We start from the raw sequence: 57,671 nt of genomic DNA, 5'->3' as shown, positions 1-57,671 counted from the left end.
CCAAGCATCAAGATCTATGTTGCCTGCGACGGTGATCAAAGCGAGCACGTCTTGGCGCGCCGCCGCCAGGTTGGCTGCGATAGCACCCCCTCCCGAGAAGCCCACTAGGATAAGACTCCGAGCTCCGGTGATGCGCTTTATCTCGTCGATGCCCGAGGACAAGACCTCGTGGCTCCCTTTGCTAAACCGATGAGTCGTCCAAGACTCCACCGGACATCCCGTTCGCTCGGCGTCGGCGTATTGGCAGAGCCTGCCTAGCCAGGCAGCTGCACCGAACGGGTGTGCCACTGCCAACCGCGCGGCTACCGGCTCAATGGGCGTCGGGTCTTCTGAGGGCCATTCGCGCGTACGCCACGCATAGCCATCGCCCTCGATGTAAATCGTCAAGAATGATGCTGGCTGTCTGGGGACGAGCGCCGTCAAAGGTGGGGTGGTGGGCAGACTGACCACTTCCAACCCTCCCTTATCAGCGATTGATCCCAATACCTGAGCCCGCACGGCGGGCTCAGGTACCGATGTACATCCGAGCAGGGACGCACCTAGCGCCCCACAGACGGCCACCCAGCTCAGTGAGCGGCTCACGACTTCAGAAGGCCCAGCGCACCCGCGCCGACAAGGTCTGGTTCAAGTACCCAGAAGAGCGTGTCTCCACGTCATAGCGCAAGCTGTACTCCATGCCCCTACGGTCCTCGCGCATCAAAGCCGCGCCTGCACGATAGAGCCAGGGCGATGCCTTGAGGCCTTTGGTCTCGAAAATCGTGCCGCCGCCGACGAACGAGGACAAGGTCGCAACCTGCTTGTTCAAGAAGTCGTAGCCAGCGGAAATGTTCGCCACCACCTTGGTCTTCGCATTGAACGCATGAGACATCTTCAAGTCACCTGAGACCAGGAGCTCTTCGAATTTCGAAGATCCGACCCGAAGGCTTGCGCCCGCTGCGCCGCTCTCGGTATACCCGTCGGTCTTCATGTGCGTGTAGTCAGCTCGTACGGACGGCGTCCAAGAGGTCTGTGTAGACGATGTCCATGTACGACCCACACCTACGCTGCCATGGACGTTGACGCTGTCAAAACTGCTCTTTGCCTGGCTCCCGAGGAAGGCAATTTGACGGACGCCGTTGACCCTGTTGAGGCCCACATCCAGCTGGTAGTTCAGGTCCGTGGTCGGATCGATGTTGTAGCTACCGTATGTGACCAGTTCATAGGTGTCCACGTCCAGGCTGTTGGGTGACTGTGCGGACTTCCCATCGATGTCACTCTTCGCATAGGTGAAAGCCACACCAGCGCGAAGTTTCTCGTTGACTGGCGCATCGGCGCCCACGACCAAGCCACTGGTCCTGGAGTCGAACCCGACGACGTCGCCCTGGTTGCTCTGCCGAGCTGCGCTTCCGAACGCACGTACCCACGCAAAGCGTTCAGCGGCCGCGTCCCCCGAAGACAACCCTTGATTCGATTCGATGCGCGACTGGATGATCTTGTTCATGCTGCGCAGCGCGTTCACACCGGCCTGTGAGGCAGAACCAACCAGCACAGGCACGAGTTGCTGCATGGCACTCGTGGCCTCGGAAGAGCTCATTTGAGTGAGTCTATCCATCACCGGCTGTAGCCCCGAAGGAACAGAGCCGCTTGCAAAAACCTGGTCTAAGGTCGCCGCCACACCTCGGGCCACCCTGTTCTCGCTGGGCAGCGATGACGTGAAGGGGGTGCCGTCCAGCCCCACGAGCAAGTCGAGTTGGTTGGCGAGACGCGTGTTGTCCGCTGTGAACTTGTAGAGCACGCTGTTGTCCGACACAGCCAGGCCCGACGTCGTGACGCTCAGCGTGCCGTCCGCGGTGAGCACGCCTTGAATACGTGCACCCGGTGAGAAGGTTGCACCGTTGCCGACCGCCACGTTCAGTGACGTGCCTTGAGCAAGCGTGGCGTTGCCGGTCACAGCCAGCACACCGTGGGTCGCCACACTGTCCACACCCACTTTCAGGGTGGCAGCGCTGGTCTGAGCATAGTCACCACGAATCGGTGCAGTGACACCGGAGGCGATGGACACCGTCCCCGCGTTGTTGAATGCGGATACGACGGTGATGCCGCTGTCGCTCAGTCCACTGGTGGTGTGGGTCAAGGCCGTGAGATTCACCGTCGCGCCCTCCTCCACATTGAAGCTGTCCACGCTGTACGCGTTGGTCGCTGTGAAGACCGAGCCAGTCTTCACATTGAACGCAGTGGTGGAAGCGTCCACGTCCCCCAAAACCTGGGCAGATGTTCCGACGATGTCGATTCGATCAAGGCTGCTGCCGCTTTGGATGTAGATGGCCTTGTCCGTCCCCTCCAAGATACCCGCATTGACGAGCCCACCAGAGATTGCAGAGTTGTCGACCAAGCTGATGCCAATGCTGTTGCCTCGGATCGTGCCCGTGTTGTTGATGCCGTGGGTGATGACGGAGCCTTCATGTCCATCGATGCCGACTGCGCCTTCAATGAGGCCCTCGTTGATGATGGATCGGATGCTGCTCGGATCGGCGTACGACCCCATCGATATACCAGCCGACGAGCCAGATAGGACACCAGTCGCGCGGTTGGTCAGCGTTCCGGTAATACTTGCTCGGTAGAGCTCCAGTGCTCTGGACCCTGTGATCTGCCCGGCATTCTCCAGATCGCCGATGGAAGCATCACCACTGAGTTCAATCCCGTTGTTCCCTGTGATCACGCCAGTTTGGCTGTTTACGACCGTGGCTACTGAAGCCGAGTTATAGAGAACGATGCCAGCCGCACCATCCAACGTCCCACTGTTATTAATTTGAGTAATCACCGAAGCGTTACCGGCTCGAATGGCACCGTTGTTGCTGCCAGTGATGGTGGCGCCTGAGTCGTTGCGAATCTCACCGATCGTGGTCCCATTACCCTCGACGGCTACACCGGCTGCGAGCGAAGTAATGCTGCCGGCGTTGCGCAGCAACGAGACCGTCGTTCCTTGCTCAAGCCGCACGCCGGCGTAATCACCGCTGATCGAACCTGTGCTCGTGTTGAACACCGTGCCCGCAATCTGCATGTTGCTCAGGGTAATGGCCGGATTGCCAAAACCACTTCCACCGCCAGACCAATACGAGGCAATGGTGCCCGAGTTCGTCAGACCTCCTGACATCGTGCTGCCGGCGAGGTAGATGGGGTCTTGACCTCGCACCGTTCCGCTTACCGTGACGTTTCCGAGCGAGTCACTATTTGAAATGGCGGTTCCACCTGGTACGTCGAGGGTGCCGCTCACGACGACGGATTCGTTCGCGCAAGCTGTCGTCACGGCTGTTGAAGACGTGCCGGAGATCGTTTGGGTGGTCCCCGGTGTGCAAACTGCTGAGGCATGCCCTGCCATCATGGCTGCCGCTACACCGCCCGCGACGCGCGCGATCAACCGCAGGTCGCTCCCGGGCGCCTTGCCTCGGGATGCGCATGCCTCTGAAGCGGGCACGTAGCCCTGGCGGCGGCTGCTCCAAACGAGTTTGTAAACCTTATTCATCGCTGTCTCTCTTCGGTGGTGGTTGGATCAGCTCAAGGGGACTGCCTTGAGCAGGCTGATGACTTCTTCGTACTTGCCATTGCTGCGCCTGGGGATACCTCCTGGCCAGTATGTAAAACGCAATGGGAACGGGCTTTCGAGAGCCGTGCAGATGATCTGGTTCAGCGCTGTTTCCTGCTGAACCGAAAGCGGGGAGCAGACGAGTCGGACTTCGACATCGTCAACCGCGTGCTGTACGACCTGGTATTGCGTGATGGGCGCGACGTCTCTGAAACGGTCGAATCCCACCCTCGGCCAGCGCTTGCTACCGTCGGGGTAGGTGATGAGGTTTCGCACTCTTCCGTGGATTTTCGTGAGCGTCGGCAGATGACGGCCGCACGCACATGGGCCTCCGACTTCTGCGACGTCACCAATGGCGTAGCGAATCAGCGGAGTCGCGTAGTTGTGGAGATCGGTGATCACAACCTCGCCTGTCTCGCCTGGCGCACACGGCGTACCGTCGGGCTTCAGAACTTCAACAATGAGGTTCTCTGCCATGACGTGGTAGCTACCCGATGGACATTCAATCGCGATCACACCCGCTTCCTGCGAGCTGTACGTATCGGCCGTTTCAACACCCCAGTCGTCGCGGACTTGATTGCGCAAGCCGGGGCCGAGCGTTTCCCCCATCGTCCTAACCTGCAACAAGCCGCGAGGCGTCTTGTTCCAAGCTTGATACTGCTGAAGAAGCGCGACCAGAACATTTGGGTACACCAGCAGATAGCCGGGCCGTAGCTCTTCGATGAGAAGAGCCAGCTCTGCAGTCGACAGTGACATCGACGCGGCATAGCCAGCTCCGGTGGTCGCGAGCAAGGATGCGGGACTGCCCCACGTCTTTTGGGCGATGAAGCGAGTGTCCAGGTTGGCGCGAATGACGAACAGAGATCTGGAGAAGTCCCGGTTCCACCATTGGTGCTCTCGCAGCCCATAGGCCATCCAGAATTGCTGGCATCGTTCAGTCCGAGCTACTCGAACGGGCTCGCCTGTTGATCCAGAGGTCTGTGTGACATACACAGCCCCATGGCTCTGCGGCGGTGTCACAAACGCGCGATCCACCTCACGCTGCAAGTCTGCCCGCGTCACCAGCTTTATTCGTTGCGCTTGATCCCAGGAAACTGGGCTATCTGGAGCAATACAGGATTGCTGCAGCCGGTCACGATACCAAGCGGAGTGGGTTGCGTGGTGTGCATGCAGTGAAGCCCACCGGTCCTTCTGCCAGTCGTTGAGTCGCTGAGGATGGCCAGCGAGGCGCTCAATGTCATCCAATAAGGCAAGCACCTTGGGCCCCGGGCCAGCGGGCCGTGTACCAGTGGAGGAAGGCTCGGGCCGTTGCACTCAGTTCTTTCTATGCAAAACAAATAACGGGCATCGGTCAGCGCTCTCGTAACTTGAGTAGATCACCTCCTTGACCGTGAAATACTTCACGAAAGAGCGGGTCAACTCTGCTTCCGTCGGGAACCAGTATCGATCAGGCGAGGCCTCATAAAAGGAGATCGTGTGGCGTTGATCTTGCGTCCAAGCGTGCCGGACGAGCGCTTCGGGGTGTGTGGCTTCTAAGTCCTTCCACCATCTGTATGCATCGCGGGGCGCTACCCCCGCAGACAATGACGGCTGGAGCGCCATGAGCAAGCGCAGCTTGAAAGAGTGAAAGCCGAGCGTTGGCCCGCACAAAAGGCTCTTCAACAACTGGTCTGGCGACTCGGAATCAACTGGTTTGACGAAGAGCCGCATTAAAGCAAGTCCACCAGGGCGGAGCACCCGATGAACCTCGCTCAGAACAGTATCTATTTCCTCCCAGCGCGGCAATACCGTTGTAATACCGTCGCCGATGACTGCATCCACCGCGTGATTGGCCAGGGGCAGTGCGGTCCATTCAGCTTGCGTGACGCGAAAGGTGGTGGGAACGTGATCCGCCGGCCACACGGACCTGATCATTTCAGGGCACCGATCCACGGCGGTCATTCTTGTTCCCTGGGGCCAAGCCGTTCGCGCATATTCAGGGGTTACCCCCATAAGCAACAGAACTGGCAGGGGCGTCTCGCGAAGCACGTGCGATACGACGTGACCCACGTCTTCGCGATGAGGTCTCAGAGGCGAACCAAAGCTGTCCCAGAAGACAGCGTGGCGACTCCAATGTGTCTTGTGGGGCACGTTAGCGTGGTTCATGCTCGTCTATTTAGGTCTAGAGGGAATGTAGAAGCGGCCCCCTACATTGAGTCCTGAAGACTACGTTACATGAAGTGCTTTAGATGAGGGGAGTTCGATCGATTCACGGCCGCTTCTCTCAAAACCAGATCACCGGAGAACCCTACCCACCGTTCTGCCTTGAACGCCTCCCCGAGGTTGTGTGAATTGGAGTGGCTTCAGTATTGGCTGAATCGCCTGTTCATCGGTTGCTTTCCCGCACGATGACCCAGGCGCCGCCCTGCAGGCGCCACGTGAGCGTCTTGGCCGTCAGATCGCTGAAGTCATTGGAACGGTAGCTCTGTTCGAAGCGTGTCACGACCGTGTCGCCTTCCGGTGCCACCTGCACCTGGCTCAGCTTCACCTCGATGGGACCGGACTTGCTCAGCATGCGGCGGCGGTTGGCCGTCCATTGGGCCGGGGTGGTGCGGGCCGGCGCAAACTCGGGCGCATAGAAGCCGAGATAGCGGTTGGCGTCCTTGGCCATCCAGGCAGCAGCCCAGTTCTGCAGGCGCTGCGTCACGGTGGCCACCGCTGCGGCGGTCGGCACGGTGGGGGCGGTCACGGCTGCGGTCGCCACAGCGGGCACGGCCAGCCTGCGCGCGCGGGCGTCGAGTTCTTCGCGCGGGGTGCCGGTCGGCTCCACCGACACCACCGGGCATCGCTGGGCCGCCTCGTCCTCGGCCTGCCAGTCCTTGGCTAGCTCGGGTGCGGCGCCTTCCTGGGTCAGGCCCAGCGTGCCCACCAGCATGTGGCGCACCGCCTGCGTTCGGGCATAGGCCAGTTGCAGGTCGTGCTCTGCGTTGGCGTACGCGCGACGGGCGGTGTACAGCTCGTTCTCGGCGTTCAGCAGGTCCAGCAGGCTGCGCTGGCCGATGTCGAACTGCTGGCGATAGGCATCGCGCGCCTTTTCAATGGCCAGCACGTTGCGGTCAAGGGCCACCAGCTGGTCTTTCAGCTTGCGGATGTCGTTGTGCGCGATGGCGCTGGTCTGCCGCACGTCCCGGCAGGCCTTGTCACGCTGGTCGGCTGCCTGGTTGATCAGGTCGGCGTACTGGCGCACCCGGGCGCGGTCGGATCCCCCGTTGTAGAGGTTCCAGTTCATCACCAGTTCGGCGGCGGTGTCGCGCTTCTGGTTCAGCACGCCGTCGAAGTTCTTGCCCACGCCCGAGCGAACCCGCGCCTCGACGCGGGGCTGGAAGCGGCTCTCCTGGCCTTCGGCCTGGGCCTGCACGGCGCGCAGGTTCTCTACTGCGGCGCTGATGGCCGGGTTGCGGGCCAGCGCCTGGTTCACGTGATCGGTGTTGGCGGACTGCAGGCCACGCTCCAGCCCGGCCGGCAGGTTCAGTTGCGTGCCCGGTGCCTCGCCCACGATGCGCAGGAAGCGCGCGCTCACGTCGTGCAGGTTGGCGATCTCGGTCGTCAGGTTGGATTCAGCCAGTGCCAGGCGGGCGTTCGATTGCTCGGCGTCCACACCGCGACCCACACCGGCCTTGAACTTCGACTGCAATTGGTCGGCCGCGTACTTGTGCTGCACGTAGTTGTCTTCTGCCAGCTGCACGAGCTTGCGAAAGCGCAGCACGTCCAGATAGGCGCGCGCGGCTTCCAGGGCCGCGTCTTCGCTGGCAGACAGGAATTCGAAGTAGCGCACCATCCGGGCGTGGCCCAGGCGCTCGACTTCCTTGCGCGTGGCCAGCCCGTCCCACAGCATCTGCGAGGCACTCAGCGCCAGGCCGTGGCGGGTCAGGCTCTGCGAGTCCGGCGTGCGCGAGGTGATGCGGTCCTGGTCGCGGCCCACACTGGCGCCCAGGTCGATCCGGGGGTAGAAGCCACCGCGTGCGACGTCGGCTTCGTTGGCCGCAGCCTGCAATGCATTCAGCCGCGCGGTGACGTCGGGGTTGTTGGCCAGCGCCTTCTGGACCGCTTCGGTCAGCCCGGCGGCGGTCTGGGCGCCTGCTGCTGTGGCGAGGCACGCCATCGTCAGCGCAGGAAGTACATATTTCATGGAGACTGTATCGGGGAAGTGAGGTGAGCCAACACGAAGACTCGCTTGGCCGGGGTGTAACACAGTGTGACACAGCGCTTTTGTAAGGCTGCACGCGACTGGGGGGCGGGCCTACCAAAAGGCATAGGTAGCAAGATGACCGGCCAGTGTGTTACGTGTGGTCGTTCCTAGCCGTCACCGCCATCAATTCACGCAGGTAGCGGCTCGGCCACCGACTAGACCATCTACGGAAGTAATCGCTTTGATCAGCAGGCCGCTATCACCGTGGCGTGCATGCACCCCTTGCAAAGGATGTTTGGCTGTTTCACGCCCGTCACGGGCACATGGATTGCCCCTTGGTGTACTTGTCGCCACTTCATACGTGCAGGACGTTCATGCCCAAGACTCCCCCGACTCCCACGGCAGCAAAGAAGGCTGCCAGGTCTTCTCCCGATGCGAAGAAGTCTGTTGCGGCCAAGGCGGCCGCCCGGAACACCGATAGCGGTCCGTCGTATGCGCCGCCTGCTGCTGGCGACGACTCGGCAACCCAGCGCATGCAACATGTGCAGGATACGGCGGCTGCTATGGCCTACAACCCGACGAAGGCCGGCGAGCATGGTGCTGTTACGGGCATGGCACCCGCCGCCGGCCAGCATGTCACGCCGCCCTCGCGGCTGGTCACCGGCAGCACGTTGTCAGAGGTAAACACCGACCAGAAGGTGGGCACGCAGGCACCCGAGGGAGTCAACGCAACCATCGCGCCGCTCGACCGCGTGCGGGTAGATTCCTCCGGCCAAGTGCTCACCACGAATCAAGGCGTGCGTGTTGCAGATAACCAGAATTCGCTCAAGGCCGGCACGCGCGGCCCGGTCCTGCTGGAGGACTTCATCCTCCGCGAGAAGATCACCCACTTTGACCATGAACGTATCCCGGAGCGCATCGTGCACGCTCGCGGTTCAGCGGCGCACGGTTACTTCGAGGCGTACGAGGACCTCAGCGCGCTGACGATGGCCGCGCCCTTTAAGGCCGCCGGAAAGCGCACACCCGTGTTCGTGCGCTTCTCCACCGTGCAGGGAGAGCGCGGCAGTAAGGACACTGCGCGCGACGTACGCGGCTTTGCCGTCAAGTTCTACACCGACGAGGGCAACTGGGATCTGGTGGGCAACAACATGCCGGTGTTCTTCATCCAAGATGCGATGAAGTTTCCCGACCTCGTTCACGCCGTCAAGCCCGAGCCGCACCACCAGATGCCTCAGGCCGCCAGCGCCCACGACACCTTCTGGGACTTCGTGTCGCTGATGCCCGAGTCCACCCACATGCTGATGTGGGTGATGAGCGACCGGGCCATTCCCCGCAGCTATGCCACCATGCAGGGCTTCGGCGTTCACACCTTCCGGTTGGTCAATGCCGCGGGAGAGTCGGTGCTGGTCAAGTTCCATTGGACGCCCAAGGCCGGCACGCATTCGCTGACTTGGGACGAGGCCGTGAAGATTTCCGGTGCCGACCCGGACTACCACCGCCGCGACCTGTGGGAGCGCATCGAGAGCGGCGCCTACCCGGAGTACGAGCTTGGAATCCAGGTGTTCACCGAGGACGAAGCAGCCAAATTCAGCTTCGACATCCTCGATGCGACCAAGATCGTGCCCGAGGAGCTGGTGCCCATCCGCCCCATCGGCCGCATGGTGCTCAACCGCAACCCGGACAACTTCTTCGCCGAGACCGAGCAAGTGGCGTTTTGCACCGCCCACATCATCCCGGGGCTGGACTTCACCAACGATCCCTTGCTGGCCGGCCGCATTCACTCTTACGTGGACACGCAGATCACGCGGCTGGGCGGCCCCAACTTTCACGAGATTCCTATCAACGCGCCCATCGCGCCGGTGCACAACAACCAGCGCGACGGCTTCCACCGCCAGGCCATTCACCGTGGCCGAGTCTCCTACGAGCCCAACTCGCTGGCGGGCGGCTGCCCTTTCCAGGCCGGCGCGGCTGGGCAGGGCTTCGTGTCAGTCGCGGCGCGGCTGCGTAGCCGGGAGGACTCAGCCAAGGTGCGCGCCAAGCCGGAGCTGTTCGCCGAGCATTACAACCAGGCCCGGCTGTTCTATGAGAGCCAGTCCCCGGTAGAGAAGAGCCACATCGCCGCAGCCTTTCGCTTCGAGTTGAGCAAGGTCACAGTGCCGGCGATCCGCGAGCGCACGCTGGCCATGTTGCGTAACGCCTCGGAAGAACTAGCCAACCGGGTTGCAGTCGGGCTCAACATGCCGCTCCCCGAGCCTATGCCCACAATGCTGGAGCGCGCGCCCAAGCCGGAAGTCACGGTGTCAGCTGGGCTGTCGCTGTTCGCGCGACCGGGCGACGGCTCCATCGCTGGCCGCAAGATCATGCTCATGGCTGCTGATGGTGTGATGGGCGAGTCGCTCCTTGCGGTACATGCGGCGTTGTTCGAGCACGGTGCGGTGCCGCGGGTCGCCGCGCCACGCATCGGGCCGGTGCAGACAGCCGACGGCGTGGAGTTGCAGGCTGACGTTTCGTTGGAGAATGAACCGGGCTTCCTGTTCGATGCCTTGGTCCTGCCGGACGGCGAGGCCGGGGTGAAGAACCTTTTGCTCGACGGTCATGCGGCTGAACACGTCCGCGACCAGTACCGCCATTGCAAAGCCATCCTCGCCCTGGGCAGCGGGCTTAAATTACTGCAAGCGGCTGGCATTCCCGCAAATGCAGTCAGCGAGGAGCCGGACCCGGGCATCGTGCTAGTCGGCGATGCGGAGAGCGGTGCTGAAGCCTTCATTCACGCCGTCGCTCAGCACCGACACTTCCAGCGGGAAACCGATCCACCGATGGTGTGAGAAGGTCGTGTTCAAGTCGGGCTCGTAGTGTCGACATCGATTGAGGCCTGTTGATGGCGTCGAGCGGTTAGACAGCGAGGGGTCAGCTACTGTTCGCGTGGCAAGGCGGAACGATTGACCCCTCCAATCACAAACATCCCCACTCACCAGACGGCAGGTCTGCAGCGGTTGCTGCCGGTGATGTCGGCCCCCCTCAGTTCACGGTCTGGGCTACACAGCGGTCATTCATGCGCTAGTGACATCTCGGACCCAGTGGCCGGTTTCAAAGTACTGCTGACCTCGGCCAATTCGGCGTGAACTTGCTTGCGGATTAATGAACCCGCAGCACCTCAAACTGCTGTCGGATTGAAGCGACCTGTATCGGCACCTCATCACCCTCGCATTTACCCAGCAAGGCCCTGCCCAAAGGGGCTTCGCTGCTGATGACCTGAACGAGTTGAGCGCCGCTGACCAACTTCATGCTGCCCCCACCCGGGCCGAGAAAGAGCTGTTGCTGCTTGTCGTCGGAATCGACCAGGCAGACCAGCGCGCCGAGCTGTATACCTTTGCTGGCGTCGTAGGGGCGCGGGCGGAATTGGCGCCAATGGGCCATCGCCTGGCGGATGGCTTCGGCGCACCGAGCTTGGCCGGTGGCCAGGTAGGCGGCTTCGAGTCCCAATGTGTCGTATTTGTTTTCGGCGATGTTTTCTTCGTGAGTCGCCGTTTCATGGGCCGCCCGCACTGCCTGTTCGGCTTGCAGCAGGTCTTCGGCGAGCCTCTCCAGCACCTGCTGCTGCAGGAAGAATTTATCCATGATGAAAGGTCGGCATCTCGAACAAGCGGGGGCAGGTCTTGATTATGAAGGGCTCCACCAGCCTTCGACGCTTCTGTTGGCGGCAGGTTAACTTCAGCCATGGGCACTGTCCTGTCGCCCATTTCGGTGCATCGAACGGAAGGAACTGGCCGGAACGAGACGACCTTCTTTGACGCAAATCGACGGAGGAGTCAACATAGGCAGCAGCCTCCCCTTTGCCGGCCTCCAGTTTGAATTGCAAGAGACGCAGGATCTGCATGCATCTGCCTCCGAGCGGACCGCACTATTCCAGCGAGCGATTGAGTCGCCACTGCTTGACCATGCCATAGAGTGCTGGAATCACAGCCAGAGTCAGCACGGTCGAGGAGATCATCCCGCCCACCATCGGAGCCGCAATGCGACTCATGACCTCAGAGCCCGTGCCCGTCCCCCACAAGATCGGCAACAAGCCGGCCATGATGGCAACCACCGTCATCATCTTGGGCCGCACCCGCTCCACAGCGCCCTCCATGATGGCGTTGTATAGATCAGCCGCCCCAGGCTCCACGCCTTCGGCGCGACGTTTGGTCTTGAGCTGCTCCCACGCATGATCTAGGTAGATCAGCATCACGACACCGGTCTCCGCAGCCACGCCAGCCAGCGCGATGAAGCCCACCGCGACGGCCACGGACAGGTGATAGCCCAGCAACCACATGAGCCACACTCCCCCCACCAAGGCAAATGGGACCGACAACATGACAATCAACGTCTCGGTCAGACGCTTGAAGTTGAGGTAAAGCAGCAGGAAGATGATCAGAAGCGTTACGGGGACAACGATCTTCATCTTCTCCACCGCACGCTCCATGGACTCGAACTGGCCGCTCCAGGTCGCGTAATAGCCGGGAGGAAATTTGACCTGTTCGTTCACGGCCTTGCGGGCATCGGCCACATAGCTGCCGATGTCACGTTCGCGGATGTCCACGAAGATGTAGGCAGACAGCAATGCGTTTTCGGTGCGGATGCCCGGCGCCCCCTTGGCGACTTCCACTCTGGCCACCTGTCCTAACGGCACCATCGCCCCATCCATGGTTGGCACCAATACCTCTCGGGCGATTTGCTGCGGGTCGGAGCGCAGTTCGCGCGGGTATCGCACCGTGACGCCGAAGCGTTCACGCCCCTCCACTGTGGTGGTCACCATGTCGCCACCCAAGGCTGTGCCGATAACCTCCTGCAAGTCTCCCACTGCCAGTCCGTAACGCGCCAATTGGCCGCGATCAGGTTCAATGTTGAGGTAGAACCCACCCGTGATCCGCTCCGCAAACGCGGAGGTCGTTCCGGGGACCTGCTTGACCACCGTCTCAATCTCGCGTGCCAAGCGCTCCATCTCGTTCAGGTCTTTGCCAAACACTTTGATGCCAATGGGCGTACGGATGCCGGTGGAAAGCATGTCAATGCGTGCCTTGATCGGCATGGTCCATGCGTTGGACACACCAGGGAACTGCAGCGCCTTGTCCATCTCGGCAATCAATTTGTCAATCGTCATGCCTGAGCGCCACTCGGCCTCTGGCTTGAGATTGATCACCGTCTCGAACATCTCGGTGGGCGCTGGATCGGTGGCGGTGTTGGCTCGTCCCGCCTTGCCATAGACCGACGCGACCTCCGGGAAACTCTTGATTATCTTGTCCTGTGTCTGCAATAACTCGGCCGCCTTGGTGATCGACATGCCCGGCAGCGATGCAGGCATGTAAAGCAGCGTGCCTTCATTAAGCGTCGGCATGAACTCCGACCCCAGTTGGCTGGCGGGGTAGATCGAGATACCCAGAACCAGAGCCGCAGCTGCAACGGTCAGCTTCTTCCAGCGCATCACACCGGCAATGATGGGGCGATACACCCAGATGAGGAAACGGTTCACCGGGTTCCTCGCCTCCGGCAGGATCCGCCCCCGAATGAAGAGCATCATCAACACCGGCACCAGTGTCACCGACAACAGGGCGCCCCCCGCCATGGCGAACGTCTTTGTGTAAGCCAAAGGCGAGAAGAGCCGCCCCTCCTGGGACTCCAGCGTGAACACTGGCAGAAAGGACACGGTGATGATCAGCAGGGAGAAAAACAGGGCTGGACCGACCTCTTTGCACGCAGCGATCATCGCGTCCACTCGCTGTGCATTGTCATGCTCGGCAGGTAAGCGCTCCAGGTGTTTGTGAGCGTTCTCGATCATGACAATGGCGGCATCGACCATGGCCCCGATGGCGATGGCGATACCCCCCAGGCTCATCAGGTTGGAGTTCATGCCAAGCAGGCGCATGGCGATGAAAGCAATCAGCACCCCGACCGGGAGCATCAAAATCGCGACCAGGGCCGAGCGAACGTGCATAAGAAACACGATGCAAACCACCGCGACGATCAGGCTTTCTTCCAACAGCGTGACTTTGAGGCTGTCAATGGCGCGGTGAATCAGGTCTGACCGGTCGTACACCGCCTCAATGCTGACCCCCTCGGGAAGCCCAGCGGACACCTCGGTGATCTTCTCTTTCAGGTTGTGAATCACCTCCAGCGCGTTCTGACCATAGCGCGACATGGCAATGCCCGAGACCACTTCCCCTTCGCCGTTGAACTCCGTCACGCCACGTCGCTCGTCAGGAGCAAGTTCGACACGGGCGATGTCGCGGATCAGGACCGGTGTACCCCTCTCTGCCTTGACGACCAGATTTTCAATGTCGGCCACGCCGCGAAGGTAGCCCTTGCCGCGCACCATGTACTCGGTTTCCGCCATCTCCACGACGCGTCCCCCGACGTCGCGATTCGATTCGCGCACCACCTGCGACACCTTGGCCAGCGGAATGTCATAGGCTCGCAGCTTCACCGGGTCAACGGTGATCTGGTAGGTTTGAACGAAGCCCCCAATCGAGGCCACCTCGGCCACGCCGTGCGCCTTGGTAAGTTGGTAGCGGAGGTACCAGTCCTGCAGTGTGCGCAGTTCAGCCAAGGTCTTGTCTTTGGCAAGCAGCACATACTGGTAAACCCAGCCAACGCCGGTCGCATCCGGACCGATCTGAGGTGTGACCCCCTTGGGCATGCGCCCAGCAGCAAAGTTAAGGTACTCCAGCACGCGTGAGCGTGCCCAGTAGATGTCGGTGCCATCTTCAAAGATGACGTAGACGAACGATGCACCGAAGAAGGAGAAGCCCCGCACCACCTTCGACTTGGGCACCGACAGCATGGCTGTGGTCAACGGGTAAGTCACCTGGTCCTCGACCACCTGAGGGGCCTGGCCTGGATATTCGGTGTAGACAATGACTTGTACGTCTGACAGGTCGGGCAAGGCGTCCAGAGGCGTCCTGAGCACGGCGAAGACGCCCCCGACGATGACGAACAGGGTGGCCAACAGCACCAGGAAGCTGTTTCTCCCCGACCAGTCAATGATCTTCGCAAGCATGGTGTCTCCCGAAAATCAGTTGTGGCCGGCGTGCGCACGGGCCGGTGCTTGATTCATGGGTTTGATCGCCGTGATCACCCACTCACCTTGCCCACGCTCCACAAACTCAAACGAAACGACAACTCCCGGCTTGAGGCCGGTCAACAGCGCGCTGTTGGCGGCCTGGAACTCCATGGACATGGCCGGCCATTTGAGACTGGGCACTGGGCCATGGGCGATGGACAACGTTGAGGCCTGAACATCTACTTCCTCGACCTTGCCTTCAGCTTGATGGCCAACAGTCGCCGCAGGCTTGGCAGCGGCGGCCCCACTTTGCGCTGGCTGCGTGCCGTGCCCCTCGTGCCCAAACCCCCCGATGGCAGCCTTGAGGTTGCTCTCGGCATCAATCAGGAAGTTGGCGGCGACCACCACCATTTCACCGTCCCGCACACCGTCCATGATCTCGATGTGATCCTCGCCGCGTGCACCGACCTTGACCTCACGAGGCTCGAAACGCCCCTCCTTTAGCTGCACCAGGACGATTTGACGCGTCCCACTGTCGATCAGCGCGGACGTCGGCACCGTGAGCACGGCCCCTTTGGCGGCAGCGGATAGCTCAACCTGGGCAAACATGCCCGGTTTGAGCAAGCCCCCCGGATTGTCCAGCTCGACGCGCACCGGCACCGTACGCGTTTCAGCCTTGAGCGTCGGATAGACATAAGTGATGGCGCCCGCGAACACCTTGCCAGGGTAGGCATTGACACGTACCGTGGCCCGCATGCCCGTCTGGACCAGCCCACTGTCCTGCTCGAAAACATCGGCGATCACCCACACTGAGTCCAAATTGGTGATTTGATAGAGCATCTCACCAGGCATGAAGCGCATGCCTTGCACGGCCTTCTTTTCCGTGACGATGCCTGCAACCGGGGAACGGAAGGTCAACGTGCGACGAGCCGATCCAGATTGAGTCAACGCCCTGATCTGCTCGTCAGAGATGTCCCAGTTACGCATGCGCGTCAGGCTGGAATCGGCCAATTGCCGCATGCCACGCTGCGCCTCATCACTGGCGCCTTTCAATGCGTCAACGCCCTGAGCGGCAATCGCGTACTCTCGTTGCGCCGAGATCAGTTCGGGGCTGTAAACCTCGAACAGCGCCTGGCCCTTGCTGACCGCCTGTCCCGTCACATTGACATGCAGACGCTCGACATAGCCCTCAAACTTGGGTGCGACGGTATACGTCTGCCGCTCGTCGGGCTCAATGCGTGCAGCGGCGCGCACCACTTTGTCCAAGGTCCTCAGGCTGGCCGCTTCAACGCGCACGCCAAGCTTTTGCACCTTGTCCGTGCTGATTCTGATTTGCGTGGGATTGGCCGCGTCCTGTTCCTGCTCACCGGCGTAGACGGGGATGTAATCCATGCCCATCGGATCCTTCTTGGGCGTGGGCGACGTATCCGGCAGCCCCATCGGATTGCGGTAATAAAGGATCTTGCGCTCCTTCTCTCCGCCCTTTGAAGACGCCGCAGTTAACGCAACGTGTGAGCCAGGTTCACTGGACTGCCGCTTGCCGTACCAAAAGCCCCCGCCTGCAGCGAGCCCTGCGACCACCATGATGATCGCACCTGACTTCAGTCGTCCCGTCATAGATCGTCTCCAACGATGCGCTCAATGTCAGCCAGGCGCATCTGCGCGCTCACACCCGCCTTGACCTGGTTGAGTTTGGCTTGGCGGATTTGTTTTTGTGCATCCAGCAAAGTGGCGAAGTCAACCTTGCCCGCCTCATAACCCGCCAATGCCGAGCGATACGTCAGCTCGGCCTGGGGCAGCATGCTTTCGGTGGTCAACTTCAACGAGCTGCGGGCGGCCTCCAACCCCGCGACGCCTTCGTACAGGTCGGCCAGGACTTGATTGGTGACCCCCTCTTGGCGAGACTGGGCGGACGCGAGCATGGCTTCCGATTCACGCTCCTGGGCTCGTCGCGCGTGTTGCTGCAAAGGAATGTTGATCTCGACCATCAACTCCCACTCGCGGACCGCGCTGCCATACTGGATGGGTGAGACGCCCACCGAGAAATCTGGATAGCGGTTTTTGTAGGTCAGCTCCCGATTCTTTTCGGCGGTGCGAATCTGCGATATCTCTGTTTTGAGCAAGGGACTGCTGGACCGTGCACGCGGCTCCAATGCGGCAAAGCTGACGCTTTCGGGCGTGGGCAGTGGTCGAAGCTGAACGGGCGTTGCCAAAGGCTCGTTCGAAGGTCGACCCACCAGCGCATTCAACCTTGCACGGAGCTGTCGGCGCTCAGTCTCGATGGTGATCAATTCGTTGCGCATCGCCGTCTGCTCTAACTGCGCCCGGATCACATCCTGCTGTGCCGTGAGGCCGCCAGCGTAGCGAACCTGGGCCACTTGTTCGAGGCGAATCATCAGGTCCAGGATCTCCCTGGCCAAGAGTTCGCTCTGATCCAGGTAATAGAGCTGCGCATAGGTGGTCTTGATCTTGGCGGCCAGCTCGCTCCAAGACCCTGCAGCGCGCCCTCTTGCGGCATCCGCCTGCGACTCGGCGACTTCACGTTTGAGATCGCGTTTGCCGGCCCACGGCAAATCCTGCATCAGCAGATAACGGGTACTGCCCACACGTCCAGGTAAGAGCGTCGGACTTTGCTCGCCCATGCGCGTGATATCGCGCCATTCGGTGCGGAACTTCGGATCTGGCAGTGCGCTGGCAGACACGACCCGCTCTGTCGCAGCAGCGGCATCAAACCGCATGCTGGCGAACTCCGGGTTGTTGTCTTTGGCGGACTTCAACAGCCCCTCAAGACTGGCCCCCAGTGGAGCCTCTTGTCCGTAGCTGACTGAGCCGAGAGCCAGGGACAGGCAAGCCACACCAAGGGACAGGGCCTGGCGCATGGTGACCATTACCTGCCGCCCACACCACGCAATGCGGCATTCAGCTGATCAACGATTTCCGCCCAATCAGCGTCTTTGAGTATTTCATCGCGCAACAAGGTCGCCTGGGACGCTGTCCAAAAAGACGCATCTTCCAGTCTGATGGATGCGTCAAGTGGGCTGTGGCTCGACAAAAAGCCTTTGATGCTCTCGACGTCAGACGGCAGTCCCAACTGTTGGAAAAGCTCCGTAAAGCGGTGATACGTTGAGTTCATTGCACATGTCCTTTCAGTTCAATGCATCTGAAAAATCGGTACGTCTAAAGCCATTCTCATCACACGAGCCTGATAGCAAGATGAGGCGTAGATTACGTTTCCGTCATCTTTCTTGCCCACCCCATCGCGCTCAAGCTCGCCCCAAGGCCAGCGTCAACCACAGTGATATGCCGCCACCAATGAGCGCGATCAGGTAGCTGCCCACCACAGTCTTGCCGACCTGGCTTCCTCCTGTTGTCCACGCTATACCTGACTTGGTCAGCATATTGGCCAACGTGGCGAGACCCAGTGCAACAGCGGCAGTCCCCGTTGCCACATCACCGGCACCGTGCAACCGGGCCAGCGAAATCAAAATCGCATCCACATCTGCCAGACCCGATACGGTCGACAGCACATAGATGCCGTAGTTTCCCAACCATTGCTTCGCTGCCGGGACCATGACTGCCATGACGGCAAGGAATCCCGCAAAGCCAAGCGCTGTTCCGAGATCAAAGGGGGCCATCGCCTCCACGGTATGTTCATTTTTGGCGTCACCTGCCATCCGGTGCCAACGCCACAGCGCCATGCTCAGCAGAAGGAGTCCTGATACGACCAGCGCGCTCCCAAAGGTGGTCAGAAGCACCGGTTCGATGACACCAATCAGCACCGCCATGCGGAAAAACATGACGCCACATGCCGCCATCATTCCTGAAGCGGCGGCACTGACCATCGCTGGTTGCTGACGGGTGTAGCGTGCCAGCGCCAAGGTGGCTGCCGTGGATGACGCCAAGCCACCCAATAAGCCGGTCCACAAGATACCTCTTTGGGCCCCTGTAAAACGCATGGCGAAGTGGCCCGCCAGAGACAGCCCGGCGATCAGGATGACCGCCCACCACAGCTGGTAAGGGTTCAGCGCGCCATACGGCCCCAGCCCCGCATTGGGCAGGTAGGGCAGGACGACCACGGACAGCACCAGCAATTGCAGTGAAGCCGTCAGCTCGCGGTGCTCAATCAACCTCAGCCAGCCATGAAGCGTGGGTTTGAGGTCCAGCAGCACGGCCACGATTACCGACGCCGCAAGCGCCAGGGTGATGTCGCCGTGTGCCGCAAAGGCACCGAGCACCAGCGTGAGCAGCATCGCTACGGCCGTGGTGGCACTGAGGTTGCCCGACAGTGTGGCAGCTCGGGTGTAGGACACCGTCAGCAGCAGGGACAACCCGAGCAGCGCACCCAGCAATGGCCAGGGGCCGAAGTCCGGCTGCAGATGACCGAGCACGCCGCCAAGCAAACCCGTCAGCGCGAAGGTGCGCAGGCCCGCGACCCGGCCGCCCTCCGGAAGTTCGCGATCGTGCCACCCCCGCTCCAGCCCGATCACCAGGCCAACGGCGAGTGCGGCGATCAGGCCCGGTGCATTCGGAGGCAGTCCAGTTCCGTTCATGGCCGCTCCCCGCCGAAGGCCTGCGCAGCCTCCCGCACCATCTGCCTCACGCACCAGTCGGCATAGACGCGGCCTAACGGCACCCGAAGCCAGCGCGGCACGCCACGCGCCGGCAGGTCGTAGTCGATCCACACTTTCAGGTCAACCTTGTTTGCGACCGGGGTCAGGTCGAAGCCCATGCGGTAGCGCCCGATCACGAGCAGTTTCGGATCCCCGAGTGTCTCCCAGACCTTACGGCGCGGGGGCACACGCTCGATCACCGCTTCCTCCAGCGTCAGGTTCACGCCGAGCACGCGGCCGGCCATGCGGATGACGGAGCCAACGGCCTGGCCCTGGCGCGTGTCCGTCTCGGTGCGCATCAAGGCGCCTGCCATCATGGCCGAGCGCCGGCCCATGTGCGCCCCGATGTGGGCCGGATCGTCCAACAGCGCAAACACCACCTCCACCGGCGCGGCGAGCGTGGCCGTCGCCTCCCGGTGAAAGCGGTAGTCGCTCATGGTCAAGGGCCGCGTCGCAGGCGCAGGGCATTGCCGATGACCGAAGCCGAACTGAAGCTCATCGCCAGCGCTGCGATCAGCGGCGACAGCAGCCAGCCTGTCAGCGGGTACAGCACACCGGCCGCAATCGGAATGCCCAAGGCGTTGTAGAGGAAGGCAAACATCAGGTTTTGCTTCATGTTGCCTACGGTGTCCTCCGACAGGGAGCGGGCGACCGCGATGCCGCGCAGATCCCCCTTGACCAGCGTGACCTGGGCGCTGTTCATCGCCACGTCCGTACCAGTGCCCATGGCAATCCCAACGTCGGCTTTGGCCAGCGCCGGTGCATCGTTGATGCCATCACCGGCCATCGCCACGACTCGGCCTTCCTTCTGTAAACGAGCCACCAGCTCTAGCTTGTCTGCCGGCTTGACCTCGCCATGCACCTCGTCAATGCCCAGCCGTGCGCCGACCGAGCGCGCCGTGGTCAGACCATCCCCGGTCGCCATCACGATGCGCAGTCCGGCCGCCTTCAGCGTGGCGAGCGCCTCAGGTGTGCTCGCCTTGACCGGATCGGAGACTGCCAGCAAGCCCGCCAGCTGACCGTCGACCGCCAGGTGCATCACGCTCGCGCCCTCCGAGCGCAGCGCCTCCGCCTGCGGAACCAGAGCCTGAACGGACACACCGAGCTGGTCCATCAACGCCGTGTTGCCCAGTGCCAGTTCGCGGGCACCTACGTGGCCCCGCACACCGATCCCCGAGCCCGACTCGAAGTTCTCCGGCTTGTCCAGGGACAGGCTGCGCTCGCGTGCCGCGCGCACGATGGCGTCGGCCAGCGGATGCTCGCTGCCTTGGTCCAGGCTGGCCGCCAGGCGCAGCACCTCGGCCTCGTCGAACCCCGGTGCGGCCACCGCGCGGTCGAACGCCGGGCGCCCCTCGGTCAGTGTGCCGGTCTTGTCGATGATCAGCGTGTCGATCTTGCGCAGGTTCTCGATCGCAGCGGCGTCGCGGAACAGCACGCCATGCGTGGCACCGCGGCCGGTGGCGACCATGATGGACATTGGCGTGGCCAACCCCAGCGCGCAGGGGCAGGCGATGATCAAAACCGCCACAGCGTTGATCAGGGCATAGACCCAGCTCGGCTGTGGACCGAAAAAGCCCCAGACAAAGAACGTCAGCAGTGCGATCGCAACCACGGCGACCACAAAGTAGCCGGCGACCAGGTCGGCCATGCGCTGCATCGGCGCCTTGGAACGCTGCGCCTGTGCCACCATCTGCACGATCTGCGACAGCATGGTGGCCGAGCCGACTTTCTCTGATCGCATCACCAGCGCGCCATTCGTGTTCAGCGTCGCGCCGATGACACTGTCGCCCACTCGCTTGGTCACCGGCACCGGCTCGCCAGTTAGCATGGACTCGTCCACTGCGCTGCTGCCCTCTGTCACCGTGCCATCCACCGGCACCTTCTCGCCGGGACGGATGCGCAGCAGGTCCCCCACATGCACATGGGTCAGCGGCACATCCTCCTCAGTGCCGTCGGGACGGATGCGACGCGCCGTTTTGGGCGCCAGACCTAACAGCGACTTGATCGCAGCCGAGGTCTGCGAGCGGGCCTTCAGTTCCAGCACCTGCCCCAGCAAGGTCAGTGAGATGATGACGGCGGCCGCTTCGAAGTAGACCGCGACCCGGCCCATGGAGACGAAGGAGTCCGGAAAGACCTGTGGCGCCACGGTGGCGACCACGCTGTAGACAAAGGCCGCGCCGGTACCCAGGCCGATCAGGGTCCACATGTTGGGGCTGCGGTTAACAACCGACTGCCAGCCCCGCGAGAAGAAAGGCCAGCCCGCCCACAACACAATCGGCAGCGATAACACCAACTCAATCCAGCTCTGCACTGCCATATTGAACCAGTTGAGCCGATGGCCGGCCATCGCCAGGATGGTAACCACCACCGTGAGCGGCAGCGTCCACCAGAATCGGCGGCGAAAGTCGCTCAGCTCGGGGTTCTCGTCCTCCTCCAGCTCAGGGATCAGTGGCTCCAGTGTCATACCGCACTTGGGACAGCTGCCGGGATGGTCCTGTCTGATCTCGGGGTGCATCGGGCAGGTGTAGATCGCTCCGGGCGCGGCGGGCGTCGACGGTGCAGGCGGAGTGGATGCTGGCGCAGCATCGGGCTCCGGCACATAGCGCAGTGGATTGGTTGCGAACTTGCTCTGGCAGCCTGCGCTGCAGAAATAGTAGGGTCGTCCATCGTGGACGAGCCGGTGAGCAGACTGCTCGGTGACCGCCATTCCGCAGACAGGATCCTTCAGTGACGGCGCGACCTCCGCCCCTTCAGGCGGATGATCATCACCGCCAGCCACTGCATGTTGGTGGTGATGGTGCTGGGCGTGTTCGTCCATGGTCTCGTTTTCCTTGTTCGTTCTTCTGCATTGGCGCCCAAACCGGTGCGCCATGGTCGGCTTGTCGGCCCGTTACCGCTACCGTCACCATCGTCCGCCGGTCAGCCTGTCAAACTGACAAGCTCAGTGTCCGCAGCAGCACCCTCGACCTGTACGAGCGCCACTGCCACAGCTGGTTGCGGCGTCTTCGGGTTCACTGCGCAGCCCGTCCAAGGCCACCGCAACCGACTCCCCTGGGTAACCTGCCGCCGCGAGGGCTTTCAACAGCGCTGGCTGTACCGTGTCAGCCGCATCGACGCTGGCGCGCACCAAGCCGCTTTCAAGCTCCACCTCGGCGCTGTGCACCCCTGCCACGCCCAACGCGGCCCTGCTGACACGCGAGACACACGCGCCGCAGGTCATACCCGTCACCTTCAGTTCGATCTGTTCCATGCTCTGCTCCATTCAGCCAAGATCATCTGGCTGGCGGCTACCAGACAAACGTACGTTTTGCCCCCTTCATGAGGGACACACCCGCCAATCGGTCATTTCAACTTCAGTCGAGGAATGAACCTGGGTGTCTTCTGCGCATAGCGTTCGAACTCATCGCCAAAACTTGCACGCATCTCGGCCTCTTCTGTGATGGCAAGACGCCCATACATGGCCAACAAAATCGGGAACATGATCAGCGTCAGCAAGGTGGGCCACTGCAACAAAAAGCCAAGCAGGATCATCACGAAGGCGACGTACTGTGGGTGCCGAATGCGTGCATAGGGCCCAGATGTGGCCAACCCGTGGCGGCGCTGTGCGTGGTACAGCACATTCCAGGACTTGGATAACAAATAGAAGCCATAGCCCAGAAAAATGTAGCTACCGATGTGAAGGATGCCAAAATGCGGATCCCCCTTCTCGCCCAGGAGCGTGGACCATAAATGGCCGGAGTTGTGGGAGAGAAGGTCAAGACCAGGGAATCGAGTCTGGAGCCATCCTGACAACAGGTAAATCGTCAGAGGGAAACCATACATCTCCACAAACAAGGCAACGATGAACGCGGAAAAGGCACTGAATGAACGCCAATCCCGCGCTGTCGCCGGCTTGAAGAAGCTGAAGGCGAACATGATGAAGATCGCCGAATTGAAGATGACCAGAGACCACAGGCCATATGCAGGCTCAGCATGATTCATGATGGTTCTCCTGGCTTGCGTGACTCCGCGCTGCTCGGTTTGTCCGGCTGGCCCGGGTGCTGATGCTGATGACCATGCCCCCCATGCCCCCCATGCATGAAGACGTGCATCAGGGGACAGGCCAAAAGAAGCAGATATGGCAAAGCGCCCACCACATGGGCCAAATGCTCCGTCAGAAGAAAGTAGGCTGCGACGCCACCAATCACCACGAAACCGATGGCATAGCGTGTCGTCCAAAAGCTCGGGGGCGAATCATTGCCCTGGTGTTGGTGGTTCATTGCGACTCTCCGATCAATTGATGCGAATCAGTTGGCTGGAGCCGGGGGCATGCGATCCATCATCATCTGCATCATGGACTCCATCATGTCCATGCGTTTTTCCATCATTTGCTGACGGCTGGCCATGTCACCCTTCATGCCCTTGCCTCCCATCTGTTTCATCATGGTCATGCCTTCCTGCATCGTCTTCATGTGCTCAGCCATCAGGGCCTGACGCGCTTCAAGGGTTGGAGCCGCCATCATCTTTTCGTGCATGGCTTGCATCGACTTCATGTGCTGGTCCATCGCCGCCATCTTGTCCGCCCCCATGGCTTTCACAGGCGCTTTTTTGACAGGCCCTGCCGCCGACGCTGCGCCCGCTGGATGGTGGGCTTGATGTTCCTCAGCAGCTTGTGCGAAGGCCCCCATCGATGCCGTCGCGGCACAGAGTGCAATCAGAGTCTTGCGAATGTTGGTCATGGTTTTCTCCTGTCAGGGTTTGAGATCAGCCACTGCCCGTCCGGTTTCATAAGGCATGGCGGCAACAGCACGCAGGGTCAACGTGTTTTTTTTATTGGGCAGGCTGGATATCGGTGACCACCAGCTTTCCGCCCTCGTTCACTACCATGAACTTGACCTTGTCTCCCGGCTTGACTTGGGACAGCAAGCTCTTGTCCTTCACCGTGAACACCATGGTCATGCCTGGCATGTCCATGTGCAGGATGTCACCATGTTTGATCGTGACCTTGCCGTTGGTGACGTCCAGTTTCTTGATTTCTCCGTCGGTCATGGCTGCCGGATGCGACATGCCCATCTTGCTGTGATCCATGGCTGTTTGAGCAAAGCTGCTCACAGGTATGACCACACTCAGGGCCAACGCAGAAATGCTCAGCACTTGGTTGATTTTGTTCATGGTTTCCTCTGATGAGTACAGGTAGCTGTCTGTGCCGATGCTGTCGCAGCAGAACGTGCCAACAAGCCTAAGAGCACCGTTCTGGCGTGATGGAATGGGATCGACATGGACTCCTCGTCGGCGACGCTTCGATTTCAAGGAACCATTCTGAAGAGTCTCTCCTGACAAAAAGCCATCTAACGAATTACAAATTTGTTATCTACATGACAGGGGCGCTAAAGCTCGTCACACTATCGTCACGCCAGAGAGAGGGGAGACAAACATGCGAATCTTGATCGTCGAAGACGAGCCCAAAACCGGTGAGTACCTGCGCCAAGGCTTGCGTGAAGCCGGGTTCGTTGTTGATCTCGCCCAGAACGGGACCGATGGCTTGCATTTGATGGAGCACAGCGAGTTTGACTTGGTGATTCTGGATGTGATGCTTCCGGGCCTGAACGGTTGGCAGGTTTTGCATGCCATGCGCGAACGGGGGCTGCAGATGCCGGTCATGTTCCTGACCGCGCGAGATCAGGTCGAGGACCGAGTGAAAGGCCTGGAGTTGGGTGCCGAGGACTACCTGGTCAAGCCCTTCTCATTTGCCGAGCTGTTGGCACGCGTGCGCATCATCTTGCGGCGAGGTCGCAGCGGGAACGAGCCCACAAGACTGAAGGTCGCTGACCTGGATTTGGATTTGCTGCGTCGGCGTGTCTCGCGCGCGGGCAAGCGCATCGACCTGACTGCCAAGGAATTCGGGCTCCTCGAACTCCTGATGCGACGTCAGGGCGAAGTCCTCCCTCGCTCGCTGATCGCGTCGCAGGTGTGGGACATGAATTTCGATAGCGACACCAATGTGATCGAGGTGGCCATGCGGCGTCTGCGCGTGAAGATCGACGAGGGGCACGATACCAAGCTGATTCAGACGGTCCGTGGCATGGGCTATGTGCTGGAAGCGCCGGAGGATCAGTAAGTGCTGCGCCATCTTTCGCTGACCAGCCGCCTGACTGTGTTTTTCACGATCGTGGCTGCCACCGTTGTGCTCGGTTTGGGTTACTTGCTCTTGCTGGCAACGGATCAGCATTTCAAGGAGCTTGACCGTACGACCTTGGAAGACAAGCAGCACTTGATCGACGAAATTTTGACCAAGTCCAATTCACTTGGAGACGCGCGCTCCCGGCTGAGTGAGGCACTGAATCATCATCATGGACTCTATGTGCTGGTCAAGGTACCAGGTGGTGATGTGATCTTCCAAACCAATGGTGTCGGCGATCTAGCCAAGGACTTCAGCGCAGACAGCATTCAAGGCGGCCACGCGCAGCCCACAAGGGAACACGGGGAAGGTGACTTTCACGCAGTCCACTCTCAATCTTCACCCGGGTACGATCAGGTCAAACGATTAGATGTCACGGTTGCGATTGAGACTGCACACCATCAGAAGTTTCTGGCCGAGTTGCAAGGCAAACTGGTGATCTACGCCGTCATTGCAACGCTCATCAGTGGTGTTCTGGGTTGGATCGCTGCGCATCAAGGTATGGCTCCGCTTCGCGACATGAAGACACGAGCGGCTGGGGTGTCGGGCCAACAACTGGAAAGGCGCATGCCTGTTGAGGCCGTTCCGATTGAGATGGCAGACCTGGCAAGGGAGTTGAACCAGATGTTAGGCAGGCTTCAGGAGGACTTCCTGCGCCTGTCAGAGTTCTCATCGGACCTGGCCCATGAATTGCGGACCCCCATCAGCAACTTGCTCACCCAGACGCAGGTGACGCTGTCGGCCGACCGGGATGCCCATACCTACCGCGACATCCTCTCATCCAATGCCGAAGAGCTGCAACGCCTGGCACGCATGGTGTCGGACATGCTGTTCCTGGCCAAGACCGAGCGAGGTGTGGACCTGCCCAACAAGGAGCGTTTCTCGGCGGCCCGTGAAGTGCAGGCGCTGTTGGAGTTCTATGACGTCGTGGCCGATGAAAAGCGCATCCGTTTGAGCGCCCAGGGCGATGGTCAGATTTTCGGTGACCGGTTGATGTTTCGCCGCGCCGTGAGCAATTTGCTCTCAAATGCCCTCCGCCATACGCCAGACGAGGGAGACGTGCACATCGACGTTGTCGAGGGGCGTGCGACCACCGAGATCACGGTGGAGAACACAGGGCAGGATATTGATCCCCTTGTGTTGCCAAGGTTGTTTGACCGCTTCTATCGCGCAGATCCTGCAAGATCTCATCCTGACTCTGATGGAACTGGGCTGGGCCTATCGATTACGAAGGCCATCGTTGAAGCCCACGGCGGCAATGCCTCGGCCCGATCAGGAGAAGGTAAAACGCAATTCACGTTGTCGTTTCCACACTGATAGGAGTCAGACCTACGTAGCTTTGGACGGTATGGTCGGCGTTCACGTCATCGCGATGCGACCATCATTTGGCTGGAGAGAGAACGCCTAGCCATGCAACACATGCGATAACGAGGACCACCATGCATGCCTCAATGACCAGGCTGCGACGCAACAGCACGGCCGCTTGCGCATGATCTCCGCTGCTCAGCGCCATTTCGAGTCGCGGGCTCAACTGGAAGCGATTGGCGGCTGCCAATCCGAGCATGCCGATGAACAATGCGATCTTCAGCGCGAGCAGGCCGCCATAGAGCGTCGTGAAGATCGGCTTGACCGACGCACCCACGATCAACAGGTAGTTGACTATGCCCGTCACGACCAGCGTCGCCACGATAACGGTGCCAACCTGCGCAAAGCCATTCGACAGCCGGCTCAGAATCTCGACCGATTTGTTTGTCGTTGCATCCCGATGCATCGCCAGCATGACGAAGGCGAAAAGCGCCCCGACCCATGCTCCGGCCGCCAACAAATGGGTGATGTCAGACGCTAGGTGCACATAGCCCTGAGCCCCTTCACTCATTGCACCGTGTCCGGACCAAGCCATCGTTGCGAGTGCCAGAGCGCTCAAAGCGGCCGAGCCGATCAGCCGATGCACGATGCGCAGCTTCGCCATGGCAAGACCGACGCATGCAGCAAGGGCCAGCAGACGAACCGACCAGGCAATGCCCACAGCCGTCTCCGAAATGATCATCTCGAAGATGTTGCTGTTCAGCTCTCCATAGGTGGCAGCGCCGGACATGGCCTTGGCGAGTACTGCCATGGCGCCGACCGATAACGTGATGCCCACGAGCGCTCCGGCAGCGACGACGCGTGCGTAGCGCTGCGCGATGGGGGGCGAACGACTGTCCAGACGAAGTGCGTACACACCGAACAGGGATACACCAAAGGTCGCGCCCAGGTCCATGTACACCGCGAAGCGCAGCGCAATGTTGATCCATTCGTCCGCCATGGCTCACTTCACCTGGAAGGTAAAGCTGCCCTTGACTGGGTGGGTGTCCGAAGAGACGGCCCGCCATTCCACACGGTAGTCACCGGCGGCCAAGGGACTGGCGGGGGTGATTACCATCGTCTTGCCATCGCTGGCGCCAGCGACGCTGGCATTGATCTTCATCGCGCCGTGATTCGGCATCCCCGGCATGCCGGTCATGATGAGATTCGCGCCCGAGAACTGCGTGGTCAGCGTTTCGGAAAACTTCAATTCGATTTTCGCGGGTGCCGGGCCCTGGGACTTGTCCGCCGGTGTGCTGGACAACAGTGCCGGATGGGCAAATGCTGCCGTAGTAGCGAACAAGGCGGAGGCGAAAGCGAGGGTCGCTTTGGAGAAGAGGCTTGAGAGCGTCATGAAAGATCCCATGCAGTAGGAGTGATGGAGGGAAAAGCAGAACGTGGGACTTGAAGGGCCTTCGAATTCTTCAACATCGGAACCCGAGGGGGGAGATATCCACCAAATCATGATTGGCATGCCGCTCGGTCAGGCAGCAAATTGCTGGCTGAGGTGTCACGGTGAGTTTTCATCATGATTCCCAGTTTGGTTAGGGGCAAGTGGATGGGTGCGCCAGAGGCGCTGTCAGAACCAGAACCGCAGGCCAGCCACGAAGCGTGTTTGCTTTGCTCGTCCGCCTTCGGCGCTGACGTAGTCGGCCGTCTTCCCGAACGAGCCCGCACGCTCGATGCCGATGTAGGGCGCGAATTGGCGGCTGATCTCGTAGCGCAACCTCAGCCCGGCCGATGCCTCGGCTAGGCCGCTGCCGATGCGCCGCTCGGGATCGTCCTTGCCGTAGAACTGCGTCTCGACCTTCGGCACCAGGATCAGTCGTTGCGAGATTAGCAACTCATAGCTCGCTTCGAGCCTCAAGGCCGTCCTTCCGCCATTGCCCACATAGGCGGTAGCGTCCAATTCGAACCAGTAGGGCGCCAGCCCCTGCATGCCGAAGGCCAGCCATTGGCGACTGGGGCCTTCACCGCTGTCCAGCCGCACCCCAACCTGGGTGTCCCAGTACGAGGCGATGGCGCGGGCCCATAGCAGCTCGGTACGAGACTCCTCAAGCTTACCGTTGGAGATGGCGCCTTCGGCTTTCAAGGCCAGGCGGTTGTAGGTCGTACCGTACCAACCCTGGAAGTTGTAGGCCGTGCTGTCGCCCCCCTTGCGGGTGAATTGACGCTCCAGGGTTTCACCGAGGAGCGAACCGAAGCGGTGCTCGTCGGCCAGCATCAGGCGAGGAACGCCAGGCACTGCATATTCGCCTTCGCCGAGCTTCAGGCCATTGGAATAGGCATGCGGGTCGCGCGCGTCCGCCGGCGCCGAGCCCCCCTGCATCTTCATGTCGCCGTGGTCCATGGCCGGGGGCGCATCGCCTTGCGTAGTGCTATGCCCGGCGTGAGGGTCTGCCGCAGTCGGTGCAGGCGCCGTATCTGGCTGCTGCGCCTGCTCCGAGGTTGCACCGTGGTGCGCGCTGTGGTCCTCGGACGCGGCAGTCTGGGCCTGCGCGTTCACGGTGGTCAACGTTGCTACCAGCATGGCCAGCGTTGGGAGATATCCTGGTTTGAACATTTTGGGGTTCCTTTTCTCGCTGGGACTCACGACACCACGACCTCGCGGAACATGCCTGCGTCCATGTGGAACATCAGGTGGCAGTGCCAAGCCCAACGTCCGAGTGCGTCGGCCGTCACAAGGAAGCTGATTCGCTGCGCGGGTTGCACAGGCAAGGTGTGCCGACGTGCGAGGAACTTGCCGTCAGGGCTCTCCAGCTCGCTCCACATGCCGTGCAGGTGCATGGGGTGCGTCATCATCGTGTCGTTGTGCAGAATGACCCGCAGGCGCTCGTTGTGGCGGAAGTGCACGGGCGTGGAGTTGCCGAACTCCAGCCCGTCAAGTGACCAGGTGTAGCGCTCCATGTTGCCGGTCAGATGCAGCTCGACCTCTCGCTCAGGGCCTCGGCTGTCCATCGGTCCTGACGGCGTGTGCAGGTCAGCGAGCGTGAGCACCCGACGGCCATTGTTTCGCAGGCCGATTCCAGGGTCGTCCAGGTTGGTGCGCGCCATGTCGACACGCATGTCCGTGCTCGCGCCGTATTCCGTGCGCGCGTGGCGTGCCAGAGTCGACGGAATCGCCAGACTGCCGGCGGCCGCCGCGTGCTTGCTGTGATCCAGGGCCATCGCGCCGTGGTTCATGCCCTGCATGGCGCTGTGATCCATTCCGGCCATCCCGGTCATTTCGGGCATCCCCGCCATGGCGGTCATCTCCATGCTCTCGCCTTCTGCTGAGCCATGGTCCATGCTCCCCATCATGTCGGCCATGGTCAACCACTGGACGGGATCGAGCGCGGGCACAGGTGCCTGCAGGCCCTCGCGCACAGCCAGCGTAGCGCGCGCATAGCCGGTCCTGTCCATCGCCTGCGCGAAGATCGTGTAAGCATCGTCTCGGGGCTCTACGATCACGTCGATCGTTTCTCCAGGGCCGAAGCGGAATTCGTCCACAGTAATGGGCTCAATGTCCACCCCGTCGACATGCACAACCTTGAGCTTCAGGCCGGGGATGCGCACGTCATAGAAGGTGTTGCCCGCACCGTTGACCATGCGCAGCCGCACCCGCTCGCCAGCCTTGAACAACGCCGTCCAATTACCGGCCGGCGTGACGCCGTTGGCAAGATAGGTCAGGGTCTGCGCAGATAGGTCGGCCAGATCGGTCGGACTCATGCGCATCTCGTTCCACATCTTGCGCTTGGCGAGTGAAACCTGCAGTCCATCGCGGGACACATCGCGGAAGAAGTCGATGGCGGTCGGCTGGTTGTAGTTGTAGTAATTGCCCTGAGCCTTCAGCTTGGCGAAGACCCGCATCGGATCCTCGTCGGTCCAGTCCGAGAAGAGCAGGACATGGTCTCGGTCGGCCTGGATGGTCTGCGGACCGGCCGGGTCGATGATGATGGCACCGTACATGCCGGTCAGTTCCTGGAATCCGGAATGCGAGTGGTACCAGTAGGAGCCGCTTTGCTGAACCTTGAAACGGTAGGTGAAGGTCGCCCCGGGTGCGATACCGGGGAAGCTGATACCGGGCACACCGTCCATCTGGTATGGAAGGATGATGCCATGCCAGTGGATGGAGGTCGCCTCGCGCAACCGATTCGTCACCCGGATGGTCACCTCTTCGCCCTCGCGCCAGCGCAGGGTCGGAGCAGGCAGGGACCCGTTGATCGTCGTGGCGACGCCGGGCTGCCCGGTGAAGTTAACTGGCGACTCCGCGATCACCAGGTCAAAAGTATTTCCGCGCAGAACGGGCGCCGTGCCGCGGCTGAGCTGACCTGCCTGCGCGAGCGCCTTCATCGCCGGTAGCGACAAGCCGCTGAGTACACCACCAGCGGTCAGCCCCTGGACAAAGCGGCGACGGCTCAAGCCGGCAGATGGGAAGACAAGAGGGTTTCGAGGTGCCATGTCGGGTCTCCTGGAGATGCAATTGGGTGTTGCTCCTGGGTGCCACCTGGGGCACCCACCTTGGCGCAGTAGGCAATAGCTTACGGAGGCGGACCTTTCCCTTGAATGACCTGCGCATTACATTCGCGTAATGGTGCGGAAGGCCTGGATAAATCGTCCGAACACGTCCGTGGCACCTGCGTGGTTGCCTGAGCTCATTGAGCTCATGAAGCAAGCGAGAGTTAGATGGGGAACTTCGACGAGACGCACGCGGCATCGAAGCTCCTCGATGGTCCGAATTGGTAGAGTTGATCGCTCCCTACATGCCAGAAGGCAAACGTGGCCTTCCGCCGTTTCCGGTGGAGTAGCAACTGTGCATCCAGTTCATGCAGCAGTGGTTTACGTTGAACGATCTGGCCATGGAAGAAGCGTTGCATGACATGCCGCTATTCCGTTACTTCACTGGCCTGGGTGGCTAGACCGACCGCTTGTCCCTGCGTAGCGCAATTTCATAGCGGGCGATCCAACTTACGCTACGGGTCGGTTTGAGCCGGTCACTCTGCGCAGAGCGACCATTCAAACCGGCTTGCTGCCTGCAGTGCCGTCGAGCGACTGGTGTTAGTTGCAAAGCAGTCGGTTGAGGCCACCGGCCCTCAATGTTCGCTATTGGCAGTCGCTGCCGTCCAGGAACCACCCGCGAATGTCGCAGATCAGCCTTGGCCTGCCGCTCAGGTGCGTGGGCACAACGACTGCTCATGGCAGATCCGCGTTGGTCGATGGCACCCCTCATCCACCCTGCACGTGTATGACTGCGGAACGGTAGATCGACACAGCAGAACGTCATCGCTAGACACCATTCGCGGCTCATACGCCCTTGATGCCACCATCACCGCAACTTAGGCATTTCGCTTCCAAAATTCTGCCAGCGATTTCATCGGGCTGTGAACACACCAATTCACCAAGGCATCTCAGCAGCCCCGCATGCTGAACACCCGTTGCCTGCGCCCAAGCCGTGACTTTCTGTTCCAAACTGTCCAACTGCGAAATGCCCGCCGCTCTGGTCCGCACAACCGGCACGATGCGCCCTTCTAACTTGACTTCAGCTGCCGCACCCAACGCCTCCTGAATGGCCTGGCGATTGACCTCATGGCGATCTTCGTCCGCCACCGTCCACCGGACACGCACGAACGCCCCGGCAACGTCCTGTTGCGCCAAGGCATCCCGTAAGGCATTGATGTCAGGCTTGCCGTCAAACACAATATCCACAGTCCGCCGAGCAGGTGTCGGCTGCAGCGTGCAGACCGCTGACGAAGCACCCACCTCCCAAAGCAACCAGCCTTTGTCGCCATCCTCCCCATAGTGGAAGCGCCCGATGGAGCCCGCATAGGCGATGCGCTGCCGCCCATGCCGTCCGTCACAGTCCCACGCCTGATGTCGGTGGATGTGGCCCAGCATGAAAGCCTGGGCCTCAGCAGCGAACAATGCGCCCGTGGTGAACTCGTGGTCGAATCCGGCCATGGGCACGCCGTGCTCGCTCAGGCAACCAAAGACGGTGCCATGCGATACGCCGATGGACGGCACGGCTAAGGACTGAGCGCGTCGGTGGCTCTCGGCAAACCCGGCCAGCAGTAAGGCCAGGTGCTCGCCCACTGCCTCGGCAGCAGCCCCCGCCCCCACCGTGGCCGCCACAGCAGCCTTGTTGACCGTGGGCACGCAGCTGAAAAGGGTCATGAGCCCATCCGGCAGCACATCGAAGCGCCAGCCTTCCGAAACCTGCCAACAGCCATTCGGCATCAGCGCCACCTGTCCAATCTGGTCGGCCACATGAACAGGGTAACGCCCGCCCAGAGATTTGAAGATGGACAGGGTGCCAGGAGGCTCGTGAGAGAACGTGCCTTGCAGCATCAGCACCGGGCAGTGGTCTGCCAGGCGACGCACCTGCGCCACCAGGCGTTCGGCTGCGGGCGAATGCAAGTCCAGGGCGTGATCGGTTGAATCCCCGGACAGCACCGCAGCCTGCACACCTGAGGCCATGGCCATGTCGATGGCTGTCCCGAAACAGCGGTCGGCCTCGATCAGGTTCTTGGGGCCGTAGTGAAGGTCAGAAAAGTGCGCGATGCGAACCATGGTGCTTCTCCCTCATGACACTCTGTGCAGTTCACTCTCGATCTTGTCGAGGTAGCCCTGCGGGTCGTTGCGATAGCGATCCAGTTCATCCCAGGCCCGGCGGCGCCCATGCGGGTTGAGCCGCCATCCTCGGCCCCACCGTCGGTCGGCGTAGGCTTGGTACTGCTCGGCGGCAATGCCATAGGCTTGGGCACGCACCAGGAGGTGTTCCAAGGTGAGATCCCCGTCATGGAGCGGGATGTCCTTGGGTGCATCGGCGATCACCGTCTCCACAACGGTATCCACATCTGCACCAGCACCCTCCCACCTTGGCGCCCCATCCAGGACCTGGGTGGCCAGTTGAGCCTGAACAATGGCCGTGTCTTCGTCCTCCCTGTCACGCAGCAGGGCGGTCACATCCACAGGCGCTTCCAGTTCAATGATCCATTGAGGCACACGTGTGGGTAGGCCCGTCTCATCGATATGGGCGACCTCCATCAAACGCTTGGTCAGGTAGAACGGGGTGCGCTGGCGATCCAGAAAGCCAGAGATACGACCGCCACGCAGAAAGCCGATGGTTTCGAACTTCTGGATGGCCGCATTCATGGCGTAGAAGCTGTTGGTGGGCAACTCGAACGCACTGATGGATCGGATGCCTGGGATGAAGAATAGGAACCGCCCGGTCAGGTTGCAGCGCCGCTGCTGGTAGTCGGGGCAGGACTCGGGCTCGCAGATGCCGCCGTTGTCTTCGCGCGGAACCGTCTTGCGCCCACCGAAGATGCGGATGGCGCGCCGCCCCGTGTTGTCCATGGGCACCGGCGCGTGGCACATGCAGTGCCGCACACGCCCATCGGCCGAGTACTGCGACCAGTAGCGCTTGTCCTGCGCGCCCCAGGCCGCGAGTTCGTGCGGCATCACGGTTTGCCATTGGTCGGACGGAAATACGATGGGGAAGCGATAGAGGTGAAGGCCGTCTCCGCGGTCCTCGCCATAGGCCTCCAGGATTTGCTTCGGCGTCTCGGGATTGGGGAAGTCTTGTGCCCGCACGGTGAACCAGGGCACGTTGCGCGGGATCAGCGGTGACTTGAGATGCGGGAGCGCACCCACGATGGCGCGCTCGATCTGGTCGAAGGACTGGCCGGCTTCAACGCCCTCGTCGTAGAGGCTTTGAGCCTGGGGCTGCTCCGCCGCCTTGCGGGTGAGCACCTTGATGCCTGCGCGGATCTTTCCGCCTGTGGGGATGCGGGCGGGGCCTTGCCCGAGCAGGGTCGGCAGGGCCGCCGAACCGCCCTGGACGGTGACAGTGGTTTTGACCATGGTGGCGCTCCTTCATGAACATGCGATGGTTCATGCTCTCGCGACTTCATGCGACGTCAAGCCCGAGCGCGTATGTGGCATTCTCGATAGCATGAACATCATCGGAAAGCTCAGAGACTGGGCAAGGCGGATCAAGCGAGAGGGTGTGACGCTCTGGTTCGCTGGCAAACACCCGGCAACGCCGTGGTATGCGAAAGCCATCGGTCTTTTCGTCGTGGCCTATGCACTCAGTCCTATCGATTTGATCCCGGACTTCATCCCGGTGCTCGGTTACGTGGATGATGTGTTGCTGCTGCCTTGTCTCATCTGGCTGACCATTCGGCTCTTGCCCGCTGAGGTTTTGGTCATCTGCCGCGAACAGGCTGACAACTGGCTGAAAGTGCAGGGATCCAAACCAAGCAGCCGTTTTGGTGCGGTTCTGATCGTGCTTATCTGGATTGGGGTCTGTACAGCACTCTGGATATGGCTTTAGCCATATCGCAGGTCAAGGCAACGCCCGCCAGGCAAACTGAACCGCCCCGGCTTTGAAGGAGGCTCCCTCGTTTGAGATGATGGAGCCAAGATGAGAAGTTCGAAGTATTCCCCCGAGGTTCGCGAGCGCGCGGTGCGCATGGTGCTGGAGCACCGAGATGAGCACCCGTCACAGTGGGCGGCCATCGAGTCCATCGCCGGCAAGATCGGTTGCACGGCGCAGACGCTGGACAATTGGATCAAGCAGCACGAGCGCGACCACGGCCTGCGCGGTGGGCCGACGACGGCGGAAGCGCAGCGCATCAAAGATCTCGAGCGCGAGGTGCGCGAACTGCGCAAGGCCAACGAGATTCTGAAGCTGGCCAGCGCGTTTTTCGCCCAGGCGGAGCTCGACCGCCGCATCAAGTCCTGAAGGCGTTCGTCGACCGGCATCGCCAAGAATTCGGGGTCGAGTCGATCTGCCGCGTGCTGCAGATCGCCCCGTCGGCGTACTGGCGGCACGCGGCCTGTCAACGCGACCCGGCGCTGCTGTGCCGACGCAGCTTGCGCGACGCTGAACTGGCGCCGCAGATTCGTCGCGTGTGGCAGGCGAACTTCGGGGTCTACGGTGCCGACAAGGTCTGGCACCAACTGCGTCGAGAAGGCATCGACATCGCGCGCTGCACCGTGGAGCGCTTGATGCGCCAGCACGGCCTGCAGGGAGTTCGCCGAGGCAAGCGACAGCGCACGACGGTGCCTGACCCGAAGGCGCCATGCCCGTTGGATCGTGTGAATCGGCAGTTCAAGGCCGACCATCCGAACCAGCTGTGGGTCACCGACTTCACCTACGTCTCGACGTGGCAAGGCTGGGTCTACGTGGCCTTCGTGATCGACGTGTTCAGCCGTCGGATCGTCGGTTGGCGCCAGAGCAGCTCGATGCACACGGAGTTCGTCCTCGACGCTCTGGAACAAGCGTTGTACGCCCGGCGGCCGACCGAGAAGGACGGGCTCATCTGTCATTCCGACAGGGGGTCGCAATACCTGTCGATTCGCTACAGCGAGCGCTTGGCCGAGGCTGGCATCGAACCCTCCGTCGGCAGCCGCGGTGACAGTTACGACAACGCGCTGGCCGAGACGATCAACGGGCTCTACAAGGCCGAGGTGATTCACCGCCGCGGGCCGTGGAAGACGAAGCAGGCGGTCGAGCTGGCGACGCTGGAATGGGTCGCCTGGTTCAACCACCATCGGCTGATGGCACCCCTGGGCTACAGGCCACCTGCCGAGTTCGAAGACCGATACCATTCCCAACGCGCTAGTCAGGCCGCGATCAACGTCTGACTCAAAGCAACTGGCCTCCGCAGAAGCCGGGGCGGTTCAGTATAGGGGAAAGGATGATGGTCGCGTACCCCTTGACTCTCTACTGGGTACAGGGTTTCAAATGCCTCACCAAGATTCAAATTGGCCCATTGGTCCGCTGCCCTTGGAGGGAATACTGATGAGTAACGACGACGATCATGGCCTGGACGGCCGACAGGCTTCGGACAGGCGCATTCTCTGGCAGGTACTCCTGATCAACCTTGCTCAATGTATCGCCGGATTCGCCGTGGGCGCGTGGGCGTCCTCGACGGCCGTGATGGGAGCAGCGCTTGATAACCTTGCCGACGCCTCTGTCTATGGCGTGAGCCTTTACGCTGTTGGCCGCTCAGCCGCCATCAAAGCAAGGGCAGCTCGCCTGTCTGGCTGGCTCCTGATCGGGCTCGCAGTGTTGATGCTCAGCGAAGTCCTGCGGCGCTTCTTCGGGGGCGAAGCGCCTCTTGGACCGGCCATGATGACCATGGCGGCGGTCAATGCCGGCATGAACCTGTTCTGCCTCAGGCTCCTCAAGCGACACAAGGGCGAGGACGTCAACTTCAAAGCATCCTCGATCTTCACAAGCAACGATTCGATCGTGAACCTGGCCATCGTCGCATCGGGTGCGCTGGTGATGTGGCTGGGTTCGAACTTGCCGGATCTGATTCTTGGAATGGTGGTGAGCGCCATCGCGTTCAAAGGTGGCCGAGAGATCCTTGCCGAAGCGCGCGAAAGCACTCAGGTTGGCGAGGCAGACGCCTCTTAGACGTTGCGAGGTGGCGACGAATTGACTAATTTACTACTTGACCCTGGAGTTGGCACAGCGTTTTAAATGGTGTGCTTGCTTCAAATGAACCTGTCCTCAATGGCCAATCTTCTCCAATCACTGCTGCTATGGCTTGCTCTCGCCATGACCATGGCGGGAAGCGGCGGCGCTGAGGCGCGAGAGCTAGGTGTTCATGAGTCGGCTAAGTCATTTTCGGGAGACTTTGATACCCAATTCTGCCCTCCTGCATCACGTTGTTGCCCGCCATTCAGCAAGCTTGACGGAGTCAAGGATGAGCTCGCGGCGGTACCGCACGCATGCCAGGCTCCAGCAGAACCGTGCGTTTGTGAGGCCTGTTGCACAACCCTGGGACTTCCGGGGGCCCACTCCGAGGCGCTAGAACCTGCGTTGCCGTCCATATGGGAGCCTGCACCGTTGATCGAACCCATCTCGCACCGGCCAGCCGGCCCGAGGCGCCCGCCCAGGACGGCCCCAGAGACCAGCATCATGCCGCAGCACCAATGCCTGCCATGAGCAGCGGCATCTCAACGTCATTCTTTGGTCGATGGCTGATCGGCGGACTCGCTGATTGTCAGCTCGACCCAAACAAAGGAAAAAATCCATGAAGCTCATCATCCAACTCGCCATGACCGCTTCCTTCGCGCTCGGAAGCCAAGCGTTTGCTCAGTCCTCCGCTGCGACACCCAAGACCTCGATCTTTGGAACGCCTGCATCCACGGCCGAAGTAGAACGGACCATCGAGATCCTGCCTACGACTCGCTGGATCAACGTGACACGTTTCGAGACCGTCAGGTTGGCCATCAGGGATGGCAACGAAACGAAGTACGTCATATGGCGGTTCGACACCCTTTCCTTCACGCCTTTCGATTTGAGCCAAGCGATCCCTTCTCTTGGCGCCAGATCGATCAAGGTCTTCGTCGGGGCCAGTCATTTAGACATGTCATGACGTAATGGAGGCCGCCCTGAAGAAGGGCGGCCTTTTTTGCTGCGCGACGCGCCCCTGCAAGACACGCGCTCGGCTCCATGGCCACTTCAGGTTTACCCGTTCAGCAAAAGAGGCACCTATGAAAACTGACGATGCACCCACTTCCGCGCCTGCCACCTGCGGTTCGTGCGCCAGCGATCAACAGGGCCCGCCCACGGTTCTGATGCTCGATCTACCCGATTTGGACCGGCGTTCGGAAGCGCTTGTGCGGGCTCAGCTGGGTCAAATCACCGGCATCGAGGATCTCTCACTTGATTCGTGTACGGGCAGGCTGTCCGTGCGGCATCGCCTCAGCTCCACCACGCCTATCCTAGACGCCTTGCTTGCCATTGGAGTCAAAGGAACCGTTGCAAAGGATGGCGAATCTTCCAGCCCCGCAGGTTGCGGCAAGCCCACGGTGAGCAGCGGCGTCACCAGCTGCCGGGCACCGGTTGCTGCGTCGTCGCCCCCATCTCCTCCGTCAACTGGAAACACCTCGCGCCTTCTCATCAGCAACATGGATTGCCCGACCGAGGAGGGCCTCATTCGGAAGCGCCTGGAAAAGATCAAAGGTATCGAGCAGCTCAACTTCGACCTGATGAACCGCCGTTTGGACGTGCAACACACCTCAGTGGATCTCGCGGGGATTCTCGCAGCCCTGCATGAGATTGGTATGCAGGCAAGCGTAGAGCGAGAGGCAGGGCCGAGCCCTCGTGGCCAGGCGACCTATCTCATCGAGAAGATGGACTGTCCCACCGAGGAAGCCATGCTGCGCAAAGCGCTCGAGGGGATGGCTGGCGTCGACGCCCTTCAATTTGACCTGCTGAGCCGTACGCTGGTTGTGAGCCATGGTCTCCCGAGCGAGGCGCCCATCACCGCGGCGATCGAGCGTCTGGGGCTGTCGCCTGTGCTCCAGGACCACAATGATCCAGCGCCGGCTGTCACCAAGGAGTTCGGCACGGGCATCACGAAAGCCGAATGGCTGCGAATGGCCGCAGCAGGCGTCTTGGCGCTGGGTGCAGAGGCATTGGCCTTCTCGGGCATGGAAGAGTCATCCATGCCCGTGATTGCAGCCTCCTTGGCCGCCATCGCACTAGGGGGCACGGCCACCCTGCACAAAGGCTGGATTGCGCTGCGCACCCTGTCGCTCAACATGAACCTCCTGATGACCATCGCGGTCATCGGCGCAGCGTTGATTGGACAGTGGCCGGAGGCAGCAGTGGTCATCTGGCTGTTCGGCGTGGCCGAAATGATCGAGGCCATGAGCTTGGATCGAGCCCGCAACGCCATTCGCAAACTGATGGACCTGGCTCCGGAAACGGCCCTCTTGCGCCAAAGCGATGGGCGCTGGGCCGAAGTCAAGGCCGACACGGTCACCATCGGCGGCATCGTGCGAGTGCGCCCAGGCGAGCGGATCGCGCTGGATGGGGTGGTTGTCTCCGGCAAGTCGGCAGTCAATCAGGCACCGATCACCGGCGAGAGCATGCCCGTGGAGAAGAACCCAGGCGATACGGTCTACGCGGGCACCATCAACGAGCGCGGAACGCTTGAGTTCGAGGTTCGAGCCCGCAAGGGGGACACGACATTGGACCGCATCGCCCGCTCCGTGCAAGAGGCACAGGGCCAACGTGCGCCCACACAGCGGTTTGTCGATCGTTTTGCCAGCGTGTATACGCCAGCAGTCTTTGTGCTTGCACTAGGCATCGCCATCATTCCTCCTCTTGTGGCCGGCGGTGACTGGTACGACTGGACGTACAAGGCCTTGGTCTTGCTGGTGATCGCCTGTCCGTGCGCGCTGGTCATTTCCACTCCCGTGACAGTGGTCAGCGGTCTGGCAGCAGCAGCGAAGCGAGGCATTCTCGTCAAGGGCGGCCTGTATCTGGAGCAAGGCCGGTTGCTCAAGGCCGTCGCACTGGACAAGACCGGAACGCTCACCCATGGAAAACCGGTGCTCACGGACACAGTCGAGCTCGGTCCGCTCTCGCGCCAGGAGGTACTCCGGATCGCTGCCAGCCTTGATGCCTTGTCCGAGCATCCCGTGGCCACGGCCATCGTCAGGGCCTATGGAGACCAACCGCACGCCGATGTCCAGGCCTTTGAGGCGCTCGCTGGCCGCGGTGTGAAGGGGGCGATAGACGGCGAGACCTACTACATTGGCAATCAGCGGCTGGCCAATGAATTGGGGGTGACGAACGAACGCGTACTGCAACTCCTTGAGCAGATGGAAGCCCAGGCCAAGACCGCTGTCGTGCTCTCCACGGCCACACAGGCCCTCGGCGTGCTGGCCGTGGCCGACACGGTCCGCGAGAGCAGCAAAGTGGCCGTCGCGCAGCTCAGGCAATTGGGGGTCGAGCCGGTCATGCTCACTGGGGATAACAAGAAGACAGCGCAGGCGGTCGCGGCTCAGGTGGGCATCAGCGATGCTCGCGGTGAAATGCTGCCTCATGACAAACTCTTGGCCATCGAGGCAATGGCCGCCCAAGGACCAGTCGGCATGGTCGGGGACGGGGTGAACGATGCGCCAGCCCTTGCAAAGGCAAGCATCGGCTTCGCCATGGGCGCAGCAGGCACTGACACAGCCATTGAGACCGCAGACGTGGCGCTCATGCAAGACGATCTGCGCAAGTTGCCAGAGTTCATCGCTCTCTCACATCGGGTGGGCAATGTGCTGAGAGCCAACATCGCCTTTGCCATCGGCACCAAGGCGGTGTTCATGGTCTTGACCTTCACGGGACACGCCAGCTTGTGGCTGGCAATCCTGGCTGACATGGGTGCGAGCCTGGTCGTGGTGTTCAACGGGTTGCGCCTGCTCAGGGCGCCCGGCGAGAGGGACAAGGTCCAGTGAGGATGCGCCAAACAATGGATCCGAGCGTTGCGCGTGCCTTCCTTGCAGCCGCAGCCGTCTTCCTGATCGACATCGCAAGCAAAGCTGCGGTGGTCGCTGCACTCCCGTATGGCTCCAGCGAGCCATGGCTCCCGGTGCTCAACATCGTCCACTGGCGCAACGAAGGTGCCGCTTTCAGCTTCTTGCACGACGCAGGTGGATGGCAGCGCCTCTTCTTCAGCGCCGTGGCTGTGGCCGCCTCGGTTGTTTTTGCCGTACTGATTCGGCGGCCTCAAACCGGTCGGCCTCAGCGGCTGGCCTTCGGGCTCCTCCTAGGCGGTGCTTTAGGGAACCTGCTCGATCGGCTCGCTCGCGGGGCGGTGGTGGACTGGATTGATGTCAGGTGGCAGTCGTTCTACTGGCCGGCCTTCAACGTGGCCGACATCGGCATCACCCTCGGTGCTGTCTTGATGCTCGTCTGCGAGTTGCGGGGAGGGAAAACGGAAACTAAGCCGAGTTAACAGGGAAGTATGCCGACGGCCAGTGCAGTCCTGGCGCGCTATTGCGCCGTGGCAATGACATTGATCCATACCGGCTGGTGCACAGCCTCAGCCGAATTCCGCGTCGTCCACAGTTCATTCACTGCCAACCCGGCAGCGTCAAGTGACGTGCGTATATCGTCTTCTGAGTAGTAGACGTACAACCGGCCGTCCGGGAGAATCGCCTCGCCCTGCCCCTCCTGGACTGCCATGAAGAGTGTGCCGCCTCTTTTGAGGGCCCGGTTCAGGCTACGAAGTGCGGGGCGAAATGCGTCCCGAGGCAAGTGGAGCAATGAGGCACATGCCCATACCCCATCGAACCGTTCTTCATAGCTGATGCGTTCTATGCGAACGACTTCACATGGGGCGCCCGAATACTCCGCCGCCATTTGTACGAGGGCTGTCGAGGCATCGATGCCCAACGCGCAATGACCCCGCGAATGAAAGTACTTGAGGTCCCGACCGGAGCCGCAGCCGGCATCAAGGATGGCGGCATTGGCCGGCAGATGTGACAGGAACCGATCGAGGACGAACTGCGTCTGGGCACCGGAGGTCCCTGAGAAATATTCGACCGCATGGTCTTCGTAGAATCGATCGGTCGATGACACGGCAGCATCTTGGCTAACGGATGATCGAACGTCCTCACCATTTGGGCCTTTCAGATTGTCTTCAGACATCATGCATCTATCACTCCTTCCGGCTTAGGGCAATGCTGAAAAAGGTCCGATCTGGCGCATGACTTGCATGCCTAGCAAGCACTCGTTGGAGGATCCCAAAGATGAAGCAGCAGACACTTGCGGTAGCGGCAGATCAGAGCGCGGAGTATCAGCAGTATCGCTGCCCGATGCGACGACCTTGCCGAAGTTTCTCCGTTTGTTGGAGAACAACGATTTGGGCAGGGCAAGGTGGGCGAGGTGCTCCAGGTACGAGGGCTGAAAGTTGGGGCACAGGCGATCGTTGACGCAACGATCGTCGGGGCGCCGAGTTCGACGAAGAACAAGGACAAGCAGCGGGATCCCTCGCACATCGAACACGTGGCCCAACGGATTCGAGAGCTGACCGCCTTGAAAAAACAACTGGTGGCCCTGCGGGGGCAATGTGCTCAGGCAAAAGACGTGGCGCATTGCGGCATCTTGAGTGGGCTTGGCCAGGGGGAGGCTCTTGAGCAGCCGACAGCTCGACAACATGTCTCAGCAAGCCACGGCAAACGCCGGTGATCGACACCTGCCAATCATCTGACCAATGTTTATCTCAGCCTTGGAAGGACTCAAGACGGTGGTCATCGGAGCCCATATGCCCGAGGTTCGCTCAATGACTCTTGGACGTCATTGCCTCTGGCAACGCAGGCATCTCTTCGGCACTCCACCAGAGCCAGGATGAAACACCGGACGTTCGCACCACGCGATCTTTTTCCGCCCGATCCTTCGGGGGCATGAATGCGCTGATGACATGCAAAGGCACCGGCAGACAACCGGCATCCAGCAACAAAGCATTGGGAAATGCAACGGCGCTCCTGGCGTCGTAACGCAGTGGTTTGACAAAGCGTCGGCCCTGAGAGACAAGCGCATGCACCAGCGGCAACTCGTGCACGCCCTCCACAGGGATCCAGTGCTCGCTAGTCAACATCAAACTGGCCGCATCAATTTCATAGGTGTGCTCACGGCGAGCGCGTATCAGTGCCACCAGCACCAAACGGACCTTGTATCCGCTGTCAGCGTCACGGGCTTCAAACAATGGCGCGAAGACCCGCTCAATGCGCTCCCAGGTCTTGGTGCCCACCAGCAGGGGGGCATCGGGCATGTGCTTGATCCAAACACGCCGACCCAGGGCCGTTACCTCGCTGACCTTGAACTCTCCGATGACCACCGCCAGAGGGCTTTGCCCTTCATGCGGATGCAAGACCGCCAGCTTGTTGCGACGGCGCTGAGCTACCTCGAATTTGCTGGCTTCGCTGAAGGGCTCGGGCACGTACAAACGCTCGCTCAACCCAGCACCCTTGACCATCACGTCCTCGGCCGCATTCATCAGGTATTTGTGCAGGACACCTTGATTGCGCTTGCCCTCCATAGCCGGGCTCCATCGGTTGAAGCCTGCTCGCTCGAACAGGAAGTGCATCAGGGCATGCAGGCTCATTCGTCGCCTGGGCGCTTCCACCTCGTTCACGTCATGCGTTTCACCTCGAACCAAGCTACGCCCCACCGTGCGCACCCATGGGAAGTCCACACGCAGTTGAATCTGGCCAGGAACCATCTCCAGAACAGCCTCGCCCACCAACTCGCCCAGGCCTGACTGTTGCCACTCTGGCTCAAAGGATGGGCACGATGGGTGATGCCGACACCCGGTTTCCGGCATGCGCTTGACAACGAACTGACGGTGCCGCGCCACGTACATCTCCACACCACCAGGAACACACAGACATCGGGGACGTTCGGGGGTCTCGTACACGTGAGCCAGCAGATCCTGCATGTCTGGCGCACTTGCATCCACCACCCGCCCTTTGATGGAAAAGCGCTGACTGTCGCCTTCAGCGCCTTGACGGGTGGGCATGGTGTTCACACCAGTTCATCGAGCAGTTGCTCGATGGTCGGCTTGTGGCGAGCCAGCAGTTCGCGCACCGCACTGCGTTCGCTGATGCCCAGGATCAGGCCGACATCGTCCTCATCAGCGCCACGCTCATAGAGGCGTGCCACGACGGTGCGCCGCACAGACAGCGCCGTCACGCCTTTCATCTCGGCATAGCGAAACAGCTTGCGATAGGTCTCCAGGATCGGTCGACACAAGAACCGTCGCTGACCAGGCGCACCATAGGGTGTGATCTTGAACCCCTCTCCTGCTGTAGACAGGAACAAGCGGCTATCTGGATCAAGCCCTCTGTAAGCACCATCCCGTCCCAAGCCCAGCCCGAGCCTCAGGCGCTCTTCCAAGTAGTTTGAAAGCGATTCGTCCAGCCTCGTGCTGGCGAAGTGCAATGGGCGGGCCTTTCCAGTGATGGCCACCTCGGCACGCATTTGAGAGTGGCGCCGAACGCTGCCATCGGAGCTCAGGTAGTCCCTCACTTCGAGGCGGGCGATTTCCAGGGGACGTGCGCCCGTGGCAAACAGGAGATAGAACAGCGACAGGTCATGCCATGGCCGACTGCTGCGCCCCTTGATGCGCTTGCCTGCCTGGATGATTTCGTCCATGGAGACGATGCGGCTGGAACGATGCTCGACGGGCCGTCTCGGATCGAAGTCCACCAGGGCCGTCAGGATGGCATCGCGGTGCAGGCGCAAGCGTCTGACGAATGCTGCGCCATCTTCATTCAAGCCATCGATGTCGGCCACTTGGCTCAACTGCACCGCAATGGCTTTGATGCGCCGCTCAACCGCCGTGCGTGACACGCCAAACCGCGCGGCCACGGTCTCATAGGTGTCGCCATCGATGACCTCCTTGAGCATCCGGATCGATTGGGCAACGGTGCTCCCGTCTGGTTCCAGTTCTGGTACGCATGACATGACCCTCTCCCTGCTTTGTTTACTTGTCCTCACGCTGCCAAAGTGCCTTCATGCTCAACCCTGGTCGCACTTTTCACCAGTCGAAATCGCCGGTGAAGGCGGGGGGTTTTGGCATCAGGCAGATCTGCTTTGGCGTGGACAAAAGCCACGTGACAACACCCAGAAGCAAGCAAGTTCCGTGGCACCACCCCGCATGGGTAGCAGCACACTTCCCATGCATTGGCGTGTGCCAAGGCCCCAGCGCGCTCGATATCGGGGCAAGGCATGCCAAGCAAGGTGCATTGCAAGAGGGCGGGCTCTGCAAGCGTGAACATCGGCTTCAGCAAAGGGCGTCAGGCACGGCTACTTTGTTCAGCGATCCATTGCCTGATGTCCTCCACCCTCCAGACGGTCACGCGCACCGACAGCTTGACGGGCTCAGGAAAGGTGCGCGTCTGCACGCGCCGCCACAGTGTGGACTTGGAGATGGGAACAAATTGCAGAACCTGTGCCTGTCGGAGAAAGCCAACTTGCGGCAATGATGGCGCCGCAACAGCATGGACAGGCGCCGCGGGCACGACAACGGCACCCCGGTTGGGTTTAGGCATGATCTGGCCTCTTCACGGCGAATGCCGATGGAAGACATGACCTGCTCTGTAGCGGCGGCGCTAGGTCAGGGTTTGCGCATGCCGATAGGGACGCACGACTCCGGCATCACATCGGCGGCGTCCCGGTCGCACGGTGTGGTTGTGAGCAACTCCAAGTACATCGTGCCTCGTCAACGGGCTGGCTCAGCGCAACGTGGACAGGCACAGGCAGGCAGGTATCGACTGCGACGGTGGCGCAACATGCGTCCCGATGTCACCTTAGCGGACGACATGGGACGCCTCAAGGCAAGAACGGCTTGTGCTCCTCGAAATCGTCCGTGAAGTTGGCCCCTTGCGCGTGGCGCTTGCCAGCATCAACCAGGTCGCGTTGAGTAGCTACTTGACGACAACAGCAGCAACCACAGGCTCCATGGTGTCCGTGGCTGACGAAACACTTGCATCATCGCCGGTCGCTTCCAGCTCCTGAGCAAGCACACCAGATGCTTGAACATTTGCTGCTGGGGCTGGCACAGACTCGGGACCGCCCTCACCCCGTTCACCCATGGCATTCATGCGGCGCCTCAGGCCAGTGGCCAGATTGCGAGCCCCGTTGGCCACGTCGCGTACCTGACGCTTGAGGCTGGCGCGCTGGATGTCCACCGCCTGCGCAGTGATCACTTCATGGATCTCCAGCGTCTGGAGCAGTGGCATCAACTGGTCCAGCTTACCCAGGACCTCCAGGAAGCGACGCCCAAACGACGACAGCACACTGACGTCCACCGCCAGGGCCACGGTGTCATACGTCGCCACACTGGTGATGCCATGGGCCTTGAACAAGGCCTCTGCGCCATCGATGGCGCTGTTCAGGCTCTCGTTGACCGCGTCAAGCTTCGCCCGAACGCTGGCCTCCACCTTGACGATGTCATCGTGATCCAGCCGCGTGCGTGCGATCACCGAGATGAAGTGCATGTTGAGCTGCAGCGTGTTGAACAAGCGAACAAAGAAGCGCTTGCCCTCTGCGCTGGTGAAGCGCGTGGGCATCTTCACACTGGCCGCTTCGATGCGCCTGAAATCTGCTTTGCTTTCTTTGGCCAGGATCCGGTCGTTGACCCCGCCCTGGTCCATCTTGACGATCTGGTGAATATCAGACATGTCGCGCTCCCGTGACTGGCGTGCTCGCCACCATCTTGCGAACCGCGTTCATGCATCACCACCGGGAATCATCGGCAATTAAAGGCCCTTTCGGCATCAGCCCCCGTTTTGGCATGGAACCATCTTGACCATCCTCATGGCAAGGCACTACCTTGCTGACATGCGGCAGCTGGCCCTGCATTCAAACAAGGCAAGCCCTGGAGTTCACATCAAACCCTTGACGGTCACCACCGTTCCGATGCCATCGAAGCGACTTTCGTGGTGAGTGCACGACCGCACTGACGCGGCATGCGCGCCCTCACCCAGAAAGCCTTCTTCGATCGGTAGCTGGCACACCGATCCGAACGGGCTCACCACCCGATCAAGCCAGCCCTGGAGTCTTTTCATCGCCATCGGCAGTGCGTCATAACACCTTGCCGACTGTTCATCACCCTGTGGGGCATTGCCCCACCCGTGGTGCGCCGTGCCTCCCAATTTCACATGGAGGCCACGATGCTGCACACGAGCACATCCCTGGTTCACCCCCCAGCTGCCTTGAATGGCTTCATGGGGGCGACGCAGTCCGTTTTTCCGGATCAACCGCCAGACCCACAGTCGCTGGACGATCCGACCGAACGCATCGACTGGAGCGAGGAGGACATCGTCTTCTTGCACTGGCGCTTGCTGCAGGAGATCAACCAGTTGTCTGACCCGACCACGCCGTTGGAAGACAAGTTCGACACCCTGCGCTGGGTGTTCACCGAGCGAGAAAAGGACCAACAGCCCTTCTCATTCGTGAACTGCCTGCGTGTTGTGGGCTGCAGCCCGCTGTCGCCCATCGCGTACTGTGGCCTTGTGGATGCGCAAGACATCCGCGACCACATCCGCAACAAGCTCAAAGCCTGGCTGTCTGAATCGCTTGAGCGCTATCCCCAGTGGGTTCGAGATGCCATCGCCAGCAACCCCCATTGGGTTGAAGCGCGCCTGGCCAGGAATCCCCAATGGATCAATGAACAGCTCAAGCAGATGTCCGAGCAGGGCGATCTGTTCACCTGATCCCAACCGCCTCAAAACAGGGCCGAGGCCAGATCTGTCCGATCAGCCCTGGCCCTCAACTCACACATGGAGTGCCATATGCACAAACAAGCCCATGCCCACGGCCACCGCATTCCGATGCTGATGGTCGATGAGCCCCAGGACATCGAGTTCCTGGTCAAGGAAAGTGAAGTCCTGACGGGCCAGGCTGGCCGCATCTTTGTCATCGCCGGTGCCGACTGGCTGACCTACCGCGTGCTGTGGAGCCAGGCAGGTTTCAAGGTCGAACGCCTGGACGACAAAGGCCAGGTCTTGCACACGCAGCACCAACTGCCCTGGGAGTTCGTCGAGCACAGCGTGATCGAAGCACTGCAGGCGGGCCAGTTGTTCACCCCATCGGTTCGCCATCGCGGCTGACCGCTGCTCTATCCCCTGGAGGACATGTCATCAACACGGAGTTAATCATGAACAACCCCGAGTACGAAGCTCGCATTGAAGACGTCAAACGCCGGGCCCACGGTCGCTGGACCGAAATCCTGGGCAGCCTGGGCGTTGGCGAACAGATCCTCAAGAAACGGAACCTGCCTTGCCCGCTTTGTGGCGGCACCGACCGGTTTCAGTACACCGACAAATTCGGTGAAGGCAACTACCACTGTCGCGCCTGTGGCGCGGGAGGTGGCTTCAAGCTGCTGCAGGCCGTCACAGGCCTGGATTTCAACACCGCGCTCAAGGAAGTCGAGCGCGTGGTGGGCACCTCGCGCCCTGCCCCGCATGTGGCGTCACCGGAGCCGTCTGCCGAGCGCATGAAGGCTCTGGCCAAGCGACTCTGGGAGGAAGCCACGCCCGTGACACCCGGTGATGAGGTGGACCGCTACCTGTCCGGTCGGCGGCTCGCCTTGGCCCACTACCCCAAGGTGCTGCGCCTGCATCCAGCGCTGGGCTATTACGAGAAGGATCCGACCTCGGGCAAGTCGCGCAAAGTGGCCGAATACGCCGCCATGCTGGCTTGCATCCAGGGTGCCGATGGTCACGCAGTCACGCTGCACCGCACGTATCTGAAGGATGGCCGCAAGGCCAATGTGAGCGAGGCCAAAAAGGTTCTCTCCTCGGGTATCAATGGTGCTTCCGTGCGCTTGTTCGAACCCGAGCACGAACTGGCCATTGCCGAGGGCATCGAGACCGCCATGGCGGTGCACCTGGCCACCGGCAAACCCGTGTGGGCAGGACTCAACGCCGGGAACCTGGAAAAGCTGTGGCTGCCCGACTCGGTGCAGAGCATCTGCATCTATGCCGATAACGATGCCCAAGCGGACTTTGACGGCCAGATGTTTGCCTTTGCCCTGGCTCGGCGGCTGAAGAAGCAGGAGCACCAGAGCGGCCCCCGGCAAGTGCGGGTGCTCTTGCCCAAGACCCCGGGCACCGACTGGGCCGATGTGTGGCTGGCCAAGGCGGAGCACGCCTCCCGAACCACGTAAGTCATGTATCCCCACTGGTAGCTGTCAAACCAGGCCAAGCCACATGGCAAGGCAAAGACAGCCCTGGCGTTTTGCATGAGTGATTTGTGAATCGGGCGCGATCCCTGGCCAGTGGTCAGTGCGCGCCCTGCGTGGATGGGTCAGAGCCCATCCGTCATCAACCCTGGCGGGGATGTGCATCCCCGCATGTGGGCCATGCCGTCTCCGCCATTTCTTTCCCGAACAGGAGCTTGATATGAGAAGCGGACGTTCCCTGGTGAGCCTGGCCCATGAACTTGAGCGCCAACTGCAATCCAAGAAGGACCTGGTGGTCCCCTCGTCGCTGCTGCGGCACGATACCGACGACACAGGCGAGACCCGTCTCGTCATTGGCGAAGGCGGGGCCTCGACGCCCTATGGCGTCATGCCTCTGGCGCGCCGCCAGTTGGCTGACAAGTTGAAAATTCCCTACGCCTACTTTGAGCGCATGCGCTCCGAACAGCCGGTCTTGCTGGACCGCAACGTGAACACCTGGCTGCAAAGCGACGATGACCGTCGCATGATCCGCACGCTCGATGGCAACGTCCGAGCCGTGCTGTCAGACCGCTACCGTCGCCTGGACAACTACGATCTGGCCGAGAGCGTGCTGCCCATCCTGCAGCAGTTGCCTGATGTGCGCTTCGAATCGGTGGAACTCACCGACACGCGGATGTACATCAAGTGCATCACGCCACAGTTAAAAGTCGAGATGGCGCCTGGCGACGTCGTACAGGCTGGCGTGGTCATCTCCAACTCGGAGGTGGGACAAGGCACGCTGTCGGTTCAGCCCTTGCTGTACCGACTGGTGTGCCGCAATGGCCTGATTGCTTCAGACCGCTCCTTGCGCAAAACCCACGTCGGGCGAGCGCTCGGGTCCGATGAAAGCATCATGGTCTTCAAGGACGACACCTTGCAGGCCGACGACAAAGCCTTCTTCCTGAAGGTTCGCGACGTGGTGCAAGCGGCCGTGTCTGAGGCAACGTTCATGCAGGCTGCGCAGAAGATGCAAAAGACCTTGCAGATCCACCTGGTCGGCAACCCCGTCAAGACGGTGGAAGTGCTGGCTCAGCGCTATACCTTGAACGATGTCGAGCGCGCCGGGGTGCTGCGCCACCTGATCGCCGAAGGTGATCTATCGGGGTATGGCCTGGTGAATGCCGTCACGCACTTCTCCCAGGAAGTTGAGGACTACGACCGTGCCACCGAGTTTGAAGCCCTGGGCGGGAAATTGATCGAACTGTCAGTCAAGGAATGGAAGGAGTTGGCACAAGCCATCTGATCTCGGATCACAGTGATTCACCACCAGGGCCTTGGCTCTGGTGGTTTTTTAATTCCACGCTCAAGTTCCAGGCATGACGCTCATTGAGGGTGACAAATGCGGCAGGCAATGCGGGCTGTTGTCGATGGCAAACACGCCATCCCCCCGCACTCGGGCATTGATTCCATGGCGTGGTCATGAATATGCTGAGCCGACCCGTCACTCCACACACACAACACCAAAGCAGTCATACCTCGCCGCAATACCTGGCCCATCTCGACTCGCATCTGGGCACACCAACAGGAGAAGACCATGAGCAGCATCCAGTTCACCGATGTGCAGTTGACCAATTTGTACCTGTTGCAGGCCATCAGGCTGGGCATTGCGCAAGATCGGGTATCGACATGCTGTAAGTTCGGGTTGGATGCCGCCCAAGCAGATTTCCTTGGTGCAATGAGCCAGGAACAGTTGTGGGCATTCGTCGATCAGATCGGCCAAAGCACCCTCTTCCCTCCACGCCAGGATTTGCTTGCCTTGCTCAAGGCCCCCGCGCCGCTTCAGGCATCGCTGGCTGCTGTTCATGCGCCAAGGCCACGGCAACTCGCGCCCATGGTGCCCGCAAGCACGTCGTGACCGGAGGGGACCATGATGTCAACGCGTGCTGACCGCCAGTTGTGCGCCATACGCCTGGCGCAAGACTGCGCTCAACTGGGTGCCCGGGTGCGCACCATCCATCACCTCACAGGGCTCAACCCTCGGGACGTACAGAGGCTGTTCTTCAACGACCCACAAGCGATCCCACGCGGTCGCCCGCCTAATTCCCTGGAGTGGTATCACGGCGCCAACCTCATCGCGAGGGCAGAATCCTCGATCTTCATGTCGATGTACCGCCGCCTGCGCAACACTGGCTTCGGCGCCGCAGAGACGCTGGTCAGCGCCTACCGCGGATACCAAGCCGTCTGCCAATGCCCGCACCGCATCAGCTTTGACCGAGCGTTTGATCTGGCATCGCACACCGATGGCATCTGGTTGACCAGCACCCCGGTGTTCGAGGTCCTCGCTTGCCCGACCTGCGGCAGCGATGTGCTGATGGCCATCGGCACCGTGGTCCACTTGGGCGACAACTGTCCGTTCTGCAAACTGGTACAGCGCTACAGTTGTGACCCTCGGCTCCAGGCCTCGTTTCCCAAGAACGGGATGGCGACCGCACCTGCGACTACCCCCTGAACCGATGGCCTTGTAATCAACCTACTTTCAGTTGATCCAGCGTCTTGCCAGCGGCCAACGCGGCCTTGATCCACTTAGGCTGAAGTCCCCGTCCGCTCCAGGTCTCGCCCGTGTCAACGTTGCGATATTTTGGGGCGACCTTGCTGCCTGCTGCAGCACTGGAGCGGGTCGCCACACCGGCCTTCAACCCCAAGTCGGCCACAGTCAAACCATTGGCAGCCAACAGTTGCTTGATGTGGTCAATCACCCCAGCTCGCTCTGCCTTGCGGGCATCCTGCAATTGCCTGTCCAGCTCCGAAGCCTGCTTGTCCAGGGCAGCCTTCTGGGCCAGGAGTTCTTGGTACGTGGTCATGATTGCAGTGTTTGGCTACGCCGAGTTTGGATTCCAACATCCTACATTGCAAGTTCCGTGGCTTCATGACCAACGGGCCTGCATCCTCGTCGTTGCATGCAGAGTCAAGGCCAAGGTATCAGACGGATCGACGCCCATCGCTCTGATCCGAAATTGCCCCTCATTCGTCAAGTCTCGATGGCGAAAGCCCAGATGAACAGACGGCATTTTGAGGTGCACACGGCTATGCATGGTGACCAAATGGTTGGGTCATTTGAAATGGACCACCATGCTTGCCCCGTCTCAGCCACACAGCACTTTTGCATCGTCAGATCCCGGCTTCGAGGCCCTGCCCATTGATGCTCTGCTGTCGCAAAACGATGACCTGATCGCCCGCATCAAGCTCTGCCATGGGTCTGACCGTACCGAGTTCGAACAAACCATCCTGTCACTTATCAGACGATACGCCAACCTAGTACACCTGCTGCCAGCCACATCAGACAACTACTTCTGCACCCCTGGCGGCCTGTTGCGCCTGGGCATGGAAGTCAGCTTCTTCAGCCTGCAGGGCACAGACGCGCACATATTCTCAGGTCGCTCCAACATATCGGCACGCCGCCACTTGGAGCCGCGCTGGCGCCTGGCAACCTTCGTCGCGGGGCTTTGCTGCGAGGCCCACCGGGTGCTCAGTCACATCATCGTGACCAACGCCCCAGGCGATGTGTGGCCAGCCTACCTTCTGTCCCTGAGTGATTGGCTGATGGAGCGACAAGCGGACCGCTACTTCTTGCGCTGGCGCCCACACGCCATCGAGACACGCAGCCTGGGCGTGTTCACGCTGGCCCATGTCGTACCCCCAACGGTCATGCATTACCTGGCTGAAGACAACACAGTCATCGTGCCTCACCTCATGGGCAGCGTCAGCGGCATCTCGCAGCATCGCGATCACAACTTGCTGGACGAGTTGGTCCGGCGCTCCTTGGCGCTGGTGATTGACCGCAACCTGCTGGCCAATGCCGACCGCTACGGTACGCCTCAATACGGTTCGCACCTGGAACGCTACCTGGTTGACGCGCTAAGGCATCTCGCGGTCTCCAACTCGGGGTGGCAAGCCAATCGCGAGAAGTCTCGCGTCTGGCTCGGCCCCGATGGCCTGTTCCTGGCCTGGCCTAGCGCTGCCGAAGACCTCCAAAAGCAACTGGACGCCGCCCAGTTGCCAGGCATTCCCAAAGCGCCGGAGACCATCATGGAAGTGCTCCTGCTAGCCGGCGTCTTCGAACCCACGCCCACAGGAGCCCCAATCTGGCTCATCCAACCACCAGGCGGCAAGGCCAAAATCGACGCAGTCAAGCTGTCGTCGCAGGCGATCCTGTTTGCAGGACATGACCCGTTGCCGCCGCCTCTGGCGGAAAACCTCACGAGTGCGCCAAGCAACAACAGTCCGTCGGCCCAAGCGGGCGAACCGGTTGCACCAAGATCTCGCCCTGATGGCCCGCCAGGCACACAACTCTCGCTCATCCCTGGTAACGCCGAGCAAACTCCACAAGCAGCTTCGAATGTCCGAGAGGCTCAAGCCGAAGCGGCACTTTTGTCGACCGCCCCGCCGACTGCCTTGGTATCGACAAGCGATGCCCACCCAACTCAGCAAGCGACGATAGGTCTTCAAGCGCCGCTGCGCCTCAACCCCGTGGTGCGCGACGCGTTGACCGAGGTGATCAACACCTTGAACACAGGTACTGGTCCCGCCCAGGGTTGCACTGTCGCGTCGGGGGTGTTTGTGCCTCTGCAGGAATTCGAGCGGCGCGGCATTCAACCCTCGATGGCTCTGCGCGCCCTGTCTGACGTGCACATGCTAGTTCGCGCCGCGGGCAAAGGTCCGCCAACAACCTCAAGGGATTTCAACGGCACATCGACCGTGGGTTTAACCATAGCCCCGCACTTCATCAGCGGCGTGGACATGGAAGCCTTTGCCTCGCCCGAGGCTCAGGGAGGGTGACATGCCCATCCGCCGCTACGAGATGCCATGGCGCCACGCCTACGAGGCCTATGCAGGCCTTGCCTGGGGCATCGCGTTGATGTTCTTCACGGCGGTCGGCGCCATCGGACAACTGCCCCGCATTCTCGCTTTCCCCCTGTCCATCACTTGCCTCGGCATGAGTGCCCTCAGGTTCTCGCAGGCGCTGCGCATTCTCGTGCTGAGGGCGTCGCTGGCTGGTCACGCCATCCAGGTGATCAGCACGCAAACCCAGGCGCGGTGGTGTCAGGATCCAACGGCCGTTTTCCTTGGCTTCGGCTTCGAGTGGCGGCCCGTGCACTCCCAGCGCCTGTATGAACTGGCCAAGATCGACTATCGCGACTTCACGGTGTCTCCGCGCCTCTTGAGTCTGCTGGGCTATGACAGCGCCCCCCAACCTGATGCGGAGATCGGCTTGCCCTACATACACGGCGTCGAGCCTCATGAGGTGCCACTGCATCGCCCCTTGCAGAACTTCGAAGGCGGCACGCTGCTGGTCGGCACCACGCAATCTGGCAAAGGGGTGGCCCTGGCCAACCTCATCACCCAGGCCGTCAGGCGCGGCGACGTGGTGATCGTCATCGACCCCAAGAACAGCCGTCGCCTCAAGCGCGTGGTGGAACGCGCCTGCCAGGACTGGCGTGAGCCCGACACCTTCATGGAGTTCCATCCGGCCTTCCCGGAAGCCGGTGTGCGGCTGGACTTCACCTTCAACTGGCAAAAGCCCACCGAGATTGCATCCCGCATCCAATCGATCATGCCGCCGGACACGGCTGGCGCGTTCTCCGCCTTCGGCTGGGATGCGGTCAACGTGGTCGTGCAAGGCCTGGTCGAACTGGAAGAACGACCTAACCTGGCCAAGCTGACCCGCTACATCGAAGGTGGCATCGAACCCGTGCTAGAAGGCTCTCTGCGCCGCTTCTATGAAGAAACTTTGGGGCCCGCCTGGCGCGAGTTGCCCGAGATGAAGAAGCTGATGCAGGAGGCTCATCGAGGCCACATGAAGCGCCCATCAGAAGCGGCCAGCGCCGAGTTGATGGCCTTTGTCGCGTACTACGAACACCACATTGCCCAGTCACAACGCAGCAAGGTGATCGATGCCCAGGTGCGAACCTTCAGGCACAACCGCGAGCACTATCAAAAAATCACCGCCAACCTGTTGCCCGTGCTGTCGATGCTGACCTCGGGTGACCTGGGTCGTACGCTGTCGCCTGATCCGTTCGACGCCGACGACACGCGCCCGATCATGAACTTCGAGAAAATCGAGCGCGGCGGGCATGTGCTGTACATGTGTCTGGATTCGCTGCCCGACCCTTCGGTGGCTTCGGCCATCGGTGCGCTGGCATTGGCCGACCTGGCCGCACGGGCGGGCATGCGCTACAACCTCGGCGGCTATCGGCGCATTGCGCTGTTTGTAGATGAGGTGGCCAACGTCATCAACCAGCCCTTGATCGAGATCCTCAACAAAGGTGCCGAGGGCGGCATCTACACCACCTGCGCGATGCAAACACTGGCGGACCTGGCCAAACGCCTGGGCAGCGAAGCGGCTGCGCGCATGGCACTGGGCAACCTGAACAACCTGATTGCGCTGCGCTCAAAAGACCGCCCCACGCAGGATTTCATCGTGGAGACCTTTGGCAAGACCGCCATTCATTCGATGAGAGTTGGGCTCGGGCATGGTGCAGACACCCATCTGGGTGACTTCTCGACCAGCTATTCAAGCCAGCTCTCCGAGAGCTTCGAGGAGATGGTGCCCGCCGATGTCCTGGGCAAACTGCCCAACCTTCAGTACTTTGCCTCGGTGTCTGGCGGGCGCATCATCAAAGGTCGCTTCCCCATCCTGGATCCGGATGCGCATGGGGACGATCAACCCATCAGGAGGGCGGCATGATCAGGGCGATGGCCGTGGTGTCACTGCTGGTGTTGCTGGTTCTGGTGCTCTATGTGCCGTCCGCCCATCCGCCAGAACGGTTCATAGAGCAACTGCGAACGGAATACACCAATGCGGCGGTGTTCTGGGGCAAAGACGCGGGCACCCGCATGCTGTCGCGTGCGATGAGCATGCAGCAGTCTGCACGTCAGGCATCACCTGTCCCCTCATCCAAAGACGCGGCCCCCGTGGGTGGCGTCAACGCGGCTGTCGGGCAAGAAATGGCTTCGGTCAACCAACGGCTGTTCAACAACCCCTACTTCCGCTCGATTGACGCACTGCTGCTGCTCGCCAGCTTCCGCCTGGCCATGCTGCTGGAGTGGCTCCCCTGGCTGTTGGCCTTCCCGGTTGCTGCCTTGGTGGATGGCTGCCTTGTACGAGTGGTCAAAGCCAAAGAGTTCCTGCACCACAGCCCGGAGATGTTCGCCTTGTATGCCTGCTTGGCCATCCTCACCAGTTGCGCAACCGTCCTGGCGTTTGTGCTGCCCTTCACCTTGCATCCCCTGGCCGTGCCATGCGTGCCTGTGGTCATCGGCACGTTGATGGGGACGGCGATCAGGGACTTTCACGCAAGAATCTGAACATCAGGCCTGCAAGAACCTTGCTTCAAGTACCACAGCAGCCTGAGCTTCGGCTCGGCGCGGCCGCGGCCGGACGAGACAGATCCTCCAGAATGGAACAATCGAGCGTAGGGCCCCCCGCGCAATCCCTGTCGCATGCGCGCACAAAGGCTCCCAGGCTGCTCTCTAGTGCCTGGAGTTCCAACAGCCTACGCTGCACCTCAGCCAAATGCTTGGCAGCGAGGTCTCGGACTTCAACGCAAGGTCGAGTTGGCTCATCGACAAGACAGACAAGTTCTCGCACCTGATCAATGGAGAAGCCGAAGTCTCGACATCGACGGATGAAAGTCAGACGTGCGATGGTCGCCTCCGAGAAATTTCGTCGACATCCATCCGTCCGATCTGCGTTTGGCAAGAGGCCAATATCCTCGTAGTAGCGGATGGTCGGGACAGAGCAACCCGTCCGTTTGGCAACAACGCAGATTGATAAATTTGGTGCAGCCATCTTTCTATCTTAGATCACGCGCAGACTCCTGCTGCACACCCACAGGGTTTGAGTGGACGCGGCGGCACCTGCGAGCCACAAGCCCAAGCGGCTCGAATCACCCGTGCACTTCTAGTTCAACCACCAAGCCCGTTGCCCAGACTGCCGAGCTTAGGTCAACGGGCCATGCCGATCATCTGAGATTGCAGCCCCCCGAACACATGGAGACCTTAGGACTGACCGATGTGCGCCGACGGCGCCAGGCCATCAGCACACTGCCTAAGGCCAACACCAGCAATACCCCACCAATCAGGACAAGCTCATCAGCACATGCAACCATGGATGCTCCGATTGCAGCAAGGGCGGTAGATCCTGCCGCCAGGGCAGCAGTACCACCAAGCAGGGGGACGGCACAGCAGGCAGCACATTCTGCTCCGACACCGACAGCGGCTTTCCAAGGTCTCATTTCAGTCTTTCCGTAAGTGAGCACGTCGCCCACATCACAACGGTACGAC

At 61.0% G+C, this 57,671-nt stretch carries 49 protein-coding genes, 3 pseudogenes and 1 other annotated feature (1 of these 53 only partly in view); of the genes and pseudogenes, 20 read left to right on the top strand and 32 right to left on the bottom strand.

The features are described from left to right. The 6 genes and pseudogenes from DEH84_RS08550 to DEH84_RS08530 all read right to left on the bottom strand — a co-directional run. Positions 1-387, bottom strand: partial view of an alpha/beta hydrolase gene (locus DEH84_RS08550; protein ID WP_159098913.1) — the 5' portion only. 282 nt of this gene lie to the left of the window's left edge; the window shows 387 of its 669 coding nt (coding positions 1-387); the start codon lies at positions 385-387; its stop codon lies beyond the left edge, outside the window. 199 nt (positions 388-586) lie between these two features. Then, on the bottom strand, positions 587-3,253 hold the full coding sequence (locus DEH84_RS08545) for an autotransporter outer membrane beta-barrel domain-containing protein (protein ID WP_245932726.1): 2,667 nt from the start codon (positions 3,251-3,253) through the stop codon (positions 587-589). Positions 3,254-3,418: 165 nt separating this feature from the next. Continuing rightward, positions 3,419-3,502, bottom strand: a pseudogene (locus DEH84_RS19750) (ESPR-type extended signal peptide-containing protein); the annotation flags it as partial. Positions 3,503-3,529: 27 nt separating this feature from the next. Further along, the gene (locus tag DEH84_RS08540; protein ID WP_245932761.1) at positions 3,530-4,555 is read right to left on the bottom strand and encodes a phenylacetate--CoA ligase family protein; all 1,026 of its coding nucleotides are present in this window, start codon (positions 4,553-4,555) and stop codon (positions 3,530-3,532) included. Positions 4,556-4,876: 321 nt separating this feature from the next. Next, positions 4,877-5,503, bottom strand: a complete 627-nt coding sequence (locus DEH84_RS08535) for a class I SAM-dependent methyltransferase (RefSeq protein WP_159098911.1) — start codon at positions 5,501-5,503, stop codon at positions 4,877-4,879. Between the two features lie 424 nt (positions 5,504-5,927). Beyond that, positions 5,928-7,730, bottom strand: a complete 1,803-nt coding sequence (locus DEH84_RS08530; RefSeq protein WP_109036475.1) for a TolC family outer membrane protein — start codon at positions 7,728-7,730, stop codon at positions 5,928-5,930. A 374-nt stretch (positions 7,731-8,104) separates the two neighbouring features. On the opposite strand from DEH84_RS08530, the gene DEH84_RS08525 reads away from it, so the two are divergent. After that, entirely contained in the window at positions 8,105-10,555 is a 2,451-nt protein-coding gene (locus DEH84_RS08525; RefSeq protein WP_109036474.1) for a catalase, read from the top strand. 310 nt (positions 10,556-10,865) lie between these two features. Here the strand turns inward: DEH84_RS08525 and DEH84_RS08520 are convergent, their stop codons facing one another. The 13 genes from DEH84_RS08520 to DEH84_RS08460 form a co-directional block, all read right to left on the bottom strand. Beyond that, positions 10,866-11,348: a GreA/GreB family elongation factor gene (locus DEH84_RS08520; protein WP_109036473.1), complete on the bottom strand. Its 483-nt coding sequence runs from the start codon at positions 11,346-11,348 to the stop codon at positions 10,866-10,868. 283 nt (positions 11,349-11,631) lie between these two features. Then, the gene (locus tag DEH84_RS08515) at positions 11,632-14,763 is read right to left on the bottom strand and encodes an efflux RND transporter permease subunit (protein WP_109036472.1); all 3,132 of its coding nucleotides are present in this window, start codon (positions 14,761-14,763) and stop codon (positions 11,632-11,634) included. A 15-nt stretch (positions 14,764-14,778) separates the two neighbouring features. Further along, positions 14,779-16,383 (bottom strand): efflux RND transporter periplasmic adaptor subunit, encoded by a 1,605-nt coding sequence (locus DEH84_RS08510; protein WP_109036471.1) that lies wholly within the window; start codon positions 16,381-16,383, stop codon positions 14,779-14,781. Continuing rightward, on the bottom strand, positions 16,380-17,654 hold the full coding sequence (locus DEH84_RS08505; protein ID WP_109036470.1) for a TolC family protein: 1,275 nt from the start codon (positions 17,652-17,654) through the stop codon (positions 16,380-16,382). Before DEH84_RS08505 ends, DEH84_RS08510 begins: the two co-directional genes overlap by 4 nt. After that, entirely contained in the window at positions 17,654-17,899 is a 246-nt protein-coding gene (locus DEH84_RS08500) for a DUF2789 domain-containing protein (RefSeq protein WP_109036469.1), read from the bottom strand. Before DEH84_RS08500 ends, DEH84_RS08505 begins: the two co-directional genes overlap by 1 nt. 130 nt (positions 17,900-18,029) lie before the next feature. Further along, positions 18,030-19,316: an MgtC/SapB family protein gene (locus DEH84_RS08495; RefSeq protein ID WP_109036468.1), complete on the bottom strand. Its 1,287-nt coding sequence runs from the start codon at positions 19,314-19,316 to the stop codon at positions 18,030-18,032. Further along, positions 19,313-19,813, bottom strand: a complete 501-nt coding sequence (locus DEH84_RS08490; protein WP_109036467.1) for an SRPBCC family protein — start codon at positions 19,811-19,813, stop codon at positions 19,313-19,315. The genes DEH84_RS08495 and DEH84_RS08490 overlap by 4 nt, the downstream gene beginning before the upstream one ends. Before the next feature lie 2 nt (positions 19,814-19,815). Next, complete coding sequence (locus DEH84_RS08485) at positions 19,816-22,194, bottom strand: heavy metal translocating P-type ATPase (protein ID WP_109036466.1); 2,379 nt, start codon at positions 22,192-22,194, stop codon at positions 19,816-19,818. A 123-nt stretch (positions 22,195-22,317) separates the two neighbouring features. After that, positions 22,318-22,626: a heavy-metal-associated domain-containing protein gene (locus DEH84_RS08480; protein WP_109038290.1), complete on the bottom strand. Its 309-nt coding sequence runs from the start codon at positions 22,624-22,626 to the stop codon at positions 22,318-22,320. Positions 22,627-22,718: 92 nt separating this feature from the next. Further along, entirely contained in the window at positions 22,719-23,357 is a 639-nt protein-coding gene (locus DEH84_RS08475; protein WP_109036465.1) for a methyltransferase family protein, read from the bottom strand. Then, positions 23,354-23,635, bottom strand: coding sequence for a DUF2933 domain-containing protein (locus DEH84_RS08470; protein WP_109036464.1), 282 nt, complete (start codon positions 23,633-23,635; stop codon positions 23,354-23,356). The genes DEH84_RS08475 and DEH84_RS08470 overlap by 4 nt, the downstream gene beginning before the upstream one ends. A gap of 27 nt (positions 23,636-23,662) precedes the next feature. Further along, positions 23,663-24,094 carry a hypothetical protein gene (locus DEH84_RS08465; protein WP_109036462.1) on the bottom strand — a complete coding sequence of 144 codons (432 nt, stop codon included), beginning with the start codon at positions 24,092-24,094 and terminating at the stop codon, positions 23,663-23,665. 91 nt (positions 24,095-24,185) lie between these two features. Beyond that, the gene (locus DEH84_RS08460) at positions 24,186-24,527 is read right to left on the bottom strand and encodes a copper-binding protein (RefSeq protein WP_109036460.1); all 342 of its coding nucleotides are present in this window, start codon (positions 24,525-24,527) and stop codon (positions 24,186-24,188) included. Positions 24,528-24,789: 262 nt separating this feature from the next. Here DEH84_RS08460 and DEH84_RS08455 point away from each other — a divergent pair, with 262 nt between their 5' ends. Further along, a complete protein-coding gene (locus DEH84_RS08455; protein ID WP_109036458.1) occupies positions 24,790-25,473 on the top strand; it encodes a heavy metal response regulator transcription factor in 684 nt (227 codons plus the stop codon). Next, positions 25,474-26,850, top strand: coding sequence for a heavy metal sensor histidine kinase (locus tag DEH84_RS08450; RefSeq protein WP_109036456.1), 1,377 nt, complete (start codon positions 25,474-25,476; stop codon positions 26,848-26,850). Between the two features lie 64 nt (positions 26,851-26,914). On the opposite strand, the gene copD is transcribed toward DEH84_RS08450, so the two are convergent. The 4 genes from copD to DEH84_RS08430 all read right to left on the bottom strand — a co-directional run bounded on the left by copD (position 26,915) and on the right by DEH84_RS08430 (position 31,317). Continuing rightward, complete coding sequence (gene copD, locus DEH84_RS08445) at positions 26,915-27,838, bottom strand: copper homeostasis membrane protein CopD (RefSeq protein ID WP_109036454.1); 924 nt, start codon at positions 27,836-27,838, stop codon at positions 26,915-26,917. Positions 27,839-27,841: 3 nt separating this feature from the next. Beyond that, positions 27,842-28,231, bottom strand: a complete 390-nt coding sequence (gene copC / locus DEH84_RS08440) for a copper homeostasis periplasmic binding protein CopC (protein ID WP_109036452.1) — start codon at positions 28,229-28,231, stop codon at positions 27,842-27,844. Between the two features lie 225 nt (positions 28,232-28,456). Continuing rightward, entirely contained in the window at positions 28,457-29,440 is a 984-nt protein-coding gene (locus DEH84_RS08435; protein WP_245932724.1) for a copper resistance protein B, read from the bottom strand. A 26-nt stretch (positions 29,441-29,466) separates the two neighbouring features. Continuing rightward, entirely contained in the window at positions 29,467-31,317 is a 1,851-nt protein-coding gene (locus DEH84_RS08430; RefSeq protein ID WP_109036450.1) for a copper resistance system multicopper oxidase, read from the bottom strand. A 205-nt stretch (positions 31,318-31,522) separates the two neighbouring features. Here DEH84_RS08430 and DEH84_RS08425 point away from each other — a divergent pair. Then, positions 31,523-31,772, top strand: a pseudogene (locus DEH84_RS08425) (transposase); the annotation flags it as partial. Between the two features lie 388 nt (positions 31,773-32,160). Here the strand turns inward: DEH84_RS08425 and DEH84_RS08420 are convergent. Then, complete coding sequence (locus DEH84_RS08420; protein ID WP_109036448.1) at positions 32,161-33,423, bottom strand: metallophosphoesterase family protein; 1,263 nt, start codon at positions 33,421-33,423, stop codon at positions 32,161-32,163. A 12-nt stretch (positions 33,424-33,435) separates the two neighbouring features. Beyond that, positions 33,436-34,719: a recombination directionality factor gene (locus DEH84_RS08415; RefSeq protein WP_109036446.1), complete on the bottom strand. Its 1,284-nt coding sequence runs from the start codon at positions 34,717-34,719 to the stop codon at positions 33,436-33,438. A gap of 91 nt (positions 34,720-34,810) precedes the next feature. Between DEH84_RS08415 and DEH84_RS08410 the strand changes: the two genes are divergently transcribed. From DEH84_RS08410 to lspA, 6 genes are all read left to right on the top strand, one after another. Beyond that, complete coding sequence (locus DEH84_RS08410) at positions 34,811-35,191, top strand: YkvA family protein (protein ID WP_109038288.1); 381 nt, start codon at positions 34,811-34,813, stop codon at positions 35,189-35,191. A 90-nt stretch (positions 35,192-35,281) separates the two neighbouring features. Further along, a protein-coding gene (locus DEH84_RS08405) for an IS3 family transposase (RefSeq protein ID WP_109034349.1) occupies positions 35,282-36,507 on the top strand; the annotation gives its coding sequence in 2 pieces (ribosomal slippage) (positions 35,282-35,567 and positions 35,567-36,507; 1,227 coding nt in all). Beyond that, positions 35,557-35,673, top strand: a sequence feature (AL1L pseudoknot). (Overlaps the previous gene by 117 nt.) A gap of 157 nt (positions 36,508-36,664) precedes the next feature. Next, the gene (locus DEH84_RS08400) at positions 36,665-37,285 is read left to right on the top strand and encodes a cation efflux transmembrane domain-containing protein (RefSeq protein WP_109036444.1); all 621 of its coding nucleotides are present in this window, start codon (positions 36,665-36,667) and stop codon (positions 37,283-37,285) included. A 622-nt stretch (positions 37,286-37,907) separates the two neighbouring features. Further along, on the top strand, positions 37,908-38,252 hold the full coding sequence (locus DEH84_RS08395; RefSeq protein WP_058088278.1) for a CzcE family metal-binding protein: 345 nt from the start codon (positions 37,908-37,910) through the stop codon (positions 38,250-38,252). 118 nt (positions 38,253-38,370) lie between these two features. Beyond that, the gene (locus tag DEH84_RS08390; protein ID WP_109036442.1) at positions 38,371-41,115 is read left to right on the top strand and encodes a heavy metal translocating P-type ATPase; all 2,745 of its coding nucleotides are present in this window, start codon (positions 38,371-38,373) and stop codon (positions 41,113-41,115) included. Positions 41,116-41,129: 14 nt separating this feature from the next. Further along, on the top strand, positions 41,130-41,615 hold the full coding sequence (gene lspA, locus DEH84_RS08385) for a signal peptidase II (protein WP_058088281.1): 486 nt from the start codon (positions 41,130-41,132) through the stop codon (positions 41,613-41,615). Between the two features lie 38 nt (positions 41,616-41,653). On the opposite strand, the gene DEH84_RS08380 is transcribed toward lspA, so the two are convergent. Next, positions 41,654-42,313: a class I SAM-dependent methyltransferase gene (locus tag DEH84_RS08380; RefSeq protein ID WP_109036440.1), complete on the bottom strand. Its 660-nt coding sequence runs from the start codon at positions 42,311-42,313 to the stop codon at positions 41,654-41,656. Positions 42,314-42,470: 157 nt separating this feature from the next. On the opposite strand from DEH84_RS08380, the pseudogene DEH84_RS19445 reads away from it, so the two are divergent. Further along, positions 42,471-42,652, top strand: a pseudogene (locus tag DEH84_RS19445) (IS5/IS1182 family transposase); the annotation flags it as partial. A 289-nt stretch (positions 42,653-42,941) separates the two neighbouring features. On the opposite strand, the gene DEH84_RS08370 reads toward DEH84_RS19445, so the two are convergent. The 4 genes from DEH84_RS08370 to DEH84_RS08355 form a co-directional block, all read right to left on the bottom strand. Further along, positions 42,942-44,180: a DUF1173 family protein gene (locus DEH84_RS08370; RefSeq protein WP_058088280.1), complete on the bottom strand. Its 1,239-nt coding sequence runs from the start codon at positions 44,178-44,180 to the stop codon at positions 42,942-42,944. Positions 44,181-44,185: 5 nt separating this feature from the next. Beyond that, positions 44,186-45,070, bottom strand: coding sequence for a site-specific integrase (locus tag DEH84_RS08365; protein ID WP_245932723.1), 885 nt, complete (start codon positions 45,068-45,070; stop codon positions 44,186-44,188). 389 nt (positions 45,071-45,459) lie between these two features. Further along, positions 45,460-45,714, bottom strand: coding sequence for a helix-turn-helix transcriptional regulator (locus tag DEH84_RS08360; RefSeq protein ID WP_109036436.1), 255 nt, complete (start codon positions 45,712-45,714; stop codon positions 45,460-45,462). A 375-nt stretch (positions 45,715-46,089) separates the two neighbouring features. Beyond that, a complete protein-coding gene (locus DEH84_RS08355; RefSeq protein ID WP_230179385.1) occupies positions 46,090-46,845 on the bottom strand; it encodes a DUF1845 domain-containing protein in 756 nt (251 codons plus the stop codon). A 492-nt stretch (positions 46,846-47,337) separates the two neighbouring features. On the opposite strand from DEH84_RS08355, the gene DEH84_RS08345 reads away from it, so the two are divergent. The 6 genes from DEH84_RS08345 (at position 47,338) to DEH84_RS08320 (ending at position 51,837) form a co-directional block, all read left to right on the top strand. Next, positions 47,338-47,880 (top strand): hypothetical protein, encoded by a 543-nt coding sequence (locus DEH84_RS08345; RefSeq protein ID WP_109038287.1) that lies wholly within the window; start codon positions 47,338-47,340, stop codon positions 47,878-47,880. 78 nt (positions 47,881-47,958) lie between these two features. Further along, positions 47,959-48,276 (top strand): hypothetical protein, encoded by a 318-nt coding sequence (locus DEH84_RS08340; protein WP_208110799.1) that lies wholly within the window; start codon positions 47,959-47,961, stop codon positions 48,274-48,276. Positions 48,277-48,323: 47 nt separating this feature from the next. Further along, positions 48,324-49,334 (top strand): DUF7146 domain-containing protein, encoded by a 1,011-nt coding sequence (locus DEH84_RS08335; protein ID WP_109036431.1) that lies wholly within the window; start codon positions 48,324-48,326, stop codon positions 49,332-49,334. Between the two features lie 256 nt (positions 49,335-49,590). Next, positions 49,591-50,631: a DUF932 domain-containing protein gene (locus tag DEH84_RS08330; RefSeq protein ID WP_245932722.1), complete on the top strand. Its 1,041-nt coding sequence runs from the start codon at positions 49,591-49,593 to the stop codon at positions 50,629-50,631. 291 nt (positions 50,632-50,922) lie between these two features. Beyond that, positions 50,923-51,243 (top strand): hypothetical protein, encoded by a 321-nt coding sequence (locus DEH84_RS08325; protein ID WP_109036427.1) that lies wholly within the window; start codon positions 50,923-50,925, stop codon positions 51,241-51,243. Positions 51,244-51,255: 12 nt separating this feature from the next. Next, positions 51,256-51,837: a FlhC family transcriptional regulator gene (locus DEH84_RS08320; protein WP_109036425.1), complete on the top strand. Its 582-nt coding sequence runs from the start codon at positions 51,256-51,258 to the stop codon at positions 51,835-51,837. A gap of 16 nt (positions 51,838-51,853) precedes the next feature. Here the strand turns inward: DEH84_RS08320 and DEH84_RS08315 are convergent, their stop codons facing one another. Then, the gene (locus DEH84_RS08315; protein ID WP_109036423.1) at positions 51,854-52,189 is read right to left on the bottom strand and encodes an H-NS histone family protein; all 336 of its coding nucleotides are present in this window, start codon (positions 52,187-52,189) and stop codon (positions 51,854-51,856) included. 229 nt (positions 52,190-52,418) lie between these two features. Here DEH84_RS08315 and mobH point away from each other — a divergent pair, with 229 nt between their 5' ends. The 3 genes from mobH to DEH84_RS08300 are packed head-to-tail and all read left to right on the top strand — an operon-like array spanning position 52,419 to position 56,693. Then, positions 52,419-54,164 (top strand): MobH family relaxase, encoded by a 1,746-nt coding sequence (gene mobH / locus DEH84_RS08310; RefSeq protein ID WP_109036421.1) that lies wholly within the window; start codon positions 52,419-52,421, stop codon positions 54,162-54,164. Position 54,165: 1 nt separating this feature from the next. Beyond that, positions 54,166-56,073 (top strand): conjugative transfer system coupling protein TraD, encoded by a 1,908-nt coding sequence (gene traD, locus DEH84_RS08305; protein WP_058087364.1) that lies wholly within the window; start codon positions 54,166-54,168, stop codon positions 56,071-56,073. After that, positions 56,070-56,693: an IncC plasmid conjugative DNA transfer DtrJ family protein gene (locus DEH84_RS08300; RefSeq protein WP_058087365.1), complete on the top strand. Its 624-nt coding sequence runs from the start codon at positions 56,070-56,072 to the stop codon at positions 56,691-56,693. The genes traD and DEH84_RS08300 overlap by 4 nt, the downstream gene beginning before the upstream one ends. A gap of 25 nt (positions 56,694-56,718) precedes the next feature. Here DEH84_RS08300 and DEH84_RS19745 read toward each other — a convergent pair whose 3' ends face one another. Next, positions 56,719-57,177 (bottom strand): MerR family transcriptional regulator, encoded by a 459-nt coding sequence (locus tag DEH84_RS19745; protein ID WP_109036419.1) that lies wholly within the window; start codon positions 57,175-57,177, stop codon positions 56,719-56,721. Between the last annotated feature and the right edge of the window lie 494 nt (positions 57,178-57,671).

Source organism: Aquabacterium olei, assembly GCF_003100395.1.
Lineage (GTDB): Bacteria > Pseudomonadota > Gammaproteobacteria > Burkholderiales > Burkholderiaceae_C > Aquabacterium > Aquabacterium olei.
The sequence above is the reverse complement of the archived record's forward strand: the minus strand, read 5'-3'. Positions and strand labels throughout refer to the sequence as shown.

What these genes read in the sequence shown, in the direction of transcription:
- DEH84_RS08535 (WP_159098911.1), bottom strand. Translation starts at nt 5,503, where the DNA reads ATGACCGCCGTGGATCGGTGCCCTGAAATGATCAGGTCCGTGTGGCCG.
- DEH84_RS08530 (WP_109036475.1), bottom strand. Translation starts at nt 7,730, where the DNA reads ATGAAATATGTACTTCCTGCGCTGACGATGGCGTGCCTCGCCACAGCA.
- DEH84_RS08525 (WP_109036474.1), top strand. Translation starts at nt 8,105, where the DNA reads ATGCCCAAGACTCCCCCGACTCCCACGGCAGCAAAGAAGGCTGCCAGG.
- DEH84_RS08520 (WP_109036473.1), bottom strand. Translation starts at nt 11,348, where the DNA reads ATGGATAAATTCTTCCTGCAGCAGCAGGTGCTGGAGAGGCTCGCCGAA.
- DEH84_RS08515 (WP_109036472.1), bottom strand. Translation starts at nt 14,763, where the DNA reads ATGCTTGCGAAGATCATTGACTGGTCGGGGAGAAACAGCTTCCTGGTG.
- DEH84_RS08510 (WP_109036471.1), bottom strand. Translation starts at nt 16,383, where the DNA reads ATGACGGGACGACTGAAGTCAGGTGCGATCATCATGGTGGTCGCAGGG.
- DEH84_RS08505 (WP_109036470.1), bottom strand. Translation starts at nt 17,654, where the DNA reads ATGGTCACCATGCGCCAGGCCCTGTCCCTTGGTGTGGCTTGCCTGTCC.
- DEH84_RS08500 (WP_109036469.1), bottom strand. Translation starts at nt 17,899, where the DNA reads ATGAACTCAACGTATCACCGCTTTACGGAGCTTTTCCAACAGTTGGGA.
- DEH84_RS08495 (WP_109036468.1), bottom strand. Translation starts at nt 19,316, where the DNA reads ATGAACGGAACTGGACTGCCTCCGAATGCACCGGGCCTGATCGCCGCA.
- DEH84_RS08490 (WP_109036467.1), bottom strand. Translation starts at nt 19,813, where the DNA reads ATGAGCGACTACCGCTTTCACCGGGAGGCGACGGCCACGCTCGCCGCG.
- DEH84_RS08485 (WP_109036466.1), bottom strand. Translation starts at nt 22,194, where the DNA reads ATGGACGAACACGCCCAGCACCATCACCACCAACATGCAGTGGCTGGC.
- DEH84_RS08480 (WP_109038290.1), bottom strand. Translation starts at nt 22,626, where the DNA reads ATGGAACAGATCGAACTGAAGGTGACGGGTATGACCTGCGGCGCGTGT.
- DEH84_RS08475 (WP_109036465.1), bottom strand. Translation starts at nt 23,357, where the DNA reads ATGAATCATGCTGAGCCTGCATATGGCCTGTGGTCTCTGGTCATCTTC.
- DEH84_RS08470 (WP_109036464.1), bottom strand. Translation starts at nt 23,635, where the DNA reads ATGAACCACCAACACCAGGGCAATGATTCGCCCCCGAGCTTTTGGACG.
- DEH84_RS08465 (WP_109036462.1), bottom strand. Translation starts at nt 24,094, where the DNA reads ATGACCAACATTCGCAAGACTCTGATTGCACTCTGTGCCGCGACGGCA.
- DEH84_RS08460 (WP_109036460.1), bottom strand. Translation starts at nt 24,527, where the DNA reads ATGAACAAAATCAACCAAGTGCTGAGCATTTCTGCGTTGGCCCTGAGT.
- DEH84_RS08455 (WP_109036458.1), top strand. Translation starts at nt 24,790, where the DNA reads ATGCGAATCTTGATCGTCGAAGACGAGCCCAAAACCGGTGAGTACCTG.
- copD (WP_109036454.1), bottom strand. Translation starts at nt 27,838, where the DNA reads ATGGCGGACGAATGGATCAACATTGCGCTGCGCTTCGCGGTGTACATG.
- copC (WP_109036452.1), bottom strand. Translation starts at nt 28,231, where the DNA reads ATGACGCTCTCAAGCCTCTTCTCCAAAGCGACCCTCGCTTTCGCCTCC.
- DEH84_RS08435 (WP_245932724.1), bottom strand. Translation starts at nt 29,440, where the DNA reads ATGTTCAAACCAGGATATCTCCCAACGCTGGCCATGCTGGTAGCAACG.
- DEH84_RS08430 (WP_109036450.1), bottom strand. Translation starts at nt 31,317, where the DNA reads ATGGCACCTCGAAACCCTCTTGTCTTCCCATCTGCCGGCTTGAGCCGT.
- DEH84_RS08420 (WP_109036448.1), bottom strand. Translation starts at nt 33,423, where the DNA reads ATGGTTCGCATCGCGCACTTTTCTGACCTTCACTACGGCCCCAAGAAC.
- DEH84_RS08415 (WP_109036446.1), bottom strand. Translation starts at nt 34,719, where the DNA reads ATGGTCAAAACCACTGTCACCGTCCAGGGCGGTTCGGCGGCCCTGCCG.
- DEH84_RS08410 (WP_109038288.1), top strand. Translation starts at nt 34,811, where the DNA reads ATGAACATCATCGGAAAGCTCAGAGACTGGGCAAGGCGGATCAAGCGA.
- DEH84_RS08400 (WP_109036444.1), top strand. Translation starts at nt 36,665, where the DNA reads ATGAGTAACGACGACGATCATGGCCTGGACGGCCGACAGGCTTCGGAC.
- DEH84_RS08395 (WP_058088278.1), top strand. Translation starts at nt 37,908, where the DNA reads ATGAAGCTCATCATCCAACTCGCCATGACCGCTTCCTTCGCGCTCGGA.
- DEH84_RS08390 (WP_109036442.1), top strand. Translation starts at nt 38,371, where the DNA reads ATGAAAACTGACGATGCACCCACTTCCGCGCCTGCCACCTGCGGTTCG.
- lspA (WP_058088281.1), top strand. Translation starts at nt 41,130, where the DNA reads ATGGATCCGAGCGTTGCGCGTGCCTTCCTTGCAGCCGCAGCCGTCTTC.
- DEH84_RS08380 (WP_109036440.1), bottom strand. Translation starts at nt 42,313, where the DNA reads ATGATGTCTGAAGACAATCTGAAAGGCCCAAATGGTGAGGACGTTCGA.
- DEH84_RS08370 (WP_058088280.1), bottom strand. Translation starts at nt 44,180, where the DNA reads ATGCCCACCCGTCAAGGCGCTGAAGGCGACAGTCAGCGCTTTTCCATC.
- DEH84_RS08365 (WP_245932723.1), bottom strand. Translation starts at nt 45,070, where the DNA reads ATGCTCAAGGAGGTCATCGATGGCGACACCTATGAGACCGTGGCCGCG.
- DEH84_RS08360 (WP_109036436.1), bottom strand. Translation starts at nt 45,714, where the DNA reads ATGCCTAAACCCAACCGGGGTGCCGTTGTCGTGCCCGCGGCGCCTGTC.
- DEH84_RS08355 (WP_230179385.1), bottom strand. Translation starts at nt 46,845, where the DNA reads ATGTCTGATATTCACCAGATCGTCAAGATGGACCAGGGCGGGGTCAAC.
- DEH84_RS08345 (WP_109038287.1), top strand. Translation starts at nt 47,338, where the DNA reads ATGCTGCACACGAGCACATCCCTGGTTCACCCCCCAGCTGCCTTGAAT.
- DEH84_RS08340 (WP_208110799.1), top strand. Translation starts at nt 47,959, where the DNA reads ATGCACAAACAAGCCCATGCCCACGGCCACCGCATTCCGATGCTGATG.
- DEH84_RS08335 (WP_109036431.1), top strand. Translation starts at nt 48,324, where the DNA reads ATGAACAACCCCGAGTACGAAGCTCGCATTGAAGACGTCAAACGCCGG.
- DEH84_RS08325 (WP_109036427.1), top strand. Translation starts at nt 50,923, where the DNA reads ATGAGCAGCATCCAGTTCACCGATGTGCAGTTGACCAATTTGTACCTG.
- DEH84_RS08320 (WP_109036425.1), top strand. Translation starts at nt 51,256, where the DNA reads ATGATGTCAACGCGTGCTGACCGCCAGTTGTGCGCCATACGCCTGGCG.
- DEH84_RS08315 (WP_109036423.1), bottom strand. Translation starts at nt 52,189, where the DNA reads ATGACCACGTACCAAGAACTCCTGGCCCAGAAGGCTGCCCTGGACAAG.
- mobH (WP_109036421.1), top strand. Translation starts at nt 52,419, where the DNA reads ATGGTGACCAAATGGTTGGGTCATTTGAAATGGACCACCATGCTTGCC.
- traD (WP_058087364.1), top strand. Translation starts at nt 54,166, where the DNA reads ATGCCCATCCGCCGCTACGAGATGCCATGGCGCCACGCCTACGAGGCC.
- DEH84_RS08300 (WP_058087365.1), top strand. Translation starts at nt 56,070, where the DNA reads ATGATCAGGGCGATGGCCGTGGTGTCACTGCTGGTGTTGCTGGTTCTG.
- DEH84_RS19745 (WP_109036419.1), bottom strand. Translation starts at nt 57,177, where the DNA reads ATGGCTGCACCAAATTTATCAATCTGCGTTGTTGCCAAACGGACGGGT.